Here is a 57,671-nt window from a genome sequence, read left to right on the forward strand (position 1 = left end):
AATCCTTTTAAAACCTTGAGTATTTTATCGTAATTTGCTTGAAAGTTGTGCATATGAATTATAGTGTCGTAACTACAATTTACTGCCTTTTAGCAGTTTGCGCAACTTTTTCTAAATGCACAACGGGTTGATAATTATACTATTTATACATTCCCGACTCATCCAAATTTATCTCTGGGAGATGGAGCATATATATTATATTAAAATCTAGTTGAATAATTATTTTTCAAATCTATTGTTAAGATTTTATATTCTTTTTAACTCATTGTGCATTTTTTTGCATTAAATTGTCATCAAAACGTTTTTTGATAGATAATTAAGAGTGTGAATAAAGCATCATTTGAAAAAGTAATACCTCCTGAAGGTTCTTCTTTTAAAGCATTTTATTTTAAGGCACCTTTTATGCCTTATGGTGGGCGTTGGCATTTTCATCCCGAATTTGAGATTGTATATTTGCCTTCAGGTAAAGGAAGAAGGTTTATAGGTACTAAAATTAGTCAGTTTACTGACGGAGATTTGGTTTTGTTAGGGCCCAATATTCCACATAATTGTTTTAATGTTGGTTTCGAGTCCGATAACTATGAGGAGTATGTGATCCAGTTTAATGGAGAAGATATAAAGGAAGCCAGCAAATTTTTTAAAGAATTTAATGGTATTGGAGAGCTATTAACAAAAGCACAAGCAGGATTGAGTGTTAATAATAAAGAAAAGCATATCATAGGAGAGGAAATAAAACAAATGATAAATCTTCCTCCATTAGAAAAACTCCTTAAGTTGTTTAAGGTGTTACGACAGTTTGCTGAAGTTTCCTATGAAAGTTTACATGCTAGACAATATCTGTCACTTTCTGTGGTCAATACCGGAAGAGTGAAAGAAATATATGATATTATTCAGAATAATTATCAAACTAATATTTCTACTCGTCAGGTAGCAGAGAAAACAGGAATGACAGAGAGTTCTTTTTGTAGATTTTTTGTAAAAAGCACCGGTAAAACATTTAAACAGGCTGTGACAGAGGTTAGAATTCAAAATGCTTGTAATCTATTAGTTAATAGTGATGCTTCTATAGGTACTATTGCTTTTGATTGTGGTTTTAATAGTTTGTCTCTTTTTAATCGTTTGTTTAAACGAAATATAGATGATACTCCTAATAGTTATCGACAAAAGTATATAAATCACGTACAGGTCTCTTTTCCTAAAATAGCATAACTCAATATTTTTATATACCCTGAAAACAGGGTATTCTTTTTTCACGGAAAAAGGTGTTTGGTAATAGGGTAAGATAATTCAAATTTGTACTATCAATTTGAAATAAGAATTTATCCTAATCATTAACATCAAAAATTAATCATGAAAAAAGTAATTTTAAATCTTTCACTAGTAATAGCAATATTAGCAACAGTATCATGTAAGAATGAAGCAAAATCTGATGCTTCAACTTCTGAGGAAACTACTGAGACTACAGAAACTTCTGGAGATAGAAAAGAAGACAGTGCCGCTACAGAATCAGCAGATGGTGTTCCGAATTTTAGTGACGAAAAAGTTCAGGAATATGTGAACGCTTATGAAGCATATATTGCAGAATATAAAAAAGCAGTAGAAAGTAAAGATATGACAGCTTTTGCAGCACTTGGTGAGCAAGGACAAGAATTAGGACAGAAAGCTCAGGATGTAATGGGTAATCTTTCTGGAGATGATGTTAAAAAGTTAAATGATTATATGCAAGAAAAATCAACACAGTTGCAAGAACTGTCAAAGAAACTGATGCAGTAAGTTTAGTTAGTTACTATTTTAGTTAGTGGGTTGTATCAGCTAGGCCTCATTCTCAAAAAGAATGAGGCCTGATTTATTTCCTTTATTCTGTTTGTAGTTTGTTTTGGTCAAAAGAATTACCAATAGGAATAAATTCACCAGAAATCATTTCTACTGTTTCTGTACTGTATGATTTCATATGATGTCTATTGATGATAAATGATTTATGAATCCTCATAAAATGATTGGGGAGTTGCTCCATACTCTTTTTAAGACTTTGATAGACCGTAATTTTTTTACCATCAATAGTGATATAATTGACATAATTTCCCAATCCTTCAATATGAGTAATGTCCTTAGGTTGAACTCTATAGATACGTCGATTTGATTTTAGTTCGATAGTATTAGTTACCTGGGGTTCACTTTTTGCTTTTTCGATAAAATATAAATTCAATATATATACAGAAGAAACAAAGAAAACTGTACTATTAATTAATACTATTGACCTTACAATAAGTTTTACGCTCAATATTTGGGCAATATTAAATACCTCTTGGTCATCGAAGAAAAAATAAATAAAAAACCGTTGTGCAATGCCAGCAAAACAAAGTAAAACCATATAGGATACTACAAATTTTAAAAACTTCTTAGGCAATAAGAATTGCGGAATTAAATAGAGAATAGTAAAATACACCGCAAAAATTCTGATAGGAAGTAAAATAAACTCTAAATAAAAAGAGGATTTGTAGTCAACGCCCTTAACCCAAATAAAACCAAATAATATGTAGTATAAGATCCAGAATACAACCTGGATCATTATTTTCTTTTTTTCATCTAGTTTTTCAAACACGCTACAATAGGATCATTTAAAACCGCATTTTTAAATAAAATACAGTGGTTTTGGTATAAGTTCATAATTTCACTAGTCCCAAAAATATAAATTGCCCGTGAATATAAAACGCTAATACCACATATAAATCATGAAATATTTTATAAGCATTGTATGGATCTTTTTTCTAATTAATGGAATATATGCTCAAGAGTTAAAAAGAAGAGCATCTTTTGAAGCCAAAATATCTGGCCCAAATAGAAAAACTCCCGGAGCCGAAATAAAAGAAATCACGCCAAATTCTCCTTTGGATAAAGCAGGTTTTAAACCTGGAGATCTCATGATAAAAGTGAACGATAGATTGGTAGAGAATAATGAAGACTGGAGCGCAATACAATATGGAATAAGATCGGATGAAGAAGTTGTTATTGAAGCAAAAAGAGGAAATACAATACAAAGAAAAAAAGTAAAACTATCGGCTTTGCCAAAAGAGGATAATACCGGAGTAGATACTTTTTATGAAACTATTACCAGTGATTACGGAATTAAACAACGAATAATTATAACCAAACCTAAAGGTAATGCTAAGTTTCCTGCAATCTTTCTAGTACAGGGACTCAGTTGCTCGTCTGTAGAAAAATACTCTGGCAGAAGTAATAATTGGGTTAAACTTATTAAGAATCTTGCAGAAAAATCGAATATGGTTTTATTGCGTGTTGAGAAACCTGGAGTAGGAGATAGTGAGGGTGATTGTGGAAAGATTGATTTTTTGACAGAATTAAATGGGTATGAATCTGCTGTAAAATTTTTAAAATCCAAATCCTATGTAGATACAACAAAGATTATTGTTTATGGTAATAGTATGGGAAGTGCATTAGCTCCATATCTGGCCAATACATATGATCTTGCAGGGGTAATTTCTGATGATACATTCTTCAAATCATGGTTTGAACATATGCTTGAAATTGAGAGAAGAATACTAGAAATAGAGGGTAAATCTCAAGAAGAGATTTATACACTGATGAATGAAGTATACATTCCATTATATTACGGTATGTTAATTGAAAAAAAGAGTTATAAAGAAATTTTGGATACAACTCCTTTATATAAAAAATATCATAGACAGGGATTATATCATATGTATGGCAGATCCATGCAATATTATCATCAAGTACAAGATTTTAATTTTGCAGCGCAATGGGAAAAATTAAAAGTTCCAGTTAGAGTACGTTGGGGAACAAATGATTGGATAATGTCTGAAAAAGATAATGATATGATTATTGATGTTCTCAAAAAAGCTGGGCATAAGGACCATAAACTTTACAAGTATCCCAAATTGGATCATTGGTCGACGATTCATCCTGATTATAATGCCAGTTATCACTTTAAACCAGGAAAATGGGAAGAAAAAATTAGTCAACAAATTATAGATTGGGCATGGGGGATTATAAAATAGAGAAGTGTAACACTTTGTAAGTTAAGACATCTATATTTTAAATCAATCAATATTTTTATGAAACTACTAAGTATTTATATAGTATTTGGATCATCATTCTTTTTCTTCCTTGGGCAAGGGCAAACCAAAGAAGAATTAGAAATCAATACTAATCTTATAACATATGATCTGGATAACTACTGGGAAGCTTACGAGCTTTTTCAAAAGGATACAGCAAATGCAATATCGATTTTTAATGCGTATTATTTTGATAAAGCAAGCCCAGGACTCAAGGATTATTTCTCTAAAAAAATTCACTCTACAGAAGCCTTTGTAAAGGGCCAAAGAAAGAGAGCTGATTTATATAAAGCTATCAAATCTAACACTTACAATATAAACACTAAAAAACTGCAAATTACTGAAGGGATGAATAGGTTTAAAACAATGTATCCTGAAGTTATTTTTCCAAATGTATATTTTATGGTGGGTAATTTCAATTCTGCAGGAACTATTTCTGATAAAGGCTTATTGATCGGGATTGATCAGATAGCGAGATCAGAAAATATCCCCACTCATGAACTTTCTTTTGGTGAAAAAAATAACTTTAGAGATATTGATGAACTTCCACATATTGTTATTCATGAACTAGTACATTTTCAGCAAGATATAAATTTTGAAGAAAGAAGACTTTTATACGCAGCTATAGGAGAAGGGTTAGCAGATTTTTTAGCTGATATGTTTACGGGAACGACTTCTAAAAAACATTTAAATGAGTTTGCCAAGGGAAAAGAAGTTGAAATATGGGAAAGATTCAAAAAAGAAATGTTATTAACGAACACTACTCAAAATTGGTTATCAAACGCTGATACAGCAACAGAAGAATGGCCTGCTGATTTAGGATATTGGATGGGACATAAGATTTGTAAAGCTTATTATGAAGAACAAGAAGATAAAAAAGAGGCGATTAGATATATGTTAAAACTTCCTAGTGTCAAAATCGAAGAATTTCTTAAAGAGAGTAAAATCGAAGAAAAACTATAAACTAATAACAAATACCGATGCAAAAAAGAACAAAAGACAACCCATGGAAACTAAAAACTCCTCCGCAATCATCAACATACGAAATGTATATAGATGAAAAAGAAGGTAAAGAAATCATTGTATGTACTGTAGGGAAAACTATACTACATTATGATGCCAGAATTATCAATGATTTATATGAAATGTTGAAATCTCATGGGGATTGGATGCTGTTAGGTAGTAAAGATGAAAAAGCAGAAGCAAAAGATGGTACTGTAGAGTTTTGGGGACGATCTTCTGATAATCCGATAGGAGGTTGGTACGGACTTAAAAAAGGACTTAGAGGTCGTGTTGGTATGTATATTCCTCCACTTATGGAAGCATTAGGGCTAGCTGAAGTTGAGCATAATAAAAGAAATAATAGAATAAGAGCTAAGTGAGGATTAAAACCATATCTGTAAATGATTAATAGATCTCAGATATGTTTATATAGTTTACATTTAGTTTATGAAAAATACCATGCCTAAAAATTATACTGCTTATATTTTCCATCTTTTTTCGAAATAAAAAAACAATTTTATAGTTTCCCTCAGATTTCGGGAGCAAAAAGAATGATTTTTTGGTTACCCAAGGAGATTAGAAGCTTCCCCAGCTATATATTTAAGAATCTCAGCAGTCAATATTCTTTCCCCAGCATATACAGAGTAAATCCCAGCACCCAAAGCAAGCTTCCCAGCTGCAGGGACGCATCATCATAGTGTCGGGAAGTGTTACCCTATTGCAGAGGGCTATCAACCTGTTGCTGGGAAGCATCGGGTAGCTGCAGGGAGAGGTCATCTCTATGCAGGGTAACTATAAAGTACTGCTGGGGCTAGTTGTATCAGAGGATTATCCTTTGTTAAACCTCTTGTATATCCTCTAAACCGATCGGATTGGTCTTTAAACACATATTTTCCCGGATAGACACTAATTAGGATTAGGTAGTTATTCTCTCGTACTAATAACATATCGTGTATACTTTGTTATAGATTCCCACAGTTGGCAAAGCTTTTCTTTTACGTATTGTTGTAGCGTCTTGTATATAAAGAGTATGCGGCTATCTTGTTTTTTATTATTAATTTTAAACAAAAATAAAATTAAAATAAAACGGCAAACAACATCATGTAAGAGTGCATTGATAAAATAATTTGACTTCGCTAACGCTTCGCAAACGATTTGATCAACGACGCTAACGATCATCTTACACTTATCATTGTGTGGCATTTAAAGAACTCGAAATGAAATGAACGAAACCAGACGAGAATATCTTAAACGAATAAATTTCGTTCTGGATTTTATTGAAAACAATCTTGACACTGGCCTATCACTTGAATACTTGTCTCAAAAAGCTCATTATTCACCTTTTCATTTTCATAGAGTATTTTTAACAGTAGTAGACGAAAGGCTAAATGAATACGTCAATAGAAAGAGGATAGAACGCATTGCCTCAATTTTGTTGGTTAATCCAAACCCTTCTTTAAAAGACTTAGCCTACAAATACGGTTTTAATAGTGATAATTCTTTTTCAAGAGCATTTAAGAAATACTATGGCATTAGTCCAACGAAATTTAAATCTGAGGGAAAAGAACTACTTAGCAAGATTGGTATAGAACCTTTTTCATCAGAAAAATACATTTGTTCCATTGATAATATTAAACAATGGACTAAAATGAATGCACAAATAACGATAAAAGAACTTCCAGAATTAAAACTTGCTAGTATATCGAATATTGGACATTTTGAAAAAACAGGTAGTATGTTTCAAAAATTGATGGAATGGGGACATCAAAAAAGAGTATTAGACACTTCAAGTTTTAAAGCAATAACAATTTATCACGACAACCCTAATACTACGCAAACCTCAAAAGTTAGATTTAGTACTTGTGTAACCATTTCTAAAAACATCAATACAAATGGAGAAATTAAACAACATAACCTAAAAAAAGGTATTTATATCATTGGGAATTTTGAAATTAAAACAGAAGAAATTTCAAAAGCGTGGAAAAGTATGTGTGTTTGGGTAATTGAAAATGGTTATGAATTTAGAGATGGAGATTATTTTGAAATGTATCATAATGACTACAAAACTCATCCTAAACAAAAATTCATAATGGACATTTGTATTCCACTCGAAAAAACAAAGAATATTAAACTTGGAGAAAACAACAATGTAAATCTGTCGAAAAACAACTCTCAAAACCAAGAATGCGAAAAAAACTTAGATTACCATCAATTGATAAACTATATGAAAGAATTGAGACTCTTTTTTCAAAAAGAGCATGACACAATTTTTAAACTCGGAAAGATTTATCAAGGAGACCCAATTTTTTCCTACTTTTCTCTAACAACAGAGGAATTAAAAAAACAAAAGCTTAAATTCGTTATCATCTTAAATCATAAAGAATTGTATTTTTCGATTTGCTTATCGGGTCAAAACAAAAGCATTCGAAAAAAGTATTGGAAGATTTTTAAAGGTAGCGATTGGAACAAATACCATTTAGCAGAATCAATTGATGATAGCTTATCGATTATAGACCAAACAATTGTTGAAGAACCAAATTTTAACAATAAAAGAAATTTAACTGAAAAGATTGAAAAGGAATCGATGAAATTCATAAACGATATAAAAAATATTCTTGAATAAAAAACGACCACACAATAACGTGTATAAGTAATAAGTGTTAAGTGCTAAACTGAAAATTATTAGTTTTTTATTTCCCCACTCTTAATAGATCTTTTATAAAGTCTCATAGATTATATATATCTATATAACCTTGAGCCAAATTGATAATTATAGTGCATAATAAAGTGTTTAATTTTAAGTGAAATATTAAGCTTTATAGCAAAAAAAGGTTTCAATATTAAGTTTGGACACTTCACTTTTGATTTAGGTTACTTCACTTAAATGATTAGTAATTCAAAATTAATATAGAACTACATTTGTTAAGAATTCTATCATCATTTTTATTTATAAAATCATATATAGATATGTATTGTAATCATTTTATCATAGTTTTTTTGGTTTCCTTTTGTTTTTTAAATGTGCAGGCACAAGATTTGACAAAGCAACAGAAAGAAGATTTAAAGTTTAAAGTACACATGTTTACTCATAACGACGAAGAACTTCAGACTTTGTGGTATGAAGACAGAATGGATGAAATGATGCTTCAAGGTAAACTGCGGGAGCAATATCAATTAATAGTGAAATACCATGTTTTTAAAATGAAGCAGTTAGACGAAATAGCCAATTCGCATACTGGTCCAGAAATGCAGTCCAAACTTAAAGCGAGAGTGAATTTATTAAATGAAGATGTAAAGGACATTTTAAATAAAGCTCAATTCGAAATTCATAAGAATAGTTGGGAAGCAATTGTTAGAGGAGTAACTCTTAGAAAAGGTTGGGCTACGAATTAGTGCCAATAAATTACATCTTCAAATATTATTTAACATTTAATTCAATATATTATGATTTGGATAGAATTACTAGTTGTACTTTTTTTCATCTTTCTGGGTTCAAAACTGGGAAGTATTGGTATTGGTTATGCGGGTGGTGCTGGTGTTGTTGTTCTTACGTTGGTTTTTGGACTAAAAGCGGGTTCTGTTCCCGTAGATGTAATACTCATTATTATGTCTGTAATAGCAGCTATTGCTGCCATGCAAAAAGCCGGTGGATTGGATTACCTGGTTAATGTATCTGAAAAGATTCTTAGAAAAAATCCAAAGCGTGTTACCTTTATTGCGCCTACTGTAACCTATTGGATGACTTTATTGGCAGGAACGGGTCACACTGCTTATGCTGCTTTACCTGTAATTACAGAAGTGGCTAAAGAAGGCGGCGTAAGACCTTCTAAACCTTTAAGTATCTCTGTGGTGGCCTCGCAAATAGCAATTACAGCTTCTCCTATTTCAGCAGCTGTAGTAATTTTTGCAAGTTTTTTAGAGCCTTTAGGAGTGTCGTATTTGCAACTTTTGGCTGTTGCTATTCCTTCTACAGTTTTAGCTTGTATGGTTGGAGCTATTGTAGCTAACAAATTAGGGAAACCTTTAGCTGAAGATCCAGAATATCAAAGACGTGTAGCGTCTGGATTGATAAAACAAAAAACAGAGGAACGTAGCGAAAGCCCCAAAAGTGCAAAATGGTCTGTAGGGATTTTTGGTATTGCCATATTAATTATAGTAACCTATGCAAGCTTAATTTCTAAGAAAGTGGGGTTAATTCCAGATCCATCTATTGGTAGAAATCATGCTATCATGGCCATTATGTTATTGGCAGCTATGGTGATTGCATTGGTCTGTAAAATAAAGCTTGCTGAAGTTACCAATATGTCCACTTTTAAATCAGGTATGAGTGCCGCTATATGTGTTCTAGGTGTTGCCTGGTTAGGAGACACCTTTGTGAGCAATCATATTACAGAAATTAAAGCAGCAGCAGGAGGTATTTTAAATGAATATTCTTGGATGCTGGCGGTTGTTTTATTCTTAGCAAGTATGCTACTGTATTCACAAGCAGCAACTACAACCGCATTAATGCCAGCTGCTTTAGCATTAGGAGTGAGCCCCATTGCCGCGATAGCTTCTTTTGCTGCTGTAAGTGCCTTATTCGTATTACCTACATATCCAACATTATTGGCTGCTGTAGAAATGGATGACACAGGCTCTACTAAAATAGGAAAATATGTATTTAATCACTCCTTCATTATTCCTGGAGTAGTAACGATTGCCGCAAGTGTTGTATTTGGGTTTCTTTTTGGCAGTATGATATTATAAAGCAATAAAAAAACAAGAAAATATATAAAGATGAAAACGAGAGTAGAAGAAGATTTATTAGGAGAATTAGAAATTTACGATGAATTATATTACGGTGTACATACACAGAGAGCTATTAATAACTTCCATATCTCAGGTTCTAAAATTGGTGACTTTCCGATTTTTGTTAAAGGATTAGTCCTTACAAAAAAAGCGTGTGCAGCTGCTAATAAGGAAATAGGAACCATTCCTGCCGATAAAGCTGATATGATCATACAGGCTTGTGATCATATTTTAAGTAATTTAAAGAAGTATGCACAGTTTTTTCCTTCAGATGTATTTCAAGGAGGTGCTGGAACTTCGGTTAATATGAATGCCAATGAAGTGATTGCCAATGTGGGTCTTGAATTAAACGGTCACGAAAAAGGGAGTTATGATATTTTGCATCCTAACGATCATGTAAATAAATCGCAATCGACCAATGATGCATACCCAACTGGGTTCAGAGTTGCTGTTTTTTATTATATGAATCAATTACTGGAACGGATCAATGTCTTAACGACAAGCCTTGATAAGAAAGCCGCTGAGTTTAAGAAGGTTCTTAAAATGGGAAGAACACAACTGCAAGATGCTGTTCCTATGTCATTAGGAGATGAATTTGGAGCTTGGTCGACGAATTTAAAAGAAGAAACAAAGAATCTAAAGCATTGCCGAGATTTTATCTTAGAAATCAATTTAGGAGCAACTGCTATTGGGACAGGTGTAAATGCTCCCGATGGTTTTACACAACTATCAATTGGTTATTTACAACAATATACAAAAGCGAGTTTTGTTCCTGCAGAAAACTTAATTGAAGCCACTTCAGATTGTGGTGCGTATGTGATGATTTCAGGAGCACTAAAACGTACAGGTGTTAAGCTTTCAAAAATATGCAATGATTTGCGATTATTATCCTCTGGACCGCGTTGTGGTTTTAATGAGATTAACTTACCAGAAATGCAAGCAGGTTCTTCCATTATGCCTGCAAAAGTAAATCCGGTAATTCCTGAAGTAGTCAATCAGGTATGCTTTAAGATCATTGGGAATGATGTGACCATTTCTTTTGCTGCTGAAGCCGGACAATTACAATTGAATGTAATGGAACCGGTAATTGCACAATGTATGTTCGAGTCGGTTGAATTACTCTCCAACGCATGTGTTACTCTTGCAGAAAAATGTATCGATGGTATCACTGCCAATGAAGAGCATACCAAGCAAATGGTACTGCGTTAGTAGAAGCCTTTGATGCTATGGGTAAGGACATTAATAATGCAACACATCAAGAAATGCGTTCTTTGGTGTGTGCCCAATGTCATGTTGAATACTATTTCAATAAAAACTTACCAGGGAAAGAAGGGACTCCTTATCTTGTATTTCCTTGGAAAAATGGAATGGCAGTAGAAGATATGGAGAAATATTATGATGATCTGGAGTTTAAAGACTGGACACATAAAATAAGTAAAACTCCTATGTTAAAAGCACAGCATCCAGGTTATGAAACTTACATTACTGGGGTTCATGCAGATCGAGGTGTTTCTTGTGCAGATTGTCATATGCCCTATAAAAGTGAAGGAGGACAAAAATTTACCGATCATCATATCCAATCTCCATTAAATAATATGGCTAATGCTTGTCAGGTATGCCATAGAGAAGAGGGAAGTAAATTAATGGCAAATGTGTTTGAGCGCCAACAAAAGTCTACAGAAACCCGTCTAAAATTAGAAGATCTTTTAGTAAAAGCACATATAGAAGCTAAAAAAGCATGGGATCTTGGAGCTACTGAAGAACAGATGAAAGCTATTTTGATAGATATTCGTCATGCACAATGGCGTTGGGATTATTCAGCAGCTTCTCATGGAGCTTCTTTTCATTCTCCGGTAGAAACTGCCCGGGTTATTGGTGGAGGATTGAATATAGCGCAAGAAGCCAGAGTAAAATTAGCACGCCTCTTAGCTGATTTAGGACATAACAAACCCGTAGAAATGCCTGATATATCATCAAAAGAAAAAGCACAGGCTTTTATAGGTCTTGATATAGAAAAATTAGAAGCAGAAAAAGAAGAATTCAAAAAAACTTTGTTACCAAAATGGTTAGAGGAAGCAAAAGCCAGAGAAGCAAAGCTAGATGTTAAGACTGTCTCTACGCAAGAAAAATAAAACAATAAAACATAAGCTTTTATAAATAAGATACCTTCTGAGAAAAAAATATTTATGAAGGTATCTTTCTTTTTCAAAAATCACCCATGATGCACAAATTATATCGCTTTTTTGCCTCTCCCGCATTGGCAGTTTTACTATTACTCATATTTGCAATCGCAATGGCTACTGCAACTTTTGTAGAAAATGATTTTGGTACATCTACAGCATGGAAAATTATTTACGACTCATGGTGGTTTGAATTGGTGATGATAGGACTTGGTATTTGTTTTGGGACTAATATTTACAAATACAAGCTATGGAGAAAAGAAAAATGGTCCATTCTATTGTTTCATATTGCTTTTATTGTTATTCTTTTAGGTGCCGGAATAACACGGTATACTTCCTATAGTGGTATTATGCGTATAAGAGAAGGAAGTGCTTCTAATGTTATCATTTCGGATAGTAATTACCTGCAACTACATATCTCTGATGGAAGTAAAACAAGAGTAGTTCGAAAACAATTAAATTTTTCTCCTATTGGTAATAATGATTTTGTGATTGAAACAAATTTTGACAATATTCCGATTCGGATTTTTCATAATACGTTTGTTGCTGATGCTGTCCCTAAAATAGTGGACGATGTAGAAGGAGGAAAGGCACTCTTACAATTGGTAGTTTCATCTGGAAATGGAAGAGAAACGGTTTTCCTAGAAAGGGGAGAAGTAGAAAGCATTGGTGAACACCATCATAAAGTTGGATATAATAGTGATGAAGAAGGAATTATTAATATTATAGAGAAAGATGGTGATTTTAGTGTACAATCTCCCCGAGATCTGGATTTCTTTATTATGGCTTCTCAAACCGCAGGGAGAATCAAAAAGGATAGTTTGCAACGACTGACCTTGCGAACTTTATATCGTGATGGAGATGCCTCTTTTGTTCCTCTTTCTTTTCATCCCAAAGCAACGATATCCTTGGTAAGTGAATCTGAAAAACCAAAAAATAATGACAAAACCAAAGATGATGCATTGATAGTTAATGTTGAGGTTGCTAATCAAATAAAAGAAGTATCGTTGTTATATCGTGAAGGATTTTTACCAACTATTCATCAAGTTGAATTAAATGGGTTGGCTATAGAACTCTCCTATGGAGCAGAGGCACAACAAATTCCTTTTTTGTTACACCTTGATGATTTTCAATTAGATAGATACCCTGGTTCGATTAGCCCTTCGGCATATGCGAGTGAAGTAACCATTATGGATAATGAAGAAGAAATACCGTATCGAATCTTTATGAATAATGTGTTGGATTACAAAGGTTATCGATTTTTTCAGGCAAGTTATGATACAGATGAATTAGGAACTGTACTTTCTGTAAATCATGATGTTATAGGGACATGGGTCACATATCTGGGTTATTTATGTATGGGGTTAGGTATGTTTTTTACACTGTTTGGAAAGAATTCCAGGTTTAAAATGATCAATCAAAAGTTAAAAAAATTAAAGCAACATCAGGTAGCACCGATATTTGTTTTTCTTTTAGTTACCGGTTCCTCTATTGCAAACACCACAGATCCAGATATTAAACAATTTGTCAAACAACAACAAATTGACACTTATCATGCAGAACTTTTTGGCCGATTAATGGTAGAAGACCTAGATGGACGTATCAAACCTATAAACACTCTTGCTTCAGAATTTCTAAGAAAAATTTCACGAAAACCATATTTTAAGTATTCTACTAATGAAATAGAGATACATATGAATGCCAACCAGGCATTTTTGGCAATGCATGTAGATCCGAATACCTGGCAGCAAATTCCATTAATAAAGATAGACCAACAAAAAGGGGGAGTATTATTTAAACCTTTATCTATTAGTAAAGATGGATTAATACCTTTTAATGGACTGTTGGATGAAAAAGGAGCGTATATTTTATCAGAAGTGGTAGAAAAAGCTAATCTTAAAAAACCTGCAGAACGTAACGAATTTGATAAAGAAGTTATAAAAGTAGATGAACGTTTCAATATTTTATTTAATGTTTTTAGCGGAAACTATTTAAAAATCTTTCCTAATAGTAATGATGATAATAATACCTGGCATAGTTATACGCATCATTTTAGAGATTTCCCTGCTGAAGACGGTAAGTTTGTACAAACTATTATCCCCGCTTATTTTCAAGATATTGTTTCAAAGAGATGGGAAGCTGCTACAGATAAGCTTTCATATATAAAAACATATCAAGATGTATTAGGGAAAGATATTATTCCTAGTGATAAAAGAGTAGCTGCCGAGTTATGGTACAATGAACTGAATCTTAATTTTTGGCTTTTTCAGGTTTTCTTTACTCTGGGTGGTATATTATTAATAATAGCAATTGTCAAAATTTTTGCCAATAATAGAGCTATAGAATTTTTATGGAATACGCTAATTCTCATTTCATTAATAAGTTTTTTGTTTTTTACCGGGAATATTTTATTAAGATGGTTTGTAGCTCAACATGCACCTTGGAGTAATGGTTATGAAATGTTGGTTTTTGTATCATGGGTTTTAATGCTTTGTGGATTGATGACTTTTAGAAAATCGGATTTTGCATTACCATTATCTACGCTATTTTCTGGAGCACTATTATTTGTAAGTTATCTGGATTGGTTAAACCCTGAAATCACGAACTTAATGCCTGTTTTAAAATCGTATTGGTTAAAAATACATGTGGCAACCATTGTTAGTAGTTATGCGCCTTTAGCATTATCGGCTATTTTGGGATTAATGGCATTAATACTTATGATTATTAAAACGGAAAAAACAAAGGTGCCAATTGATATTCGTATTAAAGAGCTTACTTATATTAATGAAATTTCTATGACAATAGGATTGTTTGTATTAGCTATTGGCACATTTTTAGGAGGTGTTTGGGCTAATGAATCTTGGGGTAGATATTGGGCATGGGATCCAAAAGAGACCTGGGCTCTAATAAGTATTATAGTATATGCAGTTGTATTACATTTACGATTTATTCCTGGATTGCAGAATCGCTATACGCTCAATGTTGCCAGTACATTTGCATTTTGGTCTATTATTATGACTTCTTTTGGTGTGAATTATTATTTATCAGGTCTTCATAGCTATGCAGCAGGGGATCCGATACCCATTCCTGATTTTGTATATATATTAGCTTTATTTATGGTTACGATTGCTGTTATCGCTTATTTTCGAAATAAAAATCAAAAGCTAGAAAAAATTAAAAATTGACTTTTTCACACAGATTCTTTTTCTTGTCTGTGTTATCTTATATAGCATAAACTTTTGAGATAGAGCAATCTTAATTAATGCAGCCGGGAGTATACAAAACATCATCAATATCCCGACTACATTAAAGAAAAGAGGAAAATCTAAAATGTTAAGCTGAGTTCAGTAGACCTTTTAAACGTTTTTCGATTTTACGTTTTTTTACGGTAATTGTTTTCATGATCTCCATAAGTTTAGGGTCTTTAGTAATCTTATAAATTTCATTGATTTTAAGAACTAATGCCTTAGCTTCTCTGGATGCAGATACTCTATCACTAGTACTCATATGACCAATTTTCTTACTTTCGAATGCTAATGCTTCGTCTATTAATTTCATGTATATACTGTTTAAGGTTGATAAAATACGTTGTATTAAATAGCACTTTGGGTATCATACTATAGAGGCTTTAGGTTTTAAGAATATGCCCTAGAGAATTAATCATCAGTTTCGATTAAAAGAGGGGTTTTACCATCGGTAATGATAACTTTACTGTTGTTAGATCTCGATAGTTCATTAAAAGCCTCTATAGTTCTAATTTTTATAATTTCTTGTGTTAATCCTTCTGACAATATCTTTTGAGCATCCCGCTCTCCTTCTGCATCAATTATTTTTCTGTTAGCTTCAAGTTTTGCTTGTTGTATTACAAATTCCATTCGCATAGCATCCTGTTCTGCTTGTAATTTTCTTTCTATAGAACCAGCCAGTCCTCTGGGTAACTGAATACTTTTCATTAAAACAGCTATAAGCTCTATTCCGTCTCCTTGTTTTTGTAGGTTCACTGTCATTTTTGATTTTATTTCATCTTCAATTTTTGCTCGCATTCCCGAATGCATATCTTTCGCAAAAAACTGAGCACAAACATCAGAAGAGGCCGACCTAAAAATACTAGTAATAATAGATTCATAACCCTGACCTAAATTTTCTAAAACAGTTGGTATTTTATCTTGTTGTAAACGGTATAAGATTGAAATTTCAGAATTCACACTTAATCCTTCTTTACTGGGCAAGCTTAAGATCAGTTTTATGTTATTCGTTTGGGTGGATTCTTTGATTACTTTACTGATGAAAGGATTATATAATATGGTACCTTGTGTGGATACCTTATTAGAGAATTTTCCTAAAGTTTGTTTTACCCCAGCTTCTCCAGGTCTTATTACTGCACAATTGCAGAATATTATTAGTATTGCAATTAATAAAAAGAAATTATACGTTTTCATGATCTAATTTTTAAGAGTTGTCAAGCATCATTTTATCCTAATAATTTACAAAATTATAAGCATATATTTTTATTTATATTTATTATATATAGCATAAAAAAAAATTATGTATTGTGATTTATACCAATTACAGATTTTCTTATCAATATCAGAGCAGCGTAATATCACTAAAACATCATAGAAGTCAGACCTAACTTAATCTGTTGGATCTGTCCTTCTTATCAGTTTGAAATAAAATAAATTGATAGAAAATCCATTGTATCTAATAGCGAAAGAAGAACAAAAATTTACCCATAAACTGTGATATCTATTTTTGTAGAACTTTCTTTAATTTATTAGAGAATTGGGTTCTGGGACTCTTCATGCCGAGGAAAGATTTATAGAAAAGAATAGCCTTCCTGTTAGAAAAACTTGAACTTACATCTAAGAAATAGAGAAACAAGTTGTTCTAGCAGGATTAACACTAATTTAGAGATATAATGTCCCATGTCATCTCATTCTTTTCAGCTATAAATGCCTTATCCATATATTTCATAGCTAAGCTATGCAATACAATCACAGTGTTTTTATAACTGAAAATAACATCGCCTTTAATACGACATTATATCTCTAAATTGGTATAAAATATTCTATAATATTATTTATTGACGTCTATTATGTAGTTAGAATAGAGATAAATCATTCTAATAAAAGATTTCCTGATCAAATCTGATTAGAATTTAATGTGGCTAAAGAATAAAAAAATTTCTTTGATTGCCAATACGTTTCTAGAGCATCCAAAGAATGAAAAAGATGTAATTATTGGAAGTCAAATCGAAATGTAAACTACTATTTATCAATATACTTTTTATTGATGTTAACATGAAAAAGAAACCTTACACATCTTGTCCTTTTAACATTTTATTCCAGTATAAATAGGGTAGCATAACTTTTTTAAACATGTACAATCTCCAATGCTCTTTTGCACTGTTAAAGATTAACATTCGTTTTAATTTTGGATCTGGAGTAAAATTACTATCATAATCAAATTCTGCTAATGTCATTTTGCCATAACCAGTTACTAAAGGACATGAAGAATATCCCTTATAATTTTTATTAGATGCCTCCTGATGTTTTATAAGTTTAAGAATATTATCAACTACTACCGGAGCTTGTTTTCTAATAGCAGCTCCAGTTTTTGCAGTAGGAAGTCCAGCTACATCACCAAGTCCAAATATATTAGAGTATTTGTTATGTTGAAGAGAATGATGATTAACATCTAACCAACCACTAGTATTAACCAAGCTAGAATCTCTTATGAATTTAGGAGCTACTTGTGGAGGAGCGATATGCAACATATCGAATGGAATTTTAATAATGTTCTCTTCTATAGCAAGTTCTCCAATAGCAGGATCCTCATTAATAACACATTTATTTTCATCTGGATCTACATGTTTGAAATAGATAATTTTATTCTCAGAATCTATTTTATGCGGAGCATAAAAAGGCTTAAAATGTATCCCATAACGACCTATAACTTTCATTAACGTTTCTCTTATAGGTTTTACACCAAAAATTACTGAACCAGGTGTAGCAAAAATGACATTGGATTTATGAGTAAGATTATGCTTTTTAAAATAATCAGCAGCCAGGTATGCAATTTTTTGTGGTGCTCCACCACATTTAATAGGAGTTGTAGGTTGAGTAAATACAGCGTTACCTCCTTTAAAATTTTTGAGTACTTCCCAGGTATGCTCTGGATCTGTGTAATTACTACAAACAATTCCTTTGTCCAGACCTTCTTTTAAACCATCAATCATAGAAGGTTCCATAACTAATCCAGGAGCTACCACTAAGAAATCATATGTAATGTTTCCATTTGATTTTGTAGAAACTATATTGCTTTCAGGAGCAAAAGCAGTTGCATAATCCTTAATCCATTGTACATGATCAGGCATTATATCTGCCATGGGTTTTGCTGTTTTTTTGTAATCATAATCTCCTGCACCTACCAAAGTCCAGGCAGGTTGATAATAATGAGTATCTGCAGGTTCTATAATTGCAATATCTAAGTTTTTATCTTTTTTGAGTAAGCGTGCAGCTGTCATTATTCCAGCAGTACCTCCTCCAATAATGAGAATTTGATGATGTGATTTCATTTGGTTCTTCTTTTAACTAATTTGTTAAAAATACCTTCATCTTTTTGTTATTTATGTAACTCATGTTACACAAAGCAAAGAAATGTTTGTTTTCTTCAATATATTTTAGTCAGAAGAAGAACTCATCGATATTGAATTATTTCCAGTTTAGATAGCCACCTTTTAAATCTTTAATTTCCACAAATCCCATATCAGATAATTGTTTTGCAGCTTTACGACTTCGGTTTCCAGATCTACAGTATATATAAATGGGTTCTTGTTTATTCAATTTTTGAAATAGAGATTGAAACGTATCTCTTTCAAAATAATTTATATTGATAGCATTTTTAATATGACTTGTGTTATATTCTTTCGGTGTTCTAACATCTATTAATTGGGCATCTTTGTTTTCTGTTATTTCTTTTTTAAAAAAAGAAACATCAAGTATTTTAATAGCACTAGATTTTGAATTGGATTTTTTAAAAATGAAATTGAAAATTGACATGATTATATTATTAGATATTGGATATAAGGAAGAAGATGATCATTAATAACATATCACCTTCTCCTTTAAATAATAAATTTGTTTTGTGATCCTCTTTAGAATTAAATATCCTTTTTCGCGAGATAGAAATCTATTTTTTCAATAGAATCGTCATTAATACGGGCTTCCATTTCTTCTAAAGTTTTTGGAGGTGGGATAATCACCTTATCTCCTTGTTTCCAATCTAATGGCATAGCTACTTTATACTTGTCTGATGTTTGAAGAGCTTCTAAAGACCTCAGAATTTCATCCATATTTCTTCCAACATTTAATGGGTAATACATGATTAAACGTATCTTTTTTGCTGGGTCAATAAAAAATACAGCACGTACAGCAGCAGTCTCACTTTCATTTGGTTGAAGCATCCCATATAATTTTGAAACTTTCATATCCAAATCTGCGATAATAGGAAAGTCAAAATACACTCCTGTTTTTTCTCTTACATTATTTACCCACCCCAAATGAGAGTGAATACTATCAATACTTAACCCTATAAGTTCAGTATTTAAAGCGTCAAACTCTTTCTTTCTTATTGCAAATCCACTCATTTCTGTAGTACATACCGGTGTGAAATCTGCTGGATGAGAAAACATGATTATCCATTGATCTTTAGCATATTCAGAGAACTTTATTTTGCCTTTTGTTGTGAGTGCTTCAAAATCTGGAGCATCATCACCAATTCTGGGGATAGTTATTTTTTTTTCGTCTAATATATCCATGGTTTTTATTTTTTAGTAAAGTTAATTCTCATTATTATGTAATACAGTAACATGGGTTACATTGGAGCATTTTTATATAAAAAAAAGAGTCATCTCTAAAGACAACTCTTTTTACTAACCAACTAAAAATCTAAATGGAATTGGAAACTATTTTAATGTTGTGGGACATACATGGTCTGTAATATCTATATCAGAATTTTTGATCGCTTCAAAACCACCCGAAATATCAATAACATTGTGGATCCCTCTACTTTTAAGAATGGAAGAAGCAATCATGCTTCTATATCCTCCTGCACAATGAATGTAAAAAGATGTGTCTTTTGGGAATTCTACTAAATGCTCATTAAGAAAATCTAGTGGTGTGTTTTTTGCACTTTCAATATGTTCAGAAATGTATTCACTTTCTTTGCGAACATCAAAAATGGGAATGTTTTCTTCGTCCAATATTTTCTTTAAAATATCTACAGATATAGTACTAACCGTATCATATTCCATTGCCGCCTGTCTCCACGCATCAAATCCACCTTCTAGATATCCAAGTGTATTGTCAAAACCAACTCTCGAAAGTCTCGTAATAGTTTCTTCTTCAGAACCTTTTGGTGTTACAAGTAGAATCGGCTGTTTTACATCTACAATTAACGCACCTACCCAGGGAGCAAAACTTCCGTCTAATCCTATGAAGATAGAACGAGGAATATGACCTTTGGAAAAATCATGTGGACGACGCACATCTAATACAATTGCTCCGGTCTCATTAGCTAATGCTTCAAAAGCTTTTGGTGATAAAGCAGTTGTTCCTCTTTCTAAAACAATATCAATATCATCATACCCTTCTTTATTCAATTTTACATTTAACGGAAAATATTTTGGTGGAGGTAACAGTCCCTCGGTCACTTCTTTAACGAATTCTTCTTTACTCATATCTGCACGAAGTGCATAGTTCACTTGTTTTTGATTTCCTAATGTATCTACCGTTTCTTTCATCATGTTTTTACCACAAGCAGATCCAGCACCATGAGCTGGATACACGATAACATCATCTGATAAAGGCATTATTTTAGTACGAAGACTATCGTATAATGTTTCTGCTAATTGTTCTTTAGTCATATGAGCTGCCTTTTGGGCTAGGTCAGGACGTCCTACATCACCTAAAAAGAGGGTGTCTCCACTAAAAATGGCATAATCTTTACCATTAGCATCTCTTAAAAGGTATGTTGTACTTTCCATGGTATGTCCAGGAGTATGAAGTACTTTAATGATACAATCTCCTAATTTAAACTCTTGACCATCTTTTGCAATAATCGCCTCAAAAGCTGGGTTTGCATTAGGTCCATAGACAATAGAGGCCTTTGTTTCCTTGGCAAGTGTGATATGGCCACTTACAAAATCAGCATGAAAATGAGTTTCAAAGATATATTTGATTTTGGCATCATCAAGTTTTGCTCTTTTAAGATAAGGTTTTACTTCTCTTAATGGATCTATAATAGCGACTTCGCCATTACTTTCGATATAATAAGCGCCTTGTGCCAGGCATCCGGTATAAATTTGTTCTACTTTCATAATTGTTTTCTTTAAGGTTTAATGCTATAAAGCTAACTTTGATATTTCTTGTTTACAGCTACTTAGGTTACAGATGTTTCTTTGGTTTGAAGCGCTATTTTTTTCTGAATAGCTGTTTTTTGTTTTGCATGGATATGATGATCATAAGCTTCATATGTTTTTACAAAAAGATGTTCTCTTCCTATCATGTCAATTAACCCACTGCTGAATATGATGTCTCTTGCTGGTCCTATGGCACCAGCGATTAAAAATTGTATTTGATTGTTTTTAAGGTCTTTAATTAACTGTTGTAACATGTGCATAGCACTACTGTCAATGTAATTAATGGATTCTGCATTAAGAATTATTGTTTTAAGGTTATTTCCTTTTTGAGCCATATGACGGTGAAGTTCATTTTTGAAGTATTCTTTATTTCCAAAATAGAGTTGTGCATCAAAACGAATGATGAGAAGTTCTTCTGAGACCTCTACATCAGAACCAAAACGATCAATATTTCTGAAATAATTAGTGTTTTTTACTTTTCCCAGTATTGCGATATGTGGCTTTGAAATCCTATAAACTAATAACAATAAAGAAATCAGAACTCCAAGTAATATTCCCTCTTTGATTCCGACAGTAAGCGTAATTAAAAATGTAATAATCAATAGCGCAAATTCATCTTTTCTATTTTTAAATAATTGAATAGGATATTTTGTATCAATTAACCCAAAGACTGCAACCATAATGATAGATGCAAGTATCGCATTAGGTAAAAAATAAAATAAGGGTGTTAGAAATAGGAGGGTAGCTCCTACAATAATTACACTAACAATAGCTGCGATTCCTGTTCTAGCTCCGGCTTGTTCATTTACTGCCGTTCTTGAGAAACCACCAGTAGTAGGGTATGATTGGAAAAGGGATCCTATAATATTAGATGTTCCCAATGCAATTAATTCCTGATTGGCATCTATTTCATAATCGCTATGTTTTTCTTCTACAGCTTTAGCAACAGATATTGCTTCCATGAAAGCGATAAGTGCCAAAGTTAGAGCAATAGGAACGAGTTCAGGAATCCTGGAGTATTGAATAGATGGTATTTCAAACGCAGGTAATCCATGCGGAATAGTTCCTACTATTTTTACTCCCGAATCACTCAAGTCAGTACTATAGATAGCTGTAATTCCAAGAATGACAACAATCAAAGCTGCCGGCATTTTTTGATTTATTTTTTTAATACTTTTAATAAGTATAATTGCAATAACTCCAATTATTAAAGTATATATGTTGATTCGATCAATAGTGTCTAAAGCATTTTTTAAAAGAATATGTACTTGATTACTGCGTTCAATTTCAGTGCCTAAAAGATGCTTTAGCTGACTTAATCCTATTATAATCGCTGCTGCAGATGTAAATCCACTTATTACAGGTTTAGATAAGAAATTTACCAAAAAACCCATTCTAAGCACCCCCAGAAGAAGCTGTATGCTTCCCATAAAAAGAGCAAGAAAAATAGCCATTGCAATGTATTCTTCAATGCTTGATAATGCAAGAGCACCTAGTCCAGAAGCAACTAATAAAGAATCCATAGCTACAGGGCCGACTGCCAATTGACGAGAGGTTCCTAGTATTGCATAAACAATTTGAGGGATTAATGCAGCATATAACCCAAATACAGGAGGCAGGCCAGCAATCATTGCATAAGCCATTCCTTGCGGAATTAACATAATCCCAACAGTGATACCTGCAGCGACATCACCAGATATGTATGTTTTTTTATAAGTGGAAAGCCACTGAAAAATTGGAAAGTATTGTTTTAACATCTAATCAAAAGTTTATATCCATAAGATATTGAGTGTTTTTTATTGGTATTGTTAGTTATGAACTTATGATAGATCAAGGATTTTGATATGATTTCGATACAATTCGATCTTATTAATCTGTTCTAATTTTTTAAGTAACCTAGATATTACTACTCTAGAACTATGAAGTTCATATGCAATTTCTTGATGTGTATTATGAATAATATCTTCTTTATTAATTCTAGCTTTTTCTCTTAAGTAATTTATAAGACGTTCATCCATTCTATCAAATGCAATACTGTCCAACGTTTGGAGAAGTTCATTTAAACGATGATGATAACTTTCAAAAACAAAATTTCTCCAGGATTTATATTTTGCCGTCCATTCTTCCATTTTTCTAATTGGAATCATAATAAGTTTAGTATCTGTTTCTGCTATAGCGCGAATTTCACTTTTGGTTTGTCCCATACAACATGTCATTGTCATTGAACACGTATCTCCTTGTTCCAGATAATATAATAGTAATTCATCTCCTTCTTTATCTTCTCTAAGGACTTTAATTGCTCCTGATACGAGTAATGGCATTCCTCTAACATAATCCCCAATTTCCATTAACTTATATCCAGCTGGAACCTCTTTAAAAGTTCCAACGTGTAATATGTCATTTATCAAAGCATCTTCAAATAGATGCCCATAACTTATTTTTAGTTCCTGGATCATTTATTAGATTTTGGTGTTATTTGTTTAGAAACAGATTCATCATAATTGAAGAAAAAATTAGCCCATATAGATTTTGATATAGCCCCTATATATGGCATTAAAACAAATAAAGTAGTAACAATACTTACAAAAATGATCATAGGAGTTACATCAAGATTTAATAGTCTTATCAAAATATAGACAGCTACACTAATTGCAATTCCCACACCATATGAAACATACATTGAACCATAGTAAAAACTTGGTTCTAAACTATATTTTAGTTCACACTTAGGGCATTTTTCTTTTACCTTATTAAAGTTTCCTAAATTATAAGGATTGGCTTCTAAAAATTCTCCTTTATGACACCTGGGACATTTTAAAAATAGTATGCTGTATATTTTTGAACCTCTACCAAACATTATGTTGTTTTTTTGATAAAAGTAAAACTTCAAAATCTTCTTATCAGTAACAAAGGTTACATAGCTTAATTGAAATTATTTTCGAAAACTATTCAAAATCGATTTGTTTAAAAATGATATAAATCATAGTAATTTTAATAGGTGTAAATACCGGATTATTTACCTCTATTTACTGGCTAAAAATGTAAATATGATATTCGTCATAATTTACTTTTTCACTCGAAATTACCTTTGCATTAAATCATTTAAATTAGAACGGTAATGAGAAAAATTGGAGTTATTTTATTCGTTAGTTTGGTAGCATCTTTTTCTTCCTATTCACAAGAAAAAGTAGCAGATGAAACCAATAATTTTAGTAGATGGCAAGTAAGACTTAGAGGGGTAGCAGTAGCTCCTGATGAAAGTGCTTCTATTGATGCTATTGGAGGGGATGTAGATATATCTACTACATTTGTCCCAGAATTGGATTTTACTTACTTTTTTACAGAACATTGGGCGGCAGAACTTATTTTGGCTACAACAAAACATGAGGTAGAAGCAATTTCTACTGCGGTTGGAAATATTGACTTAGGTGATGTATGGTTATTACCACCAACATTAACAGTGCAATATCATTTTACAGGGGGAGCGTTTAAACCATACCTGGGAACTGGTATAAATTATACTATTTTTTATGGGGTGGATGAAGGACCAATAGCAGATGATATAGATTATGATAATAGTGTTGGTTTTGCTTTACAAGCAGGATTGGATTATGCATTAGATGACAAATGGTTTTTAAATGTTGATGTGAAAAAGCTATTCCTTCAGACCGATGTAACTGTAAATGCGACTAATGCATTGGGAGCTACTGTTGGAGCAGATGTGGATATTAATCCATGGTTATTTGGTTTTGGAGTAGGATATAAATTTTAAATTCTAATATTTGTAAAGAAGAACCCTATAAACTAATTTATAGGGTTCTTTTTTCCTTAATTTCTGTTTTTATTGTTGAATTATGCCCTAAAATTGACAATTTAAACGTTTTTTATGATTTTAAATGAAGTGTGAATCATTTAGAACATTAACTTTGCGCTCTCTTAGAAAAGTAAATTTGTGATTCAGGATATTATTATAGCTATTTTATGGAGCATTTCTCCTTTTGGGGAAGCTAAAGTTGGGATTCCATATGGAATGTTCAATGGAGTAAACATTTACTTGGTTTTTGTAGTATGTTTTCTTGCCAATGTTCTTGTTTTTCCTTTAATGATATTTTTTTTAGAAAAGGTAAATAGTTATTTATTACGATGGCATTATTATAAAAAAGCCGCAATATATGTTGCTCGAAAAGCCAAAGTAGGATCTGGTGAAAAAATTCAAAAATATGGCTTTTGGGGTCTTCTGTTTTTTGTGATGATTCCATTACCAGGAACTGGAGTATATGCAGGCAGTATTGCATCATACTTATTTAAAATCAAAAAAAGAAAAGCTTTTATGGCAAATACCGTGGGGATATTCTTTTCTTCAGTAATAGTTTGGGGCACCACGTTACTTACCATGCAAGGCATTTCTTAATTTTCCTTTTGCAATATTCTAAAACCAAAATAAAGTTATTTAATTAGGAATCTGCGCTCTTAGTACTTTCTCATATCCCTGAATTAAACTTTTAAGTCCTTCAGGACTTTTTTGTGGTTGCATAATGATTTCTAAACTACTGGTTTGTAATTGAGTATTGTTTTCAGTATTAGCTTCTGTGTCTTTTGTAGGGAAACTAACTTTTAAATCATCATTTTCTACTAAAATCTCCAGATTTGTTTTAAAACGAACCTCTGATATCTGAGATGAAGAAATAGGTATTAATGCAATTAAGGGCACATGTACATTCTTCATTACAACTCCGCTAGAAGTTTGTTCTGGATACTGAACCACTACTGTTTTTGGCTTTAGTGCATTAGATGTTTTTGTTTTAGAAATACCCTTGTCATCCTGGAGTGCCTCTTTTGCATCAGCAAAAGTTTGCATTGCTTCTTCTAACTCTTCTTTGGTAGGACGTTTTTTTCTGAGAATTTTTTTTGCTGCATGTAATGCGTCATCAAGAGAACCTGTAATTAGTTCGGTCCCACCAGAACTTTCAAAATATCGATCTATCACTTTTAGATTTTCATCCATTAATGCCGAGTTAGCAGAAAGCGTAGCATCGTTAATTGCTTTTATGAATTGATCAAAATTTATCATAAGATTTATTTTTTAGTTTAGCTCCTGCCTGCTTAAGTTCTTCATATTTTTCTATTGCATTTCTAGTTTCATCAATACTTTCGGGAGATAAAGCCACAACAGATTGACATGAGGGGCAAGCAAATTTTACACCTTGTAAAAGAGAGGTTATATCGAATGGAATTTGACCCTGACAAACGGGACATGGTATTTTTTGTTCGTTGATCATTTTGTTTGTTTTATAATATTAATTTTTATCCAGTGGCATTTCTAAAGGTTCAATAGCTTTTGTATACACATCAATGATCGTTAGAAGCCCTTTTGTAAGAGGTAAAGTACCAGCAGTTACGCCTATAGAATACGCTGCATTTAGATCATTGCTTTCATATGTGTTAATGTTAGTATCTGTATTCTTAAGCATATTATTTTTAGGAGCTATTTTACCTAACATTTCTACAGAAGGATTTTTTTTTGTCCAGTTAATATCTGAAGTATTCTCTTCTGAAAAGTCATCATGATTCCAATCTTCATCGACACTATATTGAGAAGTGACATCAATATTAAAATCAATATTAACTGTTTCTACACCTAATGGACTGAATGGGAATATTGTAACTAATGGAAGACTAAAGTATGTAGTTATCTGTTGAATTTCTGGTTCTGAATTAATAGCATCTCCGGTCTCTAATACTCCTCTTGTAACCGACATCTTCAGCATTTTTGGTTTATAATGTTTTCCATTATAATGAAAACAATTATCCAGGAGTGATCTTATTTGCTCCTCTGCCATTTTAGATTGTGCTTTGGCAACAGCAACCAATGGTTGAGATATAAGTTCATTTATCAATGAACCTGTAAAATCATATTGGTTTTCTTTTTTAGGTTTTTTAGCCATTTTGTTGTGTTTAGAGAAGTGAAATCGATAAAATAAGAATAGACATCTTATTTTATCGATTACTACTTAATTATTAAGGTTTTTCTTGAGGCATTTCATAGGGTTCTATTGCCTTGGTAAATGCTTCAATAATGGTATTAACTCCTTTAGGGAGAGGTAGCTGGCCAGCATGAACTTTCACTGTGTATTTAGCAGAGTTACTTTTTTCATAATGAGAGCTAAAACTTGAGCTGTCACTACTGTCATAACTAGCACTTCCTTTGATTGTGGCCGAAACAGGACCCCAACCTGCTTTAACTTCCCAACTAGCTTCTGCAGCTATTTTTGTTTCCTGAGTTTCACTGGTCTCTTCTCCATAGCTTGATTTCACTTCCATTTCGAAGTTAATGTCTACATTATCCACTGCTAATGAGTTTAAAGGTATTACAGTAAGAATTGGTAAATCAAACTTTGTTGTGATAGGCTTAATGTCTGGTGCAGCATTTGGTTCTTCACTTGGAATGATAACCCCTCTGGTAAGCAACATATTAATCATTATTGGACTATACCCTTTTGTGGTATCGTCAAATGAAAAACAGGTGTCGAGCATAAATCGAGTTTGAGTTAATGCCATTGCAGAATTAGCTTTTGCTGCGGCATTTAATGGACCACCAATAAGGTCATCCATAGGCAAGCCCGTAAATTGCTGTGCCATTGATACTAGTTGTTTTTCTTGTGCCATGATTTTAAAAGTTTAAATTAGAATATATTAATGTTAACTCAAATGTAGAAAATAGCTATGGTGTAATGCGTAGGTGTTTATACGTGATTTTCGCGGATATTTGGTTGAAAATCAAAGTGCTCGATTATAAGGAGGAGTTAGATTTTGGATGTAGATAACCTATTTATCTTTTCTATGTAGTTAGAGAGAAAATAATCTTGTTACAAAAAGAGATGAAGGATTTATGAGCAGATGTTACGTGGTAAGGTCAAAATTTTAAGACTAGTCATCTTTTCTAAAATATTCAGAAGGTAGTTTTCCAAATCTTTTTTTAAATGCCTGAGTAAAGTGAGGAAGGTTACTCATACCCAACTCATGGGCAATTTCACTTATACTGGCTCTTTCATTGTATTCAATCTTACGCTTTGCCGATTGTAGACGAATTTCTCTGATATAAGCAGCTGGGGTTTGCCCTGTTGCAGATTTAATTTTTCTGATTAGACTACGTTCACTGATTGAGAAATGATAAGCAAGATCGATGTTACTTAGTTTGGTGTTAGATATATTGGTAATAATGTAAGTATCTAATTCTTTTTTGAATTGTGCCATCTCTGATAATGAAAACTTATCAATAGTAGACAGCATACTTTTCTTTTGATTTAAAGAATTTTTGAGAGAAATATCGATACGTAGTTTTAGTTCTGTCATATCAAATGGTTTGATAATATAATCATCCACTCCCATATGTAATACCTCAATTTTATCATTTTGTAGTGTGCGTGCGGTTAAGAAAATTAAAGGAATCATTAAAAAATCTTCATCTGATTTTAGTTTCTTAATAAATTCTACTCCATCCATAACGGGCATCATATAATCGGTAATGATAAGGTCTGGTTTTTGGATAGATTTTAAGAGACTTAATGCCTCGTGTCCGTTAGCCGCCTGATACAGATTATATTCGGTTAAGTGACGTTCTAGGTATTGCCTCATATCGAGGTTATCTTCTACAAGTAAGATTGATGATTTGTTAACATCAATAGATTCTGTATGATTAACTGCATATGGAATGATATGCTTATCCAATTGATTTGAATCTGATATTACAGGAAAATTCAACTCAAACGAAGATCCTTTTCCTATAGTACTTTGTACTGTTACAGAACCCTCATGTAGTTCAATGAATTCTTTGACAATAGCTAAACCAATTCCGGTACCGCTTACAGACTCCTTGCCATCCACCTGATAATATCTTTTAAAAATAGCTTCTATGTCAGAAGGAGCTATACCAATTCCTGAGTCAATCACAGTAATCGACACCGATTCTTTGTGCTCTTTTACCGTTATATGAATTTCTCCAGTTGATTTGCTATATTTGATCGCATTTGATACTAAGTTGATCATCATTTTTTCAAACATATCTCTATCAGTATCTATAAATATTTGTGCAGATGAATGCGTGATATAGATCGTTTGCTTATTTTCGGCAGCATACTTTTTAAAAGATTCAATAATACCTTTTAAGATAGGAATAACATCTTGTTTTTTCTTAATAATGCTTAATTGTCCATGATCCAGTTTAGATAAATCTAATATCTCATTAACGAGTTGCAACAGGTATTTTCCATTTTTCATAGACATTTTTAATTCCTGTTCTGTTTCCTTATTTAGTTTTCCTTTGTTTAATACACTTTCTAATGGACCCAAAAGTAGGGTAAGTGGTGTTCTTAATTCGTGAGAAACATTATTGAAAAAAGTGGTTTTAAGTTCCTCAATTTTTTTGAGTTGTTTTTTTTCTTCCTGAAGTTGATTAACTTCTATTTCTTTGATGGCAATTAAGGATTTATCCTGAAAAAAGCCCCAAACTAGGTCAGTCATAAAAATTACATCTCTAAATAGTAGAGTTAGAAACAAGCTGTTAAGTGTCCAAAAATTGTGTGGTATAATTTTCTTCCATGCCATAATTATTAAAATTCCGTTTAAGACAATTGGACTAATAGCTATTAAAAAGACATTAGCTCTATGAGGGTTTTGTTTTCGAAATTTGATAAGACAAACCGAAGCTCCAATGATAGTCATCAGGAAATAAAAATTATTTAAATCACTAAGAAATGGATAATCTGAATACAGATATACAGGAATACCCAAAAGAATATATGGCCATGCCATTATTCTGTACCAAAATTTAGAGTATTTCTGTATCTCGAGGTAATGCGCAATAAAAGCAGAAAAACTATAGAGCATTAATATCACAAGACAAAATTCAATTTTAGCAAGGAATGGACCACTTAACCCCCAAATAGAGTCAAAAACTTTATTGCGGATAATAATTTCTGATAAACTTACAATAACCATAAAAGCATAGTAAATATTATCCTTTGTTGGTTTTATATAGATAAGGAATAAAAAAATCAGGAAAATAAGTATTTCCATTCCTGTAAATAGGACAAAAAAAGTATGAGTCCTAATGAAATATTCATCAAAATCCTTTTGGGAAATATATTCTAAGTCAGTTAGAGAGCGTTTAAGCAATGCTTCAGTTCGAATACATGTCAATTTGATATATAATGTTTCTGTATCATTAAAATTAAGAGGTAATGCATTTTTATTAATTCCTCTAACAATGGATCGCTCTTGGTATTCCACTATTTTTCCCGTAATAGCAATAACAGAATCAGAATGAGGACTATTATAGGATTCTACATGGTCAAACAAATTTGAAAGTAAAAGCACACCGCTTTTTATTGAATCATTTGTGAATTCTTTATGTCTTATTTTTAACCAATATACTGGGATTGTGCTATCCATAGTATCAAACCCTTGTAAAGACTCCCATTCTAAATTTTCTAAAGTATCTTTAGATGAAATATCCCCTTCATGAACACTAATAGATAACATTTCTATAGACGCCTGCCCTTTAGCAATGCTTGTGGTTATTAAAAACAATAAAATGATTATGATTCTTATCATCAATAGATACTTGTTATGGTTTTACAAGGTATAATGAATCGAACAGATTACATAGAGATACTTTAAAATTGGCAACTTTTCAACAGAGATTGTCTGGAATTTGATATGGTAAACCTCATATTTTTCGAAGAGAAGTTTCTTAAATTTCTTAGCTACAATTCGCTTTACTCATAATTAATAGACATTCACTAAAAGAATTGATCTATTCACTCATTTATTTTTTTACAGGTCTATTAATTACACAAATTTGATTCGTAATTATAGGGATACTATTGGGAGTTACTATTGGATATTAGAATAGAAGGGGGGTAAGTTAAGGTATTGATCAATCAGGTTTTATTTTGATGAATTAATTAGGAGAAGATAGATACATAACAAAAACCATATGATCTAAAAGGGGAAACCTTAGAATTGGCAGATTTTCAACAAAGATTGCCCGGAATTCAACATGCACACACCTATATCTTTGGTACTTCACATAACATCTGGTTCAAAAAACATATTCATCAAAATTAATGGAGAGCAACTCACATCAAAATAATTATTAATGAAAACTAATACTCGATTCTATACAGAAAAAAGAAACATAATATCAATGCTATTTTTTTTGATATTGATTTCATCTAGTGTATCTGCACAGATAATAAGCACTTGGGGAACTCTATCTGGTACTTTACCAGAAAACGATTTTCAAACCAGTAGTTTATCTGCCAATGCAGATGGCACTTCATTGATTACAGTAGATATTACCCAATCAGGTTCAGCAACTGTGAGTGAAGAGATTAATGCTGTTCCCCCAGGTTTAATTTTAGGGAATAGTTTTAATAATAGCAGAGCTACCATTGGGGTCTCGGGTAATACATATACGTATACATTTAGTGAACCCGTTCAGGTTATTTTAAGTTCGCAAGAGCATAGTGAATTCATAAGAACAGAAAATATTAAAATATCAAGTCCAGATACGGGGGTATTATTTTCAGGGAGTATTACAGGAGGACAGATTGGTCATTTTGTAAGTAATAATAATACTTCGCAGATTCATATTGGTTCTAATAGTACTATCACTACAGCAGGAACCTATTGGACGGTAGAAAGCAATATTGCACTGACCACTTTATCGGTTGAATATTATGTTGCAGATCCCGTAGAGGTTGTTTCTGGAGAACCGTTTACACTGGATTTAGCACCAAACCCTTGGGTCAGACTAGATACTACTAATTCTACGGGAGCTGGAGGCATTGATTTTAATGCAACCATTTGTACTAGTGGAGCGAAACCTTTTGAGGGTTCTGATATTATTTTAAATGCACCTCATGGGATTGAGCGAATAGAAGTTAATCTTACAAATATTCAGGATACTGGTTTTGAAGAATTATCGATACCTGCAGATTTTCAAGACATCCAAATCGCGGGAAATGGAACCAGTACTTTAATTGCAACAAATATAAATAGTGCAACGACTAGTGATTTTCAAGATATAATTAGTGAATTATATTATATTAATAAGGCCACAAATCCAAATACAACCATAGCTAGAGCTATTGAAATCACAGTATTTGATGCTTATGGAAGTTCATCTATTGCTGCAATGGGGAATTTAAATTTAGTCCCAGCTTCAAATTCAGGAAAAGCATCGGGTCCTTTTGTGGTTTTAAGTACCGACGCTTCAACTGATTTGGTAAATGCACTAGATGGCTCTCAGGATGCTGGTGGTACATGGGTAGATGTTGATGGAACAGCTGCTCTTACAGGTAGTATTGTAGATATTACCACATTAACAATAGGTAGTTATGAGTTTAGGTATGAAGTGACTGGAACAACTCCTTGTAGCGCATCATCCACCAAGATTGTGCTTATTATTGTAGATGCGATAGAATTAGAAATAACATCACCTTCTTCTTGTGGTTTTATACTGACCGAATACACAGATGCTACATTTTCTGCAGGCTCCAATGACCCAATCTATATTTTTGATACTCCTGGAAATAACGGAGAATTAAGTTGTCCAACGACAGCGGGAGCTATATACCATTGGTATCTTTTTGATGAACCTACAAATTCATATTTGCCTTTTGCATTAAACACTACCCCTACACAAACAAATTTGGCTGATGGAGGGTATCTCGTTATAAGAGATGATGCAGGGACTATAACAGAGGGTAGAGCCTGGATATGGAATTCTAGCCTTACCGCAGATGCAGGAACTTCACAAACGGTTTGCAATGGTAATGCTATAAGTCTAATAGGTTCAGGAACAGAATTAAATCTATCCTATACGTATTATGATCCCGTAAATACTCCTACTATAATTACATCAGCAACCATTTTTTCTGTTACTTTTGACATTACACATACCCATATTTCTGATATAGGATATTTTTTAGTATCACCAGATAATATGGTAACTATTCCATTAGGTTTAAGTGAAAGATTAAATCCGTGTTACGGGGCAAACAATGCACAAAATTTAGTTTTTACCAACGATACTTCTATTACTCCAACATCACCAGTTTTTGATGTTTGCAAGTTTTCCAGAGATAATGGATGTTCTGGTCTTGGTCCGGCATTGACAGGAACCTATAATGCATATTATACTAATCCTTCTAATAACAATACACTATGTGGAGTATTTTCTGCACCTACTGGTGCTACAGCAATAAATATATCTCCAATAGCAGGGTATGATTTCGAACAAGGAGGTTGGAAAGTGCAAGTAACCGATTGTGCATTTTTGGATGCCGGAGAGATAAGCTCCGTTACCATTACTTTTGATGACAAAGCTGGAACCATAGTCACTTATAGTAGTGGAGCTGTTAATGTACCTATCATTGATGAAGCTTGTGATCTTAATTCAGCTACAATTTATGAGCTCCCATTTACTCCACCACCTCCACCATTAGGAGCGATAGAAAATACTATTACTATCAACTTACAAAATAACATTGGTATAGGTAATACAGGAGGATATGAATGGTCATATAGCACAACGGGATCAACGGGCCCCTGGAGTGGTCCTTTTGAAAATGGAACGATAACACCAAGTGTATCACCCACTAGTACAACCTGGTATAGAATACAGGTGGATAATGGGGTAGGATGTAGCGCAGAAGATGTTGTACAAATTACAGTGATTGACAAGCCAAATTCAGGAACTGAAACTGATCTATATGCTTGTACTGGAGGTACCGTTATCAATCTTAATGATTTACTTTCTGGTGAGGAAACAGGATCTTGGAGTGTTTCTGCATTATCACTAAACAACCCAGGAAGTGATTTTAATTCTGGTATGGGAACGTATGATCCAGCAACAGAGGGTGTTTATACATTTGATTATACAGTGAATCCCATAGCTCCCTGTGTAGCCAATTCGACAACATCGGTGACCGTTTCCGTGCAAACCGAAAGAAGCGCAGGGAATAATAATACGATTAATACTAACAATCCGGATATAGTGATTGATCTATTTTCTAGCCTGTTGGGGGCGCCAGATACTGGGGGGATATGGAGTTTGGATACTACAGGAAGTATTCCCGGTACTAATTTTGATTCAAGCGCCGGAACTTTAGATACCTCAGGTTTAGTTGCCGGGGCTTATAGTTTTGATTATATGATAACCAGTTGTACTACAGATATGTCCACTGTAACTGTACTCATAAATTTTCCAAGTGTTGATATTATTACACCTATAGAAGGGGATGATATTGTTAATGATATCGAGGATAAGGATGTAACCATTACCGGAACAACTATAAGTGTAGAAGAAGGACAAATGGTAACGGTTACTTTTTCTGACGGTACAAATTCTGTGACTACAACAGCTATTGTAGAGTCTGATGGTAGCTGGATAGCAACAGATGTCGATATAAGTGGGTTTGTAGAAGGAAGTATTATCATAGATGTTGAGGTAACCGATATAGCCGGTAACCAGGCAAATGATCAGGAAACTATTGTTTTAGATAATATAGCTCCGACCATTTCAAAAACTTCGATTGCGCAGGCTATGACTCCAAATAATGATGGTATAAATGATACCTGGGTTATTAAGGATATAGAAGAATTTCCAAATTCGGTTGTAAAAGTATATAACCGTTGGGGTAAAGAAGTATTTGCTAAACAAGGATATCAAAATGACTGGAACGGAGTATACAAGTCCAAAAGTGATCAACTACCTCAAGGCTCTTATTATTTTATCGTTGACCTAAAAAATGGGGTTAAACCTTTGGATGGATGGTTATATATAAATTATTAATTCAAAAAAAGTAAGCACACAATCAATCTATCAAAAACATGAAACTACAGATATATATAGTAATCATTTTACTCTTCTTAACAATAACGGGAGTATATGCACAACAGGAACCATATTATACACTTTATAGATATAATAAAAATGTGCTAAACCCTGCTAATGCAGGATCAGAAGGTCATATACAATTTACTACAAATATTCGTAGTCAGTGGTCAAGCGTTCAAGGTGCTCCAGAGTCACAGAGCCTTTCTTTTGATACTAACATAGGTAAAAACATGGGACTTGGACTTTCAGTAGTAAATGATCAAACTTTTATAGAAAAGCAAACGGGGATCTATATTGATTTTTCATATAAATTACTGTTAAATGAGCGAATAAATCTTTTTCTAGGGTTAAAAGCAGGGGGGAATTCTTATGATGTAAATACAAATGGACTACTCACATTTGGAGCTACAGAGGACCCTTTATTATCGAATGTTAATGAGTTTAACCCCAATATTGGGATTGGTGGATATCTAAAACATGAAGATTGGTTTTTATCTATTTCTGTTCCAAGATTGTTAAATAATGATAGGATTGATGATGAGTCTGGAATAGTTACAACAGCTACAGAGCGTTCCCATTTTTATGGGATGGCCGGTTATAATCTTAAATTAAGTAACAATATAGAATTTCGACCTTCAGTATTATTAAGATATGTCGATACAGCCCCTTTTTCGGTTGATTTTACTGGAGGTTTTTTGTTTTATAATAAATTCGAACTAGGAGCAGCTTATAGAACTGATAATGCGTTTAGTGCTTTTGCTACCATAAAGATTCAAAATTGGCTGCATTTTGGTTATGCTTATGAAGGTTCTTTAGAAAATGAAATAGCAAATGTTTCCAGAGGGACCCACGAGATTTTAATTCGATTTGCTATTGGAAATAAAGAATAATCTTTAGTTGTTAGGTTAATGCTTCTTAATTATTTCGGTTTTTACGCCTTATAAAACTCTTATTTAATACTCTTTAAATGTGTAATTATTGATCAATAATTAATTCAAAGTAAATCATCTCCTGACTTTGTTTAAACTTTATAAGCCAAATTTGATATGTGTTTTGTCAGATTAAGAGTACAAAAGTTTAACAAAAGTTTAGCCTTGCCCGTACATCGTGATTTATTCATGTACTTTTATAAATGTATTCACTGTGATATTTACTTTTTTTTATTTAAGTATCTGTTTTTGAGTGATTTAATTTTGTTTTTTTATTGATTTTATACTGATAAACTTAAAAACAATCCTTCTTTAAGCGTTTTTGATGATTATTGTTATTTGATATAATTTTTCTATTTTTAGTGCAATACTAATTATAAAAAGATAAAACAATTATCTTTTTCTTGGTATTAAATGGTTTTTATTGAATTATATAAAATGATCTGTGTTTTGAATGTACACATTATGTTTCTTGAAAAAGGTTATTTTAATAGTACTTCAATGAATATTGAAAAAAGTTGGTAAAAATAGTGATGATGGAGCTTTGGGGATACTACTATTTTTAATTTTGTAATAAAGATTATATACAGAATTCTTTAAGGTAATCATAAAGAATCTTACTAATAATAAACTAATATTCACTCAATCAAAAAAGGAAGCTTATATGAAACGAAGAGACTTTGTTCAATACGCGGGATTAGGAGCAGGCGCTTTAATGATGCCATCCCTGCTCTTAGGAAATGATATTTCCGCAGAAGCATTACTACATCCGGGAATGGATATAGCAATCAAAAAAAGAATGGCAGATATAGCTCTTAATACTGCAAAATCTTTAGGAGCGACTTATGCCGATGCTCGAATCGGAAGATATTTAAATCAATATGTTTTTACAAGAGAAGATAAAGTACAGAATGTTGTTAATACAGAATCCTTTGGTATAGGAATTCGTGTAATTGCAAATGGTACTTGGGGATTTGCTTCTACCAATGAAGTTTCTGAAAAAGGGATTAAAAAAGCTACAGATCAAGCAGTAGCAATTGCAAAGGCCAATTCAAAAATTCAAAAAGTACCGGTAAAGTTAGCTCCGGTAGCTTCTCATGGAGAGGTTTCTTGGAAAACGCCAATAAAGAAAGATTTCAAAGAAGTTCCTATTTCAGAAAAGGTAGATTTATTATTAAGTGCTAACGCAGCAGCATTAAAAAATGGAGCAAACTTTGTGAATTCTGGTTTATTCATGGTAAATGAACAGAAGTATTTTGCTTCTACAGAAGGATCTTATATCGATCAGGATGTACATCGTATTTGGCCAACATTTACAGTTACTGCTATAGATCGGGCTTCGAACAAATTTAAATCACGTCAGGCAATGAGTGCTCCGATGGGAATGGGGTATGAATATATGGATGGTTTAGATTCAGAAAAACTTGAAGGGCCAGCTGGTCTAAAATTATATAGAGGAAGTTATGATATGGTAGAAGATGCTACCATGGCAGCAAAACAAGCCAAAGAAAGACTTACTGCCAAATCTGTAGACGCAGGTAAATATGACCTTGTTTTAGAACCTAATCATTTAGGATTAACAATACATGAATCTGTAGGACACCCTCTGGAGCTTGATCGAGTTCTTGGATATGAGGCAAATTATGCAGGAACTAGTTTTGCCACATTAGATAAATGGAAAACAAAAAACTTTAAATACGGAAGTGATATTGTAAATCTGGTTGCAGATAAGACACAAGTAGGATCTTTAGGTGCTGTAGGTTATGACGATGAAGGCGTTAAAACCAAACAATGGGATCTTGTACGTAATGGAGTACTCACTAATTATCAAGCAATTCGTGATCAAGTACATATGATTGGTCAAAATGAATCTCACGGGTGTTGTTACTCACAAAGTTGGAATGATGTGCAGTTTCAAAGAATGCCAAATGTATCTCTGGAAGCAGGTAAAGAGAAATACTCTGTTGCAGAAATGATTAAGGATGTAGAAAAAGGAATTTATATTGCCGGTAGAGGTTCATATTCTATTGACCAACAACGATATAACTTCCAGTTTGGAGGTACCGTGTTTTATGAGATTAAAAATGGAGAAATAGTAGGTATGTTAGATGATGTTGCATACCAATCAAATACTCAAGAATTCTGGAACTCATGTGCTAAAATATGTGATCAGAGTGATTATCGTATGTTCGGTTCATTTTTCGATGGTAAAGGCCAGCCCTCTCAGATAAGTGCAGTGTCTCACGGTAGTGCTACTACCAGGTTTAATAACGTAAATGTAATCAATACAGGTAGAGCGATTTAAACTATTGATTTACTACAAATACTAACAATATCATGGCAATATATACAAAAGAAGAAGCAAGAAAAATCATGGAGAAAGCTTTAAGCTTTTCTACCGCAGATGCTTGTGAAATTAATATAAGTGGAAGTGAAAGTGGTAACATTCGTTATGCACGTAATACGGTGTCTACAGCAGGACACAGATCAAATCAAACCTTGGTAGTACAATCAAACTTTGGTAAAAAATCTGGTACAGCAACGATTGATGAATTTGATGATGAATCTTTAAAGAAAGTTGTGAAAAGAGCAGAAGAATTAGCAAAACTTTCACCAGAAAACCCGGAGTTTATGGCTCCATTAGGTCCTCAGACCTATGATAAGTCAATCACGTTTAGTGAGGCTACAGCCAAGATTACTCCAGAATATCGTGCTACTGTGGCAAGCAGCAGTATTGAACCTGCAGCTGCAAAAGATATTACAGCAGCTGGATTTTTTAATGACTCATCCAGTTTTAGTGCAATGTTAAATTCTAGTGGACTTTTTGCTTATAATCAAGAGACCAATTCTGATTTTACAGTAACTATGAGAACTAATGATGGTACTGGATCAGGTTGGGTGTCCAGAGATTATAATGATATAAGTAAGTTTGATGCTGTCGAAGCTTCTAATGTGGCAATAAACAAAGCATTGATGTCAAAAGAAGCTAAAGCTATTGAGCCCGGTAAATATACCGTAATACTGGAGCCAGCAGCATCGATAGGATTGTTGGGTAATATGGCAAGAGCGTTTAATGCCCGTACAGCAGATGAAGGAAGAAGCTTTATGTCTAAAGAAGGTGGAGGAACTAAATTAGGAGAAAAAATAGTAGATGAACGCATAAATATATGGTCTGATCCTTTACATCCTGAAGTGCCAACCAGTACATGGAACGGCGCAGGACAACCATTGAAAAAAACAAGCTGGGTAGAGAATGGAGTGGTAAAAAACCTAGCTTATAGCCGATATTGGGCAAAAGAGAAGGGAGTTGATCCTGTTCCTTTTCCTAATGGTTTTATTATGCAAGGAGGTGATGCATCTCTAGAAGATCTTATAAAAAGTACTAAAAAAGGAATTTTGGTAACTCGATTATGGTATATTAGAACCGTAGACCCTCAAACACTATTATATACAGGTCTTACCCGTGACGGAACGTTTTACATAGAGAATGGGAAAATAAAACATCCTGTGAAAAATTTTAGATTTAATGAAAGCCCGATCATTATGCTAAATAATCTAGAAACACTTGGTAAACAAGTTAGGATGAATGGTAATTTAGTCCCTTATATGAAAGTAAGAGATTTTACATTTACCAGTTTATCAGATGCAGTTTAATTCTATAGCATAACTATATACTGGTCATTTTGATGAGTTCATTATGACCAGTTTTTTCTTTTAGATTACTTCATCAGGAATGTATAGTAGAAACAATAGGGGTAATAGTAAAGTTTAAAACAACAAACTGCATTGGGTAACAAATTTTTCTTCACACGATTACAGTATGAGTCTGGGGATTGGGATGTTGATCAAAGGATGCCTTCCAATCTTTTAAACTCTCTTGTTGAGTATACAACTTTAGAGGTAGATACTCAGGAAAAAATAATAGCATTAAGTAGCGAGGAGATATTCAAAAGCCCATTTTGTTATATATCAGGTCATAAGTTGGTTCAATTTACTAAAAAAGAGCGGGAGAATTTTGAGAAGTATGTTAATAATGGAGGGTTTGTATTTGCTGATGATTGTAATCATGATATAGATGGTTTGTTTTCAAAATCATTTGAACGCCAAATGGAAGATATTTTTGGACCTGGACAATTAAAGAAAATTCCCAATAATCATGAGATATACAATGTGTTTTTCAAATTTGAAGATGGCCCACCTACTACTTCTCAAGAGCTTAATGGATGGGGGGATGATATAGTACACGATTATTTAAAAGCAATTATAATCAATGGTAGAATAGGAGTTTTATTTAGTAATAAAGATTATGGTTGCGAGTGGGATTATGATTTTAGAAATAAAAGGTGGTATAAGATAGATAATACTCGTTTTGGAGTGAATATAGTATTATATGCACTTACATCATAAAAAATATATTGATGGATAAAAATTTAGCAAGTATTGAGCAAGAGGTAAATATATTAACCGGAAAGCTTAGTGATTTAAGAAAAGAAATAGGTAAAATAATTACAGGTCAGGAAGAAACCATAGAACAATTATTGATTACTTTTTTAGCCGGTGGGCATGCCTTGTTAGAAGGTGTTCCCGGATTAGCAAAAACGTTGATGATAAGAACATTGGCAGAGGCAATTGATTTAAAATTTAAGAGGATACAATTTACTCCAGATCTTATGCCTTCAGATATTATTGGTACCGAAATATTGGAAGAAGATTATAGTACTGGAAAAAAGTTTTTTAAATTTAATAAGGGACCAATTTTTGCTAATATTATACTTGCAGATGAGATTAACCGTACACCACCTAAGACACAGGCAGCTTTATTAGAAGCGATGCAAGAGTTTGAAGTAACCTATTCTGGGAAAACATATGAGTTGGATAAACCATTTTTTATTCTAGCTACTCAAAACCCTATTGAACAATCGGGGACATTTATGCTTCCAGAAGCTCAACAGGATAGGTTCTTGCTATATATAAAAATTGGATATCCCAATGAATTAGAGGAAACTACGATTTTAAAAAATACTACAGGTGTTAAAAAGGAAACACTCAATAAAGTAATTACCGGTGAAGATATCATAAGATTACAATATCTTGTTCGAGAAGTTCCTATTAGTGATGAATTGGTCACTTATGTAAGCAGATTAATTCGTGCAACAAGACCAGAAACTACAAAGAATACATACGTAAAGGATTGGGTAAGTTGGGGAGCAGGGCCAAGAGCTGGTCAGGCAATGATATTAACAGCCAAAGCTCGTGCATTGATTAAAGGACGTTTATCTGTTACTCTAGAAGATATAAAACATGTGGCTATTCCAGTATTACGTCATAGGACTATTGTAAATTTTAGAGCAGAATCAGAAAATATAACAGCTGATGATGTTACTCGTCAACTACTAAAGGAGATTACTGTACCCAAAAATTAAATAAGTGAAGCAGGATTATCATCAATTATTAAAACCTGAACTCATAAAAAGCGTCTCTGGATTAGCATTGATTTCGCGTGTAATAGTAGATGGTTATTTATCGGGACTTAATCATAGTATTAGTGTTGGTCCGGGAATGGAGTTTAGTCAATTCAGAAGTTATGAACCGGGTGATGATTTACGATTACTGGATTGGAAAATGTTAGCACGATCAGGAAGGTATTACATAAAACAATCCGAAGTAGAAACCAATATTGCAGTAAAATTTATTTTAGATGCAAGTATGTCGATGCTCCATCAGGAGGAAGGATTATCTAAGATGGATTACGTAAGAATCTTAATAGCTTCTTTAGCATATTTATCACATCATCAAGGAGATGCTGTTGGTCTTTTTGCACTTAATGATCAGCATTTATATAATTTGTATCCAAAAGTTCAGAAACAACATTATAATCGTTTATTATTAGAGTTGATTAATATTCAGAATGAAGGAAAATGGCCAGAGTACTCCAAGGAATCAAATAATTTTCATGATCGCGGTCAGAAAGAGTTGATTTTTTTTATTACTGATTTATATGAACATCATAAAGAACTTACTTCTTTTATTAAAAAAATAAAAACCCCAAGAAATGAAGTTGTAGTATTACACCTTATGGGAAAGAATGAATTAGAATTTGATTATAAGGGGACGGTTACTTTTGAAGATCTTGAAACGGGAATGAAACTTAAAATAGATACTAAAACTGCAAAAAAGAAATACTTGTCATCCTTAGAAGAAATGATGAAAAAGACAAAAGACATTTTATTAGCAAATGGAATTAGTTATCATCTTTTTAGATTGGATGAGCATATAGGAGAAGCACTACAGGTATTTTTGAAGAAACGAAATAGATTAATGTAATATGTTCTTTCTTAACCCTACATATCTATGGGCTTTATTGGGACTCCTAGTTCCCATAGCAATACATCTGTGGAGTAAAAAAGAGGGAAAAACAATCAAAATCGGTAGTATCAAATTACTGGACGAATCAGATTCAAAACAAACCAGTAGTATTCAGATCAATGAGTTGTGGTTATTAGTACTAAGACTAGTGTTGCTTAGTGTGCTTATTATTATTATCGCCGGACCTCAAATAAAAAAGAAAGTAAGCACAATACCGATTACATATATTTTTGAATCCTCTTTATTGCAATATGAAGAAATATATACTATTCTCGATACAATAGAAGAGGGAGAATCCTTAAGAATGTTACAAACCGATTTTCCAGAACTTCAAAAAGATCAATTAGATAGTGTTGATATCAAAGTGCCAAACTATTGGCAATTAGCTAAAGAAATGGAAACTCTTGAAACCGATAGTATTGTGGTTTTTACTAATGGATTTAGATCAGGGATAAAAGGTATACGCCCTAAGGTAAATAAAGATGTTAACTGGGTAATTCTCGATCTGGAAAAACCATTTGACCAACCTATAGGAGCGGTTAAAAAAGAAAGTAAGATACAACTATTATCTGTATCGAGTGATCATGATGGTTTATCTTTTAATAAGCAGCTTCTTTCTTCTAATAGCGATAGCATAACATTAAACACATCAAAAGATAGTTTGATTTTTTCGTTAGAAAAGAAAAAAAATAGTATCCCTTTAATCAATGAAAAAACCATTACTATACTATTGTTTTATGAAGATAGTTTATCTAACGAGATGAAGTATTGCAACGCAGCATTTAGAGCAATATCAAAGTATATTAATAGACCTGTAGAATTGCAAATTGAAAAGAAAAAGGATACGATTGATTTTGATACTTTTGATTTGATGGTATGGTTGTCTAAGAATCCAATTCCAAAGACTTCTGCAAAAGTATTGGCATATAGACCAGATGAGTTGGCTCATAATATTATTGAAGAAGGACCTTCTTCCAGAACCTTTTACTTAACCTCTCCCCTTAATACAGAAAATAGTATTAATAAACATCTTTCTGAAGAACTTTTATATCTAATCGATATACATAAAGAGGCAAAGGAAAAAATTGATTTGTATGACAAACGGGTCATGGATATAAAAGAATTATCTCCTTTAGTATCTAATCTCAAAATTGATAAAAAAAATGCTTCAATTTTTGATATCTCACAATGGCTATGGATAGTATTAGTCTTCTTATTAATTATAGAACGTATAATAGCAAAATACAGAAGACAATGAAGATGACAGGAAATATGATATTAAATCGGTTTAGGAGACGTTGGCAATTCATGTTGTGGGTTGAGATTTTACTGTATTCTCTTGGACCAGCTATTTTGGTGTATTTTTTATTCTTCAAATTACTTTGGTCAATACTTGTATCGATAGTGTTAGTTGGATTTATGTTTATTTTTATAAAACCATGGAGGCCCAATTTAAAAAAAGTAAGTGGTTACATAGATCAACATCTGGATACAGCAGAGTATAGTACTGGCCTTTTATTATTACCAGAAGAACAATTATCAGGACTGGCAAAGCTTCAACAATATAAAGTAGCGAAAGAACTTGTGGAGAAATTGGGTACTATTAGTCCACCAAGCAATTTGTTACGAGGAAGTGTCATTATGGGCTTATTTGCAATAGTAGGATTTCTAATGTATCAATTTAAGATAATCAATTATTTACAAGAGGCAAAGGAACCAAAAATACCTGCAAATACAATAGTTTTCACAGCTACAGATTCAATTTCAAAAAGAGGTAAGCAACCTAAATTAGAACACCAGGAATTAATTATAGATTATCCAAGTTATACACAAATACCTTCTTTTAGAACTACAAAAATGGATGTAAAAGCAGTAGAAGGTTCAAAATTAACTTGGCGAATCAAGTTTAATACACATATAAAAGATGTAACTATAGAAAGTATGGGAAGTAGTCAATCCATGAATTATAGTAATGAAATATATACTCAAACTTCTACATTGAATGCTTCGGGGTTTTATAATTTTAGATATACCGATGTACAAAATACATCATATACTTCTGACTTGTATGCTATAGAAATGATAAAGGATAAGGGTCCTGGAGTAGAGATTATTGGACTAAAACAGTTTACTTCCTTCGAGTTTGATGAAAATAAAAAGCTTTCTTTTAAAACCTCTGTTACTGATGATTTTGGAATTGCAGATGTTTATATTATTGCTACAGTAAGCAAAGGCTCTGGGGAATCAGTAAAGTTTAGAGAAGAAAAATTAAGCTTTGATACTAAGGTTATTAGAGGGAGTAAAAATTTGAAGTTATTAAAAAGTATAGATTTAGATAAGATGAAAATGGAGCCTGGAGACGAACTTTATTTTTATATTGAAGCTTTGGATCGCAAGCAACCGATGTCTAATACATCCAGAAGTGAAACCTTTTTTGCCGTTATAAAAGATACACTCTCTGATCAATTTGCAGTTGAAGGTACTATGGGAGTAGATTTAATGCCCGATTATTTTAGAAGTCAACGACAATTGATAATAGATACAGAAAAGTTAATTCGGGAGAAATCAAAATTGACTAAAAAAGAATTTAATTTTAAAAGTAATGAGTTAGGCTTTGACCAAAAAGTACTACGCCTTAAATATGCAGAATTCATGGGGGACGAATCAGAATCAGAACTTGTTAATCAAGAAAATCCTGAGATTTCTAATGAAGACGAACATGGAGATGAAGATCATGATGAAGAAGATCCTTTGGAGCAATATACACACAAACATGATAGCGATAATGAGCACAATCTGGTCGATCATAAAGAAGAAGATAGTGAAGAAAAGAACGATCCTTTACATGAATACTTACATAACCATGAAGATCCCGAAGAATCAACGCTATTTACACAATCTCTAAAAAGTAAACTAAGACAGGCCTTAAATGAGATGTGGGATGCAGAACTATATTTAAGATTATATACTCCAGAGAAATCATTGCCATATCAATATAGAGCATTAAAACTTATACAGGAAATTAAAAACAGTGCTCGTGTCTATGTACATCGAATTGGCTTTGATCCACCGCCTATTAAGGAGGATAAAAGACTTACGGGTAAAATAGAAGAAGTATCTAATTTTAGGAAAAAAGAAGAATTACAAGAACCAGAGATATATCCATCGATACGACAAACAATCTTAAGATTAGAAGAATTGATAATAGGAAAAGAAAAGATTAATGATGATGATAGAACACTTTTTGAGAAAGCAGGAAATGAATTGGCAATCAAGGCACTTGAAAATCCAGGAAAATATCTAAAAACATTACAAAAATTAAAAAGAACTACCGAAAATAAAAAAATACCATTGTCCACATTGGTTGAAATACAAGGAGGTTTATTTGATGCACTTCCAGAACTAAAGTATAATGCAGTAAAAAGAAAAGTACTAACTGGCGAGATTAATGAATTATTATTAAAAGAACTTGAAGTTCATGATTGATAACCTTACTTTTTTGAATGCAGAATTGATGTGGCCATTAAGTATAGGAGCAATCCTGTTATGGTGTGTTTTTATTTGGAAAGAATGGTATTCAAACAAGAAGCCTAGATTTTGGATCAAAGTAATGATATCATTTTTAGCTATTGGTGCTCTTGTTATCTTGGTATTAAAGCCAGTAATAAGTGTGCCCGGGGATGCTACAAAAATGGTGATACTGACAGAAGGTTATGATCAGGTAAGGTTAGACAGTATAAAGAAAGTTCACAAAAGAATTAAAGTATACAAGTATAACATCAATCAGTTAATTTTTAAAGATATAAATATTCCGGATTCTGTTTTTATACTGGGCTATGGTGTAGAACCCTTCGACTTTTGGCAATTCGATAATTGTAAAGTAAAATACCTTAACGATTCGATACCCTCAGGAGTGATTAGATTTACCTATGATCACAAAAATACCGTGGGAAAACAAATGATATTTAATGGGCTTTATCATAAGCCTAAAAAGGAAAATCAACTAGTATTAGAAGGTCCGGGAGGAGTATATTTAGATTCAGTTTCATTAGGGGATGATGAGCAACAAATATTTGGATTATCTACAAAACTCAATCTACCAGGGAAATTTGTTTTCTCTCTGATAGAAAAGGATACTACAGGTAAAATTCATTCTAAAAATCCAATTCCCCTTCTTGTAGAAGATCCGATTCCCTTAAAAATATTAATAGTGAATGGATTTCCAACTTTTGAAACCAAATACTTAAAAAATTATTTGGCAGAAATGGGGCATCAGGTATTAGTTAGAAGTCAAATTACCAAAGGAAGATACAAATATGAATATTTTAATATGGAAAGACTACCTATAGGTACTTTCTCAGAAAAAAATCTACAGCCTTTTGATTTGGTTATTATCGATGCAAATTCATTTAAGAAATTAGGAAAAACATCCAGAGCCGTTTTGAGAAATTCGATCAGAGAAAATGGTTTAGGCCTTTTTATACAGTCTGATCAGGACTTTTTTAGATTTTCGAGAAACTTTGGCTCATTTGATTTTGTTACCCAAAAAAACGTAGAGACAAATCTTAAAGGTCAATCAAAAATAAAAATTTCTAAATCTCCTTTCTTTTTTAAAGATGAATTTTTATTACATCCAATTCATAAAAATACCAACAATCAAGTACTATCTGCATATAAACCAATGGGGAAAGGAAGAATAGGAACTACAGTATTAGAAAACACGTATGAATTAGTATTGAATGGCCGGACTAAGGTTTATCAGGAATTATGGTCAAAATTGATTAGTAGTATAAGTAATAAGGAAATTCCTTTAGCAGAATGGAGGTCAAAAGGAAATATAGCATATATTAATCAACCTTTTAAATTCAAGTTAAGAACATCTATAGCCAAACCTATGGTTAATACGATAAATGGATATAAAATTTCAATGCGTGAAGATATTGATATATCTAACCTATGGAGTGCTACTACATATCCAAAAACCTTAGGATGGGACACTCTGTTGATACAACAAGATACAACAGAAGTCTTTCCATACTTTGTTACTCATACTTCTCATTGGAGATCGCAGACTCATTATGAAAAAATAGTAGAAAATAGCAAGTATTCTGCTGTTTCCTCAAAGGAGAGTAAAGAAGAAAATAAAGCTTTTAGATTAGTAAACCCTTTAGGATTCTTTTTGATTTTTTTAATCTGTATTGGATATCTATGGTTAAAACCAAAAATGGTAAATTGACAGAAAATATAAACTAAAAAATTGTTGGAGTATTTTAGTGCCAAATTATAGAAGATGAATCGAAACCTTAAACAATATAGTACACTTTTATGGCAATCTATCTTTTTTTGGGGGATTGCCCTGGGATGTTATGTAATATTTAGATTTTTTGGGATAGATGAAGAAGTAGGGATACAGACGAATCCAGATTTTAGATTTAAAGAAGCTTTATTTGCTTTTGTTATATTAGGAATGTTTCTGGGGTTAATATATGCTACAGTAGATTTTATTTTTGATAAATTCTTTTCAAAACAAATAACTTTGGGGTTGAGAATTATTGTTAAGAGCTTCATTGATTTTACTATCACCATTACTATTTTTACCATGATGTTAAAGATTTCATCTAAAATCTTTAACGTTGACTTTAATACAGAACAAGGATGGTGGAGGGATGATAAGTCATTTTGGGCCATTATTATATATCTGGTTCTAGTTTCTTTTGTTTTTTCGTTTATTACAATTGCAGTTGAAAAATTTGGCAAAGGAGTTTTTCTAAAAATGCTCTTAGGAAAATACAAAAATCCGCAGGAGGAGAAACGTATATTTATGTTTTTAGATTTAAAAAACTCTACAACAATAGCAGAAAATTTAGGACATTATGCCTATAGCCAATTTATACAAGACTGTTTTTATGACCTTAATGATGTAGTTCCAAAATATGATGCCGAGATTTATCAATATGTTGGTGATGAAGCGGTATTATGTTGGCCTTATAGAAAAGGAATATCCCAACAAAAATGTATCGGTATATTTTTTAGTTTTAAAAACAATCTACATGAAAAAAAGGAATATTATCTAAATAAATATGGAGTTTCTCCAGAGTTCAAGGCAGGATTGCATGGTGGACAAATAATGGTTTCTGAGGTAGGAACGGTTAAAAAAGAATTAGCGTATCACGGAGATGTAATTAATATTTCTGCCAGAATTCAGTCACAATGCAACACGTACAATGAATTCTTTTTGATTTCTTCTGAATTGCTGAGTGATATACAAATAGAAGAAGAGTTTTCTGTGAAAGAAATCGGAGCTCTTAAATTAAAAGGTAAAAATGAACTAGTAGATATTTGTGCAATACAACAAATGGCTGAAATTTAAAAAAATATATAACAAACCAGTAATATTAATTACTTTGGTAGTCCCTTATAAAATTAATAGTATATGATTAAATCATTACTCATTGAAGATGAAGTATATATTAGAAAAGGCTTGCTTAATTTGTTAGAATTATTAGATACTGAGATAAATGTATTAGGAGAATGTGAATCTGTAAACGAAGCCGTTATTTTGGCAAATGCCTGTAAACCAGATTTGATTTTTTTAGACATTAATCTTGCAGATGGCACTGCTTTTGATTTTTTGGAACAAACTAAAAATCTAGAATTTAAAATAATATTTATTACTGCTTATGAAGAATATGCACTTCAGGCATTAAAAATAGGGGCAGTAGATTATCTGTTAAAACCTATAGAAATAGATGAACTTAAAGAAGCTATTGAAAAAGTAAGTAATATCAATACTAAAGACATTCTAAAACAAATGGATATTGTTCAGAATCATCTTAAGGGAGAAGGAAAGAAAATTGTTTTACGCACTCAAGAAAGTCTTCAGTTTGTGATTTTAGATCAATTGTTATATTGCAAATCAGATAAAGGATACACTACATTTTATTTAAGCGACGGCAGAAAGTTTCTGGCTTCTGGTTCTATCGTAGAATTCGAAAAACAATTACCTCAAAACGTTTTTATTAGATCACATCAATCATATCTAGTAAATCGTGATTATATTGATAGATATGATAAAAAAGGGTATTTAATATTAGCAAATGAAACTAAAATTCCTGTATCTACAAGGAAAAGAGAAGAGATTATTTCTAAAATATTCTAACTAATTTATTTGAGAATGTTATTGTCATCATAACTATTCTTTTTAGAATATAAAATTGCTGTAAGAAAACGATATTACTTAACGTAGCTCCTTATTGCTAGTGTTCTGTGTTTTGATTCAAATACTCTTATTACTACTCATTTTACATTTCTTCATAAAGTAACTATTACTTCTAAAATCGAAAAAATATTTACGTGTAGCGAATTTTAAAAAATTTGTAACGAATATAAATTTGCTGTTTTCTAAACATAACCTATGGATTAGTTTAGCATTCGATATGTGCATTATAGATAGTAAATAAAAATAAAGTAATTATAGTTTTATTGATAGATAATGAATGTTTTAGAACTTAAAAAACACCTGTTAGAAGAACATCAAAGAGATAAAAAGCTTACTGTATTAGGGTATGTTTTAATTCTTTTTACCATTATTATTATTGCATCTTTAATTTATTTTTTTGCTGCAGAAATTTTTGTGAAAACCGTAGAAGGTTTCATATCTAATTTGACAACTTCATACAATAATTATTATCAATATATACTTCCACTAGTTTTTATTGGATATCTAATATTTCCCATTCGGAAATTATATATTCTTAATAAAAGACCCGCACTTATAGCTGAGTTTATAGCACATTTAGAAGAAGGATGTATGGCAGAAAGAATACATCAAAATACAGTGTATAAAATAGTAATACCACTAATAAAAATAAAATTAAACCTATGTCCGGTAGAATTTGTAAATATTGGTTTAGTAAATAAAGAAGGTATAAAAACCAATACTTTGGGATATAATTTTGCAGTTCCTTATCACGTTATACCGGCATTGAAAGAGATAATAAGCAGTGGTAATAAAGCAAAGGATAGTAAGGATTGGTACGAATTAACTGAAACAAAAACATCAAAAGAACCTTTAAAATCTGTTGAATTATTTAAACAGTTTATGAAGAGTACCTTGATGCCAGATATAGAAAAAATAGAAGGAGAAAGAGTAAAAGGGAAAAAGAACTACATCTTATATTTTGTTATCATTGGTGTATTTATGGCCGGGTGGTATGGTTTTCAATATTTACAAGCAACCCAAACGATAAAAATAAGCACAGAAGTATTTATAGGTGCTTTTATAGGTGTGTTTGCCATATACTATTTGGTTATATATTTCACCAAAATAAGAGGAAATGGAAAATCTATAGAGGCAGATACTAACTACCAGTTTAAAAGAAAGATCTTTGAACCCATGATTCAGTTTATGAATCCAGACTTTCGATATATTCTACATGGACATATTACCTTAAAAGAATTTTTGGATATAGGCCTGTTTCAAGAGAAGCAGTATGACCTAAAAGGGAATGATCAAATTCTTGGAAATCATCAAGGCGTTCCATTTCAGTTTTGTGACCTAACGGTAGAACGAACTTTGAGTTTTTCTAAAGAAAACAGTTCTCCGGATCAGGTGTTTAAAGGACAGGTTTTTATGGCAGAGTTTAATAAAAGCTTTAATCAATCCGTATTTCTCATTCCTAAAAAATCATGGAAGTCCTTAGGAGGAAATGATATAAAAGATCATTTAAACTTTGACCTGGGGGAAAAAGTAATGCTAGAAGATCCAGAGTTTATGAAACTTTACGATGTTTATGCAAAGGATCAAATTGAAGCGCGTTACATTTTAAGTACTTCGTTAATGCTAAGAATAAAACAATTATCACAGGATAGAGAAGGTCAATACTTTATTTCTTTTAAAGATGATAGAATAACGATAGCAAATAATAACAGAATCAATCAATTTGAAACAAAATTGTTTAAATCCATTACAAAAAATGATGCTATAGAAGGTTTTTATAAAGAGTTGTATGATCAACTTTCTTTTATCGAAGAATTGAAATTAAGTACTAACATATGGAAAGTAGCATAATGATGAATACGAATTTAATAATTCTTGGAGTAGTAATAGCATTGATTGTAATGCTAATCATGATTTTTAATAAGTTGATTAGAGTAAGAAATCAGATAGAAAATGCTATTTCCTCTCTAGATGCTCTTTTTATCAAACGATCGGATTTACTACCCAATCTAATTACTTTGGTGAAACAATATATTGATTACGAGTCTACAACTTTAGAGAAAGTAACCGCTTTAAGGAATGTAAATTCAACCTCTACAGCTACAGAAGATAAACAGGGAACTGAAGTTGTAAAAGGCCTAATGCTGCAATTAGAAGCCTATCCAGAATTAAAAGCAAGTACACAATTTACACATTTGCAGGCGAGTTGGAATGAGGTAGAAGAACAGATATCTGCCGGGAGAAGATATGTAAGCAGTACTATTACCAATTATAATAATGCCATAGGTAGTTTTCCTGCTAATATAATTGCAACTGCTATAGGAATGAAAAAGAGGGAATGGGAATATGCTTCTGAAACCCAAAAACAGAATGTAGATGCAAAAAACTATTTCTAGTTTATAAATGATGTATATAACAAAACAAAAGAGTAAGAGAAAATAAATTTTAATAAGCAAAATCAAATAAATAATAAATTATGAAACAAATTACATATTGTGCAATAGCTATTTTTGGCTTTTTAGTAGTGGCTTGTAGTAATCCATTAAAGTCGTTGTCTATCAATAACCCAGAAGATTTAACAGAGTTAAAAACGCTTTTAACAGAAACTTATGGAGAAGATACAGAATTATATACATTAGACATTACAGCGGTTGACCATCTCACTAGCGATTTTGAAAGTTTTAGTGTAGATTTTAATCAAGATGATATTGATTTTCAACAATATTACTCTAACTCTAGAAAAACCTTAGACGATCCTAAAAAAGCTAGAATTGAAAAGAAAGGAAAATACGGAAAGATAAAGGCTTCAGAATTTAACTTGGATCAAATTTCAGTAAAATTTGAAGAGGCAGTTAAGTTTATAGAAGACGCATCAGACGAGTATGAAGATTTTACTCTTTACAGTTGGAAATTTGAAGTAAATAAAGACCAAAAAGTAACTTCTTATTTTTATGTAGAAGCCACTAAGAAAGGTGAAGCTACAACAAGAGAAGGTAGAAATATAGTGACTAACTATTATGATTTTCGTTTTGAAGTAGATGAGAATGGAGTTTTATCGATAGATCAATAATATGAAGAAAGTAATATATAGTATAACAATACTAGTACTGATATTTCTAGGTTCTTCATGTGCTCCTGGTCAGGGAAAAGATATCCTGATTATGACTCCAGATGGGATTGAAGATTTGAAGGAAGTTATTTTTAGCAATTTTGGAGAAGATAAACAAGTTCATAGTTTAAACCTTTTGACTAAAAACGATAAATCAGGGACTTTTGAAATGGCTCAAATCATGTATCCCGAAAACGAAAAAGTGTTTTCGCAAGTATATATCGTTTTCCTAGGAAAGGTACAAGAACCCACAGAAATTGACTCAGATATAACATCAGGAACTGTTGCATTAAAAGATATAGGTTTTGATCGTATTGAAACAGCCTTTAAAGACAGTCAAAAATTAGTTGAAGAAAAAACTCAGGAGTTTACTAATTATAGATTGGTAGATTGGGGGTTTTCTGTAGAGTCAGATAATAAAATAGTATCTAGTTTTACTATAGTAGCCACCAAAAAAGAAAAAGGAAATACGATTTACGGAGAAAGAATCATAGGGACCCAGGAATTCGAATTTGAATTCGAACTTGATGGAGATGGAACAGTGAAAAGTACATCAGGGTTAATCTTATAAAACTAAAAAATGGGAATACATAAAGTATATTATACAGAAGAGAAAATAGACATCAAAAGTCTTAATCAACTTTTTGAAAATGAATTTGGAGACAAGTATACGTATAAGTCTTCTAATGCCTCAAATAATGCGATTAGCAAAGTTGTATCTGGGAAGTCAAATGATGCATTTACCGTCATAAAAAATGCCTATCACAGAACCGTAATTTCATTACAAGATATTGATGGTAAAACATATATCAATTTTGGTGAAGATACTTTAGAATGGTGGCTAAACCTTTTAAATAATAATTTTGGATTTATTGGATCACTCATCATAAGACTTATTTACGGAGATGGTGATGGTTTTTATGATGAAATTCAGGCAACTGTAAAGAATAACTTACAAGTAGAAGAACAAGAAATCAAAGTAGGGTTGGGAGCTTTGTTTGGTAATAAATAAAGCTAAGTTTTGATATTGTGTTGTTTGTAATCCCTTTGTTTTTTAACAAGGGGATTTGTTTTATTCTTCAACATACAATCGATGTGCCCTCTCTAATTTCTGACGAATTCTTTTTCTGAGCAACCTGGGTTGTATTACTTCTATAGTATCACCAAACCCTAAAATCAAACGTTCAAATTCAAAGTTTAAATGAACATTCAACTTTATAACTATACTACCATCGTCTAATTTTTCTATGACTTCCTGAGAATGATGAAATGGCTTTGTAATTACATATGGAGCATTACTACGGTCTATTTTTAGAATTACTTCTTGTAACTGCTCATCATTAAGCACCGTAACACCAATGGTGTTTTTATAATAATTATCTCCATCAAATTTTTCTGTAGTGTATGGTATGTAAGTGTCAAAATCTATACTGATCATTCTGTCAAGCGCCAAAGTAACAATAGGTTGTTTCATTTTTGCGTTGGGTTTACCTACTAGAAACCAACGATTATTAAATTCTTTTAAAATAAAAGGGTGAAATACAAATTCAGAAGCCTTTCTTGCAGTAAAGGATTGATACGTAATTCTTAATACAATTTTTTTTAAAATAGCCTGATATAAAATGTCAAGATGTTCTAACCCCTTTAGTTTTTCATTCTTATCGAGATGTATAATAGCGGATTGATGTGTTTTCTCGGTATAAACCTTGTCTTCTAATCGTTGGATGATACCTCCAAGTTCAGAAAATAATGAAAAATCTTTGAATTGTTTTAACATCTCAACAGTTTCTGAGAGAACATTCATATCATTTTCAGTTAATGGAATATCTGTAATAGAATATTCTTCATCTGCATATCGATAATATTTTTTGTCATAAACTTCTATGGGTGCATTATAACCTAGTTTATCACTACGCATCATCTGAATATCTAACTGTACAGTACGTTTGCTTACATTGACATCCCTACCTTCATATTCGTATAAAACATCTGAGCATGCTTCTATAAGATCATCAAGTGTCCATTGCCGATTGTTGTTTTGCAGGCATTTATCTATGGTTTTATAACGTATGAGTGCATTCTTGTTCTGTGCCATGCTAAAATATTTTTAGAAAAATAGACATTATCTTTTTTCTACGCAAAAACAATGCGTAGAAGAATGTAATCTTTGTATAGTAATTGAAAAAGACATGAAAACAAGACTTAAACATATAGAAGAAAAACGTAATGTAAAGATAAACTACGCTTGTGAATCGGGTAGTAGAGCATGGGGCTTTGCTTCGCCAGATAGTGATTATGATGTACGTTTTTTATATACTCATCCATTAGAATGGTATTTAACTGTTTCTGAAAAAAGAGATACAATCGACATAATGGATGGAGATTTTGACGCCGTAGGTTGGGAACTCCGTAAAAGCCTAAGGTTACTTAAAAAATCTAATGTTCCTGCTTTAGAGCATTTATTTTCACCTATAGTATACCAAGGAGAAGATGGATTGATATCAGAGTTGCAGGCTATAGCAAAAGATTGCTTTTCACCTGTAGCGAGTATGTATCATTATTTGAGTATGAGTAAGAAGTATGAAGAAAAACTAGCTGGTTCAACCATAAAACTAAAAAGCTTGTTTTACGCTTTAAGAACATCTTTGGCGGGTAAATGGATATTAGAACATAAATCTATGCCTCCAGTAGTTTTTGACAAAATGTTATCTCTTGTATCACCTGATATAAAAGTTGAAATCAAAAACCTGATGGACATAAAGTCTGAAAATGAGGAAAGTTATCTCCATTTGAGAAATGAAAAAGTGATACGGTTTGTTTCTGAAACTATAGCCACAAATGATAAATATGCTAAGTCCTTGCCATCAGGAAAACCTAATCCCGAAAGAATCGATGCATTTTTGTTTAAAAGTATCACTGAAAACTAAATTGTCAATCTGAGCTTGTCGAAGATCAATTACACTTCGGCAAGTTCAGTTTGACTAGCTAACAATAATGAAAATGAAAACCATAGCAGAATTAAAAGCATCAGGAAACATCATATTCAAATGTATTAGTGGTAGTAGAGCATATGGATTAGCTACAGCAACATCAGATACAGATATAAGAGGTGTTTTTGTATTACCAAAAGAACAATTCTATTCGTTGGAATATATTGGTCAGATTAATAACGAAACCAATGATATTGTATACTATGAACTTAGAAAGTTTATAGAACTATTATCAAAGAATAATCCTAATATTTTAGAATTATTGAATGTACCGAAAGATTGTATCTTAAAGAAAGATCCAATTTTTGATCAAATCAAAATGGAATATTTTCTTTCTGGATTGTGTAAAAACACCTTTGCGAATTATGCGTATACACAAATTAAAAAGGCTAGAGGTTTAAATAAAAAGATCGTAAACCCGGTAGAAAAAGATAGAAAATCAGTTTTGGATTTTTGTTATGTGAGAACTGGGAAACGGTCTATAGTACTTAAAGAGTTTCTTGAAGACAAAAAACTCGAAGCGAGACATTGTGGATTAGTAAAGATTCCTCATATAAAAGATTGTTATAATCTTTTTTATAGTTCAGAAAAAGGATATCAAGGTATAGCTAGAGAAAATGCAAACGAAGTATGTCTAAGTTCGGTTCAAAAAGAAGAGGAGCCAATTGCTTTACTATATTTTAACGTAGACGGATATTCATTCTATTGTAAAAAGTATAAGGAATACTGGGCTTGGGTTGAAAAAAGAAACGAAGAACGATATAAAAATAATACTATGCATGGTAAAAATTATGATACCAAAAACATGATGCATACATTTCGATTGCTTCATATGGCAAAAGAAATAGCTAAAGAAGGTATTGTAAATGTTAGACGATCAGATCGGGATTACCTATTAAAAATCAAAAATGGAGATTTTGAATATGATACATTGGTTGATAAAGCAGAAGAGATAAAAGAAAGCTTAGATGTTTTATACGAAAAAGCCGATTTAATAGAGCGACCTGACCTAAGTGTAATCAATAAATTAATATTTAAACTGAGAAATGATTACTACGCAAAATAATTGCGTACTTAAGTGAAACATTTGTGTCAGAATTTTAAACAAGCTATTAAACATTGGTTTAGTAATGCTCCGTCGAACGAGGAGCCGGCGGAGTTCACAAATAAAAGAATTATGGAAAACAAAGTAAATATAACAGGAAAAACATTAATCAAATTAGGGTTTAGATCAGGAAAATGGTTTCCAGAAGCCATCGATTATATCAATACAAACCAACTAGATAGAGAAGCAATGCATAGCTATTTGGAGCAGTTTAAATCTCCGCCAATTGTAGATTTACTTGCTCAACCAGCTCCATTTGCTGTCAATATAAAAGCAGAAAACGAGTTAGAAGAAACCAATGTAAACTCGGTTGTAGCATCGATGCATACACTAATGAAAACTCCAACCATGGTTAATGGAGCATTAATGCCAGATGCTTGTCCTACAGGACCTAATGGAACGATTCCAGTAGGAGGGGTGGCAGTTGCCAAGAATGCTATTCACCCTGGGATGCATAGTGCAGATATTTGTTGCTCTGTGATGTTGACAGATTTTGGTACAACTGATCCTAAAAAGGTATTAGATGCAGCCCACCAAAACACTCATTTTGGACCTGGAGGAA

The 57,671-nt window shown here is 32.3% G+C and carries 50 protein-coding genes (1 of these 50 running past the window's edge); 33 read left to right on the plus strand and 17 right to left on the minus strand.

Annotated elements, in window-relative coordinates; translation table 11 throughout:
- Positions 1–324 precede the first annotated feature (324 nt).
- Both FOF46_RS16295 and FOF46_RS16300 read left to right on the plus strand, forming a co-directional pair.
- Positions 325–1,209 (plus strand): AraC family transcriptional regulator, encoded by an 885-nt coding sequence (locus tag FOF46_RS16295; protein ID WP_143917195.1) that lies wholly within the window; start codon positions 325–327, stop codon positions 1,207–1,209.
- 141 nt (positions 1,210–1,350) lie between these two features.
- A complete protein-coding gene (locus FOF46_RS16300) occupies positions 1,351–1,773 on the plus strand; it encodes a hypothetical protein (RefSeq protein ID WP_109436597.1) in 423 nt (140 codons plus the stop codon).
- 82 nt (positions 1,774–1,855) lie between these two features.
- On the opposite strand, the gene FOF46_RS16305 is transcribed toward FOF46_RS16300, so the two are convergent.
- The gene (locus FOF46_RS16305; protein WP_143917196.1) at positions 1,856–2,569 is read right to left on the minus strand and encodes a LytR/AlgR family response regulator transcription factor; all 714 of its coding nucleotides are present in this window, start codon (positions 2,567–2,569) and stop codon (positions 1,856–1,858) included.
- A 163-nt stretch (positions 2,570–2,732) separates the two neighbouring features.
- Here FOF46_RS16305 and FOF46_RS16310 point away from each other — a divergent pair, with 163 nt between their 5' ends.
- The 3 genes from FOF46_RS16310 to FOF46_RS16320 are packed head-to-tail and all read left to right on the plus strand — an operon-like array spanning position 2,733 to position 5,476.
- Positions 2,733–4,037 (plus strand): serine aminopeptidase domain-containing protein, encoded by a 1,305-nt coding sequence (locus FOF46_RS16310; protein ID WP_143917197.1) that lies wholly within the window; start codon positions 2,733–2,735, stop codon positions 4,035–4,037.
- 57 nt (positions 4,038–4,094) lie between these two features.
- Positions 4,095–5,057, plus strand: a complete 963-nt coding sequence (locus tag FOF46_RS16315) for a gliding motility protein GldB-related protein (RefSeq protein ID WP_143917198.1) — start codon at positions 4,095–4,097, stop codon at positions 5,055–5,057.
- Between the two features lie 17 nt (positions 5,058–5,074).
- Complete coding sequence (locus FOF46_RS16320) at positions 5,075–5,476, plus strand: DUF6855 family protein (RefSeq protein ID WP_143917199.1); 402 nt, start codon at positions 5,075–5,077, stop codon at positions 5,474–5,476.
- Between the two features lie 399 nt (positions 5,477–5,875).
- Here the strand turns inward: FOF46_RS16320 and FOF46_RS31600 are convergent, their stop codons facing one another.
- Positions 5,876–6,043 (minus strand): hypothetical protein, encoded by a 168-nt coding sequence (locus tag FOF46_RS31600; protein ID WP_167571865.1) that lies wholly within the window; start codon positions 6,041–6,043, stop codon positions 5,876–5,878.
- Between the two features lie 275 nt (positions 6,044–6,318).
- Between FOF46_RS31600 and FOF46_RS16325 the strand changes: the two genes are divergently transcribed.
- From FOF46_RS16325 to FOF46_RS16350, 6 genes are all read left to right on the plus strand, one after another.
- Positions 6,319–7,719, plus strand: a complete 1,401-nt coding sequence (locus tag FOF46_RS16325) for an AraC family transcriptional regulator (protein WP_143917200.1) — start codon at positions 6,319–6,321, stop codon at positions 7,717–7,719.
- A 398-nt stretch (positions 7,720–8,117) separates the two neighbouring features.
- On the plus strand, positions 8,118–8,489 hold the full coding sequence (locus FOF46_RS16330) for a hypothetical protein (protein WP_143917201.1): 372 nt from the start codon (positions 8,118–8,120) through the stop codon (positions 8,487–8,489).
- A 51-nt stretch (positions 8,490–8,540) separates the two neighbouring features.
- The gene (locus tag FOF46_RS16335) at positions 8,541–9,842 is read left to right on the plus strand and encodes an anaerobic C4-dicarboxylate transporter (RefSeq protein ID WP_143917202.1); all 1,302 of its coding nucleotides are present in this window, start codon (positions 8,541–8,543) and stop codon (positions 9,840–9,842) included.
- A gap of 30 nt (positions 9,843–9,872) precedes the next feature.
- Entirely contained in the window at positions 9,873–11,093 is a 1,221-nt protein-coding gene (locus tag FOF46_RS16340; protein ID WP_208746788.1) for an aspartate ammonia-lyase, read from the plus strand.
- Between the two features lie 17 nt (positions 11,094–11,110).
- Positions 11,111–12,016, plus strand: coding sequence for an ammonia-forming cytochrome c nitrite reductase subunit c552 (locus tag FOF46_RS16345; protein ID WP_244299634.1), 906 nt, complete (start codon positions 11,111–11,113; stop codon positions 12,014–12,016).
- A gap of 86 nt (positions 12,017–12,102) precedes the next feature.
- Entirely contained in the window at positions 12,103–15,249 is a 3,147-nt protein-coding gene (locus FOF46_RS16350; protein ID WP_244299635.1) for a cytochrome c biogenesis protein, read from the plus strand.
- A gap of 148 nt (positions 15,250–15,397) precedes the next feature.
- On the opposite strand, the gene FOF46_RS16355 is transcribed toward FOF46_RS16350, so the two are convergent.
- From FOF46_RS16355 to FOF46_RS16395, 9 genes are all read right to left on the minus strand, one after another.
- Positions 15,398–15,622: a hypothetical protein gene (locus FOF46_RS16355; RefSeq protein ID WP_143917203.1), complete on the minus strand. Its 225-nt coding sequence runs from the start codon at positions 15,620–15,622 to the stop codon at positions 15,398–15,400.
- A 98-nt stretch (positions 15,623–15,720) separates the two neighbouring features.
- Positions 15,721–16,503: a prohibitin family protein gene (locus FOF46_RS16360; protein WP_109436618.1), complete on the minus strand. Its 783-nt coding sequence runs from the start codon at positions 16,501–16,503 to the stop codon at positions 15,721–15,723.
- 875 nt (positions 16,504–17,378) lie between these two features.
- On the minus strand, positions 17,379–18,641 hold the full coding sequence (locus tag FOF46_RS16365; RefSeq protein WP_143917204.1) for an NAD(P)/FAD-dependent oxidoreductase: 1,263 nt from the start codon (positions 18,639–18,641) through the stop codon (positions 17,379–17,381).
- Positions 18,642–18,777: 136 nt separating this feature from the next.
- Positions 18,778–19,125, minus strand: a complete 348-nt coding sequence (locus FOF46_RS16370) for a rhodanese-like domain-containing protein (protein WP_143917205.1) — start codon at positions 19,123–19,125, stop codon at positions 18,778–18,780.
- Between the two features lie 101 nt (positions 19,126–19,226).
- The gene (locus FOF46_RS16375; protein WP_143917206.1) at positions 19,227–19,883 is read right to left on the minus strand and encodes a peroxiredoxin; all 657 of its coding nucleotides are present in this window, start codon (positions 19,881–19,883) and stop codon (positions 19,227–19,229) included.
- 147 nt (positions 19,884–20,030) lie between these two features.
- Positions 20,031–21,443, minus strand: coding sequence for an MBL fold metallo-hydrolase (locus FOF46_RS16380; protein ID WP_143917207.1), 1,413 nt, complete (start codon positions 21,441–21,443; stop codon positions 20,031–20,033).
- A 62-nt stretch (positions 21,444–21,505) separates the two neighbouring features.
- Positions 21,506–23,242 (minus strand): SulP family inorganic anion transporter, encoded by a 1,737-nt coding sequence (locus FOF46_RS16385; RefSeq protein ID WP_143917208.1) that lies wholly within the window; start codon positions 23,240–23,242, stop codon positions 21,506–21,508.
- Between the two features lie 63 nt (positions 23,243–23,305).
- Positions 23,306–23,941, minus strand: coding sequence for a Crp/Fnr family transcriptional regulator (locus FOF46_RS16390; RefSeq protein WP_109436624.1), 636 nt, complete (start codon positions 23,939–23,941; stop codon positions 23,306–23,308).
- Complete coding sequence (locus tag FOF46_RS16395) at positions 23,938–24,342, minus strand: DUF983 domain-containing protein (protein WP_109436625.1); 405 nt, start codon at positions 24,340–24,342, stop codon at positions 23,938–23,940. The genes FOF46_RS16390 and FOF46_RS16395 overlap by 4 nt, the downstream gene beginning before the upstream one ends.
- A gap of 261 nt (positions 24,343–24,603) precedes the next feature.
- On the opposite strand from FOF46_RS16395, the gene FOF46_RS16400 reads away from it, so the two are divergent.
- Both FOF46_RS16400 and FOF46_RS16405 read left to right on the plus strand, forming a co-directional pair.
- Positions 24,604–25,257: an OmpW/AlkL family protein gene (locus FOF46_RS16400; protein ID WP_143917209.1), complete on the plus strand. Its 654-nt coding sequence runs from the start codon at positions 24,604–24,606 to the stop codon at positions 25,255–25,257.
- Between the two features lie 180 nt (positions 25,258–25,437).
- Positions 25,438–25,896: a COG2426 family protein gene (locus FOF46_RS16405; RefSeq protein WP_109436627.1), complete on the plus strand. Its 459-nt coding sequence runs from the start codon at positions 25,438–25,440 to the stop codon at positions 25,894–25,896.
- A 39-nt stretch (positions 25,897–25,935) separates the two neighbouring features.
- On the opposite strand, the gene FOF46_RS16410 is transcribed toward FOF46_RS16405, so the two are convergent.
- The 5 genes from FOF46_RS16410 to FOF46_RS16430 all read right to left on the minus strand — a co-directional run bounded on the left by FOF46_RS16410 (position 25,936) and on the right by FOF46_RS16430 (position 31,097).
- A complete protein-coding gene (locus FOF46_RS16410; protein ID WP_109436628.1) occupies positions 25,936–26,556 on the minus strand; it encodes a DUF2589 domain-containing protein in 621 nt (206 codons plus the stop codon).
- Positions 26,543–26,764: a hypothetical protein gene (locus FOF46_RS16415; protein ID WP_109436629.1), complete on the minus strand. Its 222-nt coding sequence runs from the start codon at positions 26,762–26,764 to the stop codon at positions 26,543–26,545. Before FOF46_RS16415 ends, FOF46_RS16410 begins: the two co-directional genes overlap by 14 nt.
- 18 nt (positions 26,765–26,782) lie before the next feature.
- A complete protein-coding gene (locus FOF46_RS16420; RefSeq protein WP_143917210.1) occupies positions 26,783–27,430 on the minus strand; it encodes a DUF2589 domain-containing protein in 648 nt (215 codons plus the stop codon).
- Between the two features lie 73 nt (positions 27,431–27,503).
- On the minus strand, positions 27,504–28,151 hold the full coding sequence (locus FOF46_RS16425; protein ID WP_208746789.1) for a DUF2589 domain-containing protein: 648 nt from the start codon (positions 28,149–28,151) through the stop codon (positions 27,504–27,506).
- Between the two features lie 261 nt (positions 28,152–28,412).
- Positions 28,413–31,097 (minus strand): ATP-binding protein, encoded by a 2,685-nt coding sequence (locus tag FOF46_RS16430; RefSeq protein ID WP_143917211.1) that lies wholly within the window; start codon positions 31,095–31,097, stop codon positions 28,413–28,415.
- Positions 31,098–31,644: 547 nt separating this feature from the next.
- Here FOF46_RS16430 and FOF46_RS16435 point away from each other — a divergent pair.
- The 17 genes from FOF46_RS16435 (at position 31,645) to FOF46_RS16515 (ending at position 54,026) form a co-directional block, all read left to right on the plus strand.
- Positions 31,645–35,346, plus strand: a complete 3,702-nt coding sequence (locus FOF46_RS16435) for a T9SS type B sorting domain-containing protein (RefSeq protein WP_143917212.1) — start codon at positions 31,645–31,647, stop codon at positions 35,344–35,346.
- A 38-nt stretch (positions 35,347–35,384) separates the two neighbouring features.
- A complete protein-coding gene (locus FOF46_RS16440) occupies positions 35,385–36,281 on the plus strand; it encodes a PorP/SprF family type IX secretion system membrane protein (protein WP_143917213.1) in 897 nt (298 codons plus the stop codon).
- A gap of 703 nt (positions 36,282–36,984) precedes the next feature.
- Entirely contained in the window at positions 36,985–38,625 is a 1,641-nt protein-coding gene (locus FOF46_RS16445; RefSeq protein WP_109436634.1) for a TldD/PmbA family protein, read from the plus strand.
- A gap of 32 nt (positions 38,626–38,657) precedes the next feature.
- The gene (locus tag FOF46_RS16450) at positions 38,658–39,974 is read left to right on the plus strand and encodes a TldD/PmbA family protein (protein ID WP_109436635.1); all 1,317 of its coding nucleotides are present in this window, start codon (positions 38,658–38,660) and stop codon (positions 39,972–39,974) included.
- 132 nt (positions 39,975–40,106) lie between these two features.
- Positions 40,107–40,727 (plus strand): DUF4159 domain-containing protein, encoded by a 621-nt coding sequence (locus FOF46_RS16455; RefSeq protein ID WP_109436636.1) that lies wholly within the window; start codon positions 40,107–40,109, stop codon positions 40,725–40,727.
- Between the two features lie 11 nt (positions 40,728–40,738).
- Positions 40,739–41,743 carry an AAA family ATPase gene (locus tag FOF46_RS16460; protein WP_143917214.1) on the plus strand — a complete coding sequence of 335 codons (1,005 nt, stop codon included), beginning with the start codon at positions 40,739–40,741 and terminating at the stop codon, positions 41,741–41,743.
- A gap of 4 nt (positions 41,744–41,747) precedes the next feature.
- Entirely contained in the window at positions 41,748–42,644 is an 897-nt protein-coding gene (locus FOF46_RS16465) for a DUF58 domain-containing protein (protein ID WP_143917215.1), read from the plus strand.
- A gap of 1 nt (position 42,645) precedes the next feature.
- On the plus strand, positions 42,646–43,944 hold the full coding sequence (locus FOF46_RS16470) for a BatA domain-containing protein (RefSeq protein WP_143917216.1): 1,299 nt from the start codon (positions 42,646–42,648) through the stop codon (positions 43,942–43,944).
- Positions 43,941–46,172, plus strand: a complete 2,232-nt coding sequence (locus FOF46_RS16475; RefSeq protein WP_143917217.1) for an undecaprenyl-diphosphate phosphatase — start codon at positions 43,941–43,943, stop codon at positions 46,170–46,172. The genes FOF46_RS16470 and FOF46_RS16475 overlap by 4 nt, the downstream gene beginning before the upstream one ends.
- Positions 46,165–47,922: a hypothetical protein gene (locus FOF46_RS16480; protein ID WP_143917218.1), complete on the plus strand. Its 1,758-nt coding sequence runs from the start codon at positions 46,165–46,167 to the stop codon at positions 47,920–47,922. Before FOF46_RS16475 ends, FOF46_RS16480 begins: the two co-directional genes overlap by 8 nt.
- A gap of 54 nt (positions 47,923–47,976) precedes the next feature.
- Positions 47,977–49,056, plus strand: coding sequence for an adenylate/guanylate cyclase domain-containing protein (locus tag FOF46_RS16485; RefSeq protein ID WP_143917219.1), 1,080 nt, complete (start codon positions 47,977–47,979; stop codon positions 49,054–49,056).
- Between the two features lie 63 nt (positions 49,057–49,119).
- Positions 49,120–49,845, plus strand: coding sequence for a LytR/AlgR family response regulator transcription factor (locus FOF46_RS16490; RefSeq protein WP_109436642.1), 726 nt, complete (start codon positions 49,120–49,122; stop codon positions 49,843–49,845).
- A gap of 333 nt (positions 49,846–50,178) precedes the next feature.
- Positions 50,179–51,756 (plus strand): DUF3137 domain-containing protein, encoded by a 1,578-nt coding sequence (locus FOF46_RS16495; RefSeq protein ID WP_143917220.1) that lies wholly within the window; start codon positions 50,179–50,181, stop codon positions 51,754–51,756.
- Positions 51,741–52,301 (plus strand): LemA family protein, encoded by a 561-nt coding sequence (locus tag FOF46_RS16500; RefSeq protein ID WP_244299636.1) that lies wholly within the window; start codon positions 51,741–51,743, stop codon positions 52,299–52,301. Before FOF46_RS16495 ends, FOF46_RS16500 begins: the two co-directional genes overlap by 16 nt.
- A gap of 80 nt (positions 52,302–52,381) precedes the next feature.
- Positions 52,382–52,975, plus strand: a complete 594-nt coding sequence (locus tag FOF46_RS16505; RefSeq protein ID WP_109436644.1) for a hypothetical protein — start codon at positions 52,382–52,384, stop codon at positions 52,973–52,975.
- Position 52,976: 1 nt separating this feature from the next.
- On the plus strand, positions 52,977–53,585 hold the full coding sequence (locus FOF46_RS16510; RefSeq protein ID WP_143917221.1) for a hypothetical protein: 609 nt from the start codon (positions 52,977–52,979) through the stop codon (positions 53,583–53,585).
- Positions 53,586–53,594: 9 nt separating this feature from the next.
- Positions 53,595–54,026 carry a hypothetical protein gene (locus tag FOF46_RS16515; protein ID WP_143917222.1) on the plus strand — a complete coding sequence of 144 codons (432 nt, stop codon included), beginning with the start codon at positions 53,595–53,597 and terminating at the stop codon, positions 54,024–54,026.
- Between the two features lie 60 nt (positions 54,027–54,086).
- On the opposite strand, the gene FOF46_RS16520 is transcribed toward FOF46_RS16515, so the two are convergent.
- Entirely contained in the window at positions 54,087–55,109 is a 1,023-nt protein-coding gene (locus FOF46_RS16520) for a helix-turn-helix transcriptional regulator (RefSeq protein ID WP_143917223.1), read from the minus strand.
- A 94-nt stretch (positions 55,110–55,203) separates the two neighbouring features.
- On the opposite strand from FOF46_RS16520, the gene FOF46_RS16525 reads away from it, so the two are divergent.
- The 3 genes from FOF46_RS16525 to FOF46_RS16535 all read left to right on the plus strand — a co-directional run.
- Positions 55,204–55,941, plus strand: a complete 738-nt coding sequence (locus FOF46_RS16525) for a nucleotidyltransferase domain-containing protein (protein WP_143917224.1) — start codon at positions 55,204–55,206, stop codon at positions 55,939–55,941.
- 73 nt (positions 55,942–56,014) lie between these two features.
- On the plus strand, positions 56,015–57,070 hold the full coding sequence (locus FOF46_RS16530) for a nucleotidyltransferase domain-containing protein (RefSeq protein WP_143917225.1): 1,056 nt from the start codon (positions 56,015–56,017) through the stop codon (positions 57,068–57,070).
- 111 nt (positions 57,071–57,181) lie between these two features.
- Positions 57,182–57,671, plus strand: the start of a protein-coding gene (locus FOF46_RS16535) for an RtcB family protein (protein WP_143917226.1). It continues 899 nt past the right edge of the window; the window shows 490 of its 1,389 coding nt (coding positions 1–490); it begins with the start codon at positions 57,182–57,184; its stop codon lies off the right edge, out of view.

It is taken from the genome of Aquimarina algiphila (genome assembly GCF_007489275.1).
Classification (GTDB): domain Bacteria; phylum Bacteroidota; class Bacteroidia; order Flavobacteriales; family Flavobacteriaceae; genus Aquimarina; species Aquimarina algiphila.

Excerpts from the sequence above, each read along its gene's own strand:
- FOF46_RS16525 (WP_143917224.1), top strand. The coding sequence starts at position 55,204 with ATGAAAACAAGACTTAAACATATAGAAGAAAAACGTAATGTAAAGATA.
- FOF46_RS16320 (WP_143917199.1), top strand. The coding sequence starts at position 5,075 with ATGCAAAAAAGAACAAAAGACAACCCATGGAAACTAAAAACTCCTCCG.
- FOF46_RS16425 (WP_208746789.1), bottom strand. The coding sequence starts at position 28,151 with ATGGCACAAGAAAAACAACTAGTATCAATGGCACAGCAATTTACGGGC.
- FOF46_RS16415 (WP_109436629.1), bottom strand. The coding sequence starts at position 26,764 with ATGATCAACGAACAAAAAATACCATGTCCCGTTTGTCAGGGTCAAATT.
- FOF46_RS16490 (WP_109436642.1), top strand. The coding sequence starts at position 49,120 with ATGATTAAATCATTACTCATTGAAGATGAAGTATATATTAGAAAAGGC.
- FOF46_RS16390 (WP_109436624.1), bottom strand. The coding sequence starts at position 23,941 with ATGATCCAGGAACTAAAAATAAGTTATGGGCATCTATTTGAAGATGCT.
- FOF46_RS31600 (WP_167571865.1), bottom strand. The coding sequence starts at position 6,043 with ATGTTATTAGTACGAGAGAATAACTACCTAATCCTAATTAGTGTCTAT.
- FOF46_RS16445 (WP_109436634.1), top strand. The coding sequence starts at position 36,985 with ATGAAACGAAGAGACTTTGTTCAATACGCGGGATTAGGAGCAGGCGCT.
- FOF46_RS16345 (WP_244299634.1), top strand. The coding sequence starts at position 11,111 with ATGGGTAAGGACATTAATAATGCAACACATCAAGAAATGCGTTCTTTG.
- FOF46_RS16350 (WP_244299635.1), top strand. The coding sequence starts at position 12,103 with ATGATGCACAAATTATATCGCTTTTTTGCCTCTCCCGCATTGGCAGTT.
- FOF46_RS16305 (WP_143917196.1), bottom strand. The coding sequence starts at position 2,569 with ATGATCCAGGTTGTATTCTGGATCTTATACTACATATTATTTGGTTTT.
- FOF46_RS16310 (WP_143917197.1), top strand. The coding sequence starts at position 2,733 with ATGAAATATTTTATAAGCATTGTATGGATCTTTTTTCTAATTAATGGA.
- FOF46_RS16450 (WP_109436635.1), top strand. The coding sequence starts at position 38,658 with ATGGCAATATATACAAAAGAAGAAGCAAGAAAAATCATGGAGAAAGCT.
- FOF46_RS16315 (WP_143917198.1), top strand. The coding sequence starts at position 4,095 with ATGAAACTACTAAGTATTTATATAGTATTTGGATCATCATTCTTTTTC.
- FOF46_RS16505 (WP_109436644.1), top strand. The coding sequence starts at position 52,382 with ATGAAACAAATTACATATTGTGCAATAGCTATTTTTGGCTTTTTAGTA.
- FOF46_RS16440 (WP_143917213.1), top strand. The coding sequence starts at position 35,385 with ATGAAACTACAGATATATATAGTAATCATTTTACTCTTCTTAACAATA.
- FOF46_RS16300 (WP_109436597.1), top strand. The coding sequence starts at position 1,351 with ATGAAAAAAGTAATTTTAAATCTTTCACTAGTAATAGCAATATTAGCA.
- FOF46_RS16470 (WP_143917216.1), top strand. The coding sequence starts at position 42,646 with ATGTTCTTTCTTAACCCTACATATCTATGGGCTTTATTGGGACTCCTA.
- FOF46_RS16485 (WP_143917219.1), top strand. The coding sequence starts at position 47,977 with ATGAATCGAAACCTTAAACAATATAGTACACTTTTATGGCAATCTATC.
- FOF46_RS16325 (WP_143917200.1), top strand. The coding sequence starts at position 6,319 with ATGAACGAAACCAGACGAGAATATCTTAAACGAATAAATTTCGTTCTG.
- FOF46_RS16520 (WP_143917223.1), bottom strand. The coding sequence starts at position 55,109 with ATGGCACAGAACAAGAATGCACTCATACGTTATAAAACCATAGATAAA.
- FOF46_RS16365 (WP_143917204.1), bottom strand. The coding sequence starts at position 18,641 with ATGAAATCACATCATCAAATTCTCATTATTGGAGGAGGTACTGCTGGA.
- FOF46_RS16395 (WP_109436625.1), bottom strand. The coding sequence starts at position 24,342 with ATGTTTGGTAGAGGTTCAAAAATATACAGCATACTATTTTTAAAATGT.
- FOF46_RS16360 (WP_109436618.1), bottom strand. The coding sequence starts at position 16,503 with ATGAAAACGTATAATTTCTTTTTATTAATTGCAATACTAATAATATTC.
- FOF46_RS16495 (WP_143917220.1), top strand. The coding sequence starts at position 50,179 with ATGAATGTTTTAGAACTTAAAAAACACCTGTTAGAAGAACATCAAAGA.
- FOF46_RS16530 (WP_143917225.1), top strand. The coding sequence starts at position 56,015 with ATGAAAACCATAGCAGAATTAAAAGCATCAGGAAACATCATATTCAAA.
- FOF46_RS16460 (WP_143917214.1), top strand. The coding sequence starts at position 40,739 with ATGGATAAAAATTTAGCAAGTATTGAGCAAGAGGTAAATATATTAACC.
- FOF46_RS16480 (WP_143917218.1), top strand. The coding sequence starts at position 46,165 with ATGATTGATAACCTTACTTTTTTGAATGCAGAATTGATGTGGCCATTA.
- FOF46_RS16500 (WP_244299636.1), top strand. The coding sequence starts at position 51,741 with ATGGAAAGTAGCATAATGATGAATACGAATTTAATAATTCTTGGAGTA.
- FOF46_RS16510 (WP_143917221.1), top strand. The coding sequence starts at position 52,977 with ATGAAGAAAGTAATATATAGTATAACAATACTAGTACTGATATTTCTA.
- FOF46_RS16420 (WP_143917210.1), bottom strand. The coding sequence starts at position 27,430 with ATGGCTAAAAAACCTAAAAAAGAAAACCAATATGATTTTACAGGTTCA.
- FOF46_RS16380 (WP_143917207.1), bottom strand. The coding sequence starts at position 21,443 with ATGAAAGTAGAACAAATTTATACCGGATGCCTGGCACAAGGCGCTTAT.
- FOF46_RS16475 (WP_143917217.1), top strand. The coding sequence starts at position 43,941 with ATGAAGATGACAGGAAATATGATATTAAATCGGTTTAGGAGACGTTGG.
- FOF46_RS16515 (WP_143917222.1), top strand. The coding sequence starts at position 53,595 with ATGGGAATACATAAAGTATATTATACAGAAGAGAAAATAGACATCAAA.
- FOF46_RS16435 (WP_143917212.1), top strand. The coding sequence starts at position 31,645 with ATGAAAACTAATACTCGATTCTATACAGAAAAAAGAAACATAATATCA.
- FOF46_RS16340 (WP_208746788.1), top strand. The coding sequence starts at position 9,873 with ATGAAAACGAGAGTAGAAGAAGATTTATTAGGAGAATTAGAAATTTAC.
- FOF46_RS16355 (WP_143917203.1), bottom strand. The coding sequence starts at position 15,622 with ATGAAATTAATAGACGAAGCATTAGCATTCGAAAGTAAGAAAATTGGT.
- FOF46_RS16410 (WP_109436628.1), bottom strand. The coding sequence starts at position 26,556 with ATGATAAATTTTGATCAATTCATAAAAGCAATTAACGATGCTACGCTT.
- FOF46_RS16400 (WP_143917209.1), top strand. The coding sequence starts at position 24,604 with ATGAGAAAAATTGGAGTTATTTTATTCGTTAGTTTGGTAGCATCTTTT.
- FOF46_RS16430 (WP_143917211.1), bottom strand. The coding sequence starts at position 31,097 with ATGATAAGAATCATAATCATTTTATTGTTTTTAATAACCACAAGCATT.
- FOF46_RS16370 (WP_143917205.1), bottom strand. The coding sequence starts at position 19,125 with ATGTCAATTTTCAATTTCATTTTTAAAAAATCCAATTCAAAATCTAGT.
- FOF46_RS16335 (WP_143917202.1), top strand. The coding sequence starts at position 8,541 with ATGATTTGGATAGAATTACTAGTTGTACTTTTTTTCATCTTTCTGGGT.
- FOF46_RS16385 (WP_143917208.1), bottom strand. The coding sequence starts at position 23,242 with ATGTTAAAACAATACTTTCCAATTTTTCAGTGGCTTTCCACTTATAAA.
- FOF46_RS16375 (WP_143917206.1), bottom strand. The coding sequence starts at position 19,883 with ATGGATATATTAGACGAAAAAAAAATAACTATCCCCAGAATTGGTGAT.